Annotated in this window: 57 protein-coding genes (2 of these 57 cut by a window edge); 15 read left to right on the top strand and 42 right to left on the bottom strand. The window is 71.0% G+C overall.

The window, feature by feature from the left end; all coding sequences use genetic code 11:
* From VIL76_RS17290 to VIL76_RS17260, 7 genes are all read right to left on the bottom strand, one after another.
* Positions 1-100: the beginning of a F0F1 ATP synthase subunit C gene (locus VIL76_RS17290; protein WP_332046282.1), read on the bottom strand. It extends 128 nt beyond the left edge of the window; only the first 100 of its 228 coding nucleotides appear in the window; its start codon is at positions 98-100; its stop codon lies off the left edge, out of view.
* A 32-nt stretch (positions 101-132) separates the two neighbouring features.
* Entirely contained in the window at positions 133-960 is an 828-nt protein-coding gene (locus VIL76_RS17285) for a F0F1 ATP synthase subunit A (RefSeq protein WP_332046281.1), read from the bottom strand.
* Positions 960-1,310: an AtpZ/AtpI family protein gene (locus tag VIL76_RS17280; protein ID WP_332046280.1), complete on the bottom strand. Its 351-nt coding sequence runs from the start codon at positions 1,308-1,310 to the stop codon at positions 960-962. The genes VIL76_RS17285 and VIL76_RS17280 overlap by 1 nt, the downstream gene beginning before the upstream one ends.
* Positions 1,311-1,487: 177 nt before the next feature.
* Complete coding sequence (gene smc, locus VIL76_RS17275; RefSeq protein WP_332046279.1) at positions 1,488-4,931, bottom strand: chromosome segregation protein SMC; 3,444 nt, start codon at positions 4,929-4,931, stop codon at positions 1,488-1,490.
* A gap of 4 nt (positions 4,932-4,935) precedes the next feature.
* The gene (locus VIL76_RS17270) at positions 4,936-5,562 is read right to left on the bottom strand and encodes a DsbA family protein (RefSeq protein WP_332046278.1); all 627 of its coding nucleotides are present in this window, start codon (positions 5,560-5,562) and stop codon (positions 4,936-4,938) included.
* A 1-nt stretch (position 5,563) separates the two neighbouring features.
* A complete protein-coding gene (locus VIL76_RS17265) occupies positions 5,564-6,181 on the bottom strand; it encodes a DsbA family protein (RefSeq protein ID WP_332046277.1) in 618 nt (205 codons plus the stop codon).
* Between the two features lie 112 nt (positions 6,182-6,293).
* On the bottom strand, positions 6,294-6,836 hold the full coding sequence (locus VIL76_RS17260; protein WP_332046276.1) for a DUF721 domain-containing protein: 543 nt from the start codon (positions 6,834-6,836) through the stop codon (positions 6,294-6,296).
* Between the two features lie 122 nt (positions 6,837-6,958).
* Here VIL76_RS17260 and mutY point away from each other — a divergent pair, with 122 nt between their 5' ends.
* Entirely contained in the window at positions 6,959-8,002 is a 1,044-nt protein-coding gene (gene mutY, locus VIL76_RS17255; protein WP_332046275.1) for an A/G-specific adenine glycosylase, read from the top strand.
* On the opposite strand, the gene VIL76_RS17250 is transcribed toward mutY, so the two are convergent.
* The 4 genes from VIL76_RS17250 to VIL76_RS17235 form a co-directional block, all read right to left on the bottom strand.
* Positions 7,986-9,152, bottom strand: a complete 1,167-nt coding sequence (locus VIL76_RS17250) for an MFS transporter (protein WP_332046274.1) — start codon at positions 9,150-9,152, stop codon at positions 7,986-7,988. The two genes, mutY and VIL76_RS17250, sit on opposite strands and share 17 nt — an antisense overlap.
* A gap of 14 nt (positions 9,153-9,166) precedes the next feature.
* A complete protein-coding gene (locus VIL76_RS17245) occupies positions 9,167-10,246 on the bottom strand; it encodes a site-specific DNA-methyltransferase (protein WP_332046273.1) in 1,080 nt (359 codons plus the stop codon).
* An 80-nt stretch (positions 10,247-10,326) separates the two neighbouring features.
* Complete coding sequence (locus VIL76_RS17240; protein ID WP_332046272.1) at positions 10,327-11,007, bottom strand: ribonuclease HII; 681 nt, start codon at positions 11,005-11,007, stop codon at positions 10,327-10,329.
* On the bottom strand, positions 11,007-11,597 hold the full coding sequence (locus VIL76_RS17235; protein ID WP_332046271.1) for a DNA-3-methyladenine glycosylase I: 591 nt from the start codon (positions 11,595-11,597) through the stop codon (positions 11,007-11,009). The genes VIL76_RS17240 and VIL76_RS17235 overlap by 1 nt, the downstream gene beginning before the upstream one ends.
* A gap of 52 nt (positions 11,598-11,649) precedes the next feature.
* On the opposite strand from VIL76_RS17235, the gene VIL76_RS17230 reads away from it, so the two are divergent.
* Positions 11,650-12,525 (top strand): alpha/beta hydrolase, encoded by an 876-nt coding sequence (locus VIL76_RS17230; protein WP_332046270.1) that lies wholly within the window; start codon positions 11,650-11,652, stop codon positions 12,523-12,525.
* Here the strand turns inward: VIL76_RS17230 and VIL76_RS17225 are convergent.
* Entirely contained in the window at positions 12,496-13,317 is an 822-nt protein-coding gene (locus VIL76_RS17225) for a folate-binding protein YgfZ (protein WP_332046269.1), read from the bottom strand. The genes VIL76_RS17230 and VIL76_RS17225 overlap by 30 nt on opposite strands.
* Positions 13,318-13,378: 61 nt before the next feature.
* Here VIL76_RS17225 and VIL76_RS17220 point away from each other — a divergent pair, with 61 nt between their 5' ends.
* The 5 genes from VIL76_RS17220 to VIL76_RS17200 are packed head-to-tail and all read left to right on the top strand — an operon-like array spanning position 13,379 to position 17,072.
* Positions 13,379-14,377 (top strand): glycosyltransferase family 9 protein, encoded by a 999-nt coding sequence (locus tag VIL76_RS17220; RefSeq protein WP_332046268.1) that lies wholly within the window; start codon positions 13,379-13,381, stop codon positions 14,375-14,377.
* Positions 14,370-15,704: a dihydroorotase gene (locus VIL76_RS17215; protein ID WP_332046267.1), complete on the top strand. Its 1,335-nt coding sequence runs from the start codon at positions 14,370-14,372 to the stop codon at positions 15,702-15,704. The genes VIL76_RS17220 and VIL76_RS17215 overlap by 8 nt, the downstream gene beginning before the upstream one ends.
* Before the next feature lie 60 nt (positions 15,705-15,764).
* Complete coding sequence (locus VIL76_RS17210; protein ID WP_332046266.1) at positions 15,765-16,160, top strand: DUF6249 domain-containing protein; 396 nt, start codon at positions 15,765-15,767, stop codon at positions 16,158-16,160.
* 23 nt (positions 16,161-16,183) lie between these two features.
* Positions 16,184-16,750, top strand: coding sequence for an RNA polymerase sigma factor (locus VIL76_RS17205; RefSeq protein ID WP_332046265.1), 567 nt, complete (start codon positions 16,184-16,186; stop codon positions 16,748-16,750).
* Positions 16,743-17,072: a hypothetical protein gene (locus tag VIL76_RS17200; RefSeq protein ID WP_332046264.1), complete on the top strand. Its 330-nt coding sequence runs from the start codon at positions 16,743-16,745 to the stop codon at positions 17,070-17,072. The genes VIL76_RS17205 and VIL76_RS17200 overlap by 8 nt, the downstream gene beginning before the upstream one ends.
* On the opposite strand, the gene VIL76_RS17195 is transcribed toward VIL76_RS17200, so the two are convergent.
* Positions 17,069-18,424 (bottom strand): serine hydrolase, encoded by a 1,356-nt coding sequence (locus VIL76_RS17195; RefSeq protein ID WP_332046263.1) that lies wholly within the window; start codon positions 18,422-18,424, stop codon positions 17,069-17,071. The two genes, VIL76_RS17200 and VIL76_RS17195, sit on opposite strands and share 4 nt — an antisense overlap.
* 95 nt (positions 18,425-18,519) lie before the next feature.
* On the opposite strand from VIL76_RS17195, the gene VIL76_RS17190 reads away from it, so the two are divergent.
* The 4 genes from VIL76_RS17190 to VIL76_RS17175 are packed head-to-tail and all read left to right on the top strand — an operon-like array spanning position 18,520 to position 23,446.
* A complete protein-coding gene (locus VIL76_RS17190) occupies positions 18,520-18,870 on the top strand; it encodes a YciI family protein (protein ID WP_332046262.1) in 351 nt (116 codons plus the stop codon).
* 4 nt (positions 18,871-18,874) lie between these two features.
* The gene (locus VIL76_RS17185; protein ID WP_332046261.1) at positions 18,875-20,092 is read left to right on the top strand and encodes an RNA polymerase sigma factor; all 1,218 of its coding nucleotides are present in this window, start codon (positions 18,875-18,877) and stop codon (positions 20,090-20,092) included.
* 43 nt (positions 20,093-20,135) lie between these two features.
* Positions 20,136-21,908, top strand: coding sequence for a feruloyl-CoA synthase (locus VIL76_RS17180; RefSeq protein WP_332046260.1), 1,773 nt, complete (start codon positions 20,136-20,138; stop codon positions 21,906-21,908).
* Complete coding sequence (locus VIL76_RS17175) at positions 21,905-23,446, top strand: acetolactate synthase large subunit (RefSeq protein ID WP_332046259.1); 1,542 nt, start codon at positions 21,905-21,907, stop codon at positions 23,444-23,446. The genes VIL76_RS17180 and VIL76_RS17175 overlap by 4 nt, the downstream gene beginning before the upstream one ends.
* A gap of 58 nt (positions 23,447-23,504) precedes the next feature.
* On the opposite strand, the gene VIL76_RS17170 is transcribed toward VIL76_RS17175, so the two are convergent.
* From VIL76_RS17170 to VIL76_RS17150, 5 genes are all read right to left on the bottom strand, one after another.
* The gene (locus tag VIL76_RS17170) at positions 23,505-24,833 is read right to left on the bottom strand and encodes a hypothetical protein (RefSeq protein ID WP_332046258.1); all 1,329 of its coding nucleotides are present in this window, start codon (positions 24,831-24,833) and stop codon (positions 23,505-23,507) included.
* Between the two features lie 123 nt (positions 24,834-24,956).
* Positions 24,957-25,412, bottom strand: a complete 456-nt coding sequence (locus VIL76_RS17165; protein WP_332046257.1) for an NfeD family protein — start codon at positions 25,410-25,412, stop codon at positions 24,957-24,959.
* 9 nt (positions 25,413-25,421) lie between these two features.
* The gene (locus VIL76_RS17160; protein WP_332046256.1) at positions 25,422-26,411 is read right to left on the bottom strand and encodes an SPFH domain-containing protein; all 990 of its coding nucleotides are present in this window, start codon (positions 26,409-26,411) and stop codon (positions 25,422-25,424) included.
* 83 nt (positions 26,412-26,494) lie between these two features.
* Positions 26,495-26,830 carry a hypothetical protein gene (locus tag VIL76_RS17155; RefSeq protein ID WP_332046255.1) on the bottom strand — a complete coding sequence of 112 codons (336 nt, stop codon included), beginning with the start codon at positions 26,828-26,830 and terminating at the stop codon, positions 26,495-26,497.
* A 28-nt stretch (positions 26,831-26,858) separates the two neighbouring features.
* Positions 26,859-27,182, bottom strand: coding sequence for a hypothetical protein (locus VIL76_RS17150; protein ID WP_332046254.1), 324 nt, complete (start codon positions 27,180-27,182; stop codon positions 26,859-26,861).
* A gap of 110 nt (positions 27,183-27,292) precedes the next feature.
* Here VIL76_RS17150 and VIL76_RS17145 point away from each other — a divergent pair, with 110 nt between their 5' ends.
* The gene (locus VIL76_RS17145) at positions 27,293-27,856 is read left to right on the top strand and encodes a hypothetical protein (RefSeq protein ID WP_332046253.1); all 564 of its coding nucleotides are present in this window, start codon (positions 27,293-27,295) and stop codon (positions 27,854-27,856) included.
* A 133-nt stretch (positions 27,857-27,989) separates the two neighbouring features.
* On the opposite strand, the gene VIL76_RS17140 is transcribed toward VIL76_RS17145, so the two are convergent.
* The 7 genes from VIL76_RS17140 to VIL76_RS17110 all read right to left on the bottom strand — a co-directional run bounded on the left by VIL76_RS17140 (position 27,990) and on the right by VIL76_RS17110 (position 35,273).
* Positions 27,990-28,973 (bottom strand): nitronate monooxygenase family protein, encoded by a 984-nt coding sequence (locus tag VIL76_RS17140; RefSeq protein ID WP_332046252.1) that lies wholly within the window; start codon positions 28,971-28,973, stop codon positions 27,990-27,992.
* Positions 28,974-29,202: 229 nt separating this feature from the next.
* Complete coding sequence (locus VIL76_RS17135; protein WP_332046251.1) at positions 29,203-29,982, bottom strand: SDR family oxidoreductase; 780 nt, start codon at positions 29,980-29,982, stop codon at positions 29,203-29,205.
* A 34-nt stretch (positions 29,983-30,016) separates the two neighbouring features.
* Complete coding sequence (locus VIL76_RS17130; protein WP_332046250.1) at positions 30,017-30,814, bottom strand: 3-hydroxybutyrate dehydrogenase; 798 nt, start codon at positions 30,812-30,814, stop codon at positions 30,017-30,019.
* Complete coding sequence (yaaA, locus tag VIL76_RS17125; protein ID WP_332046249.1) at positions 30,814-31,608, bottom strand: peroxide stress protein YaaA; 795 nt, start codon at positions 31,606-31,608, stop codon at positions 30,814-30,816. The genes VIL76_RS17130 and yaaA overlap by 1 nt, the downstream gene beginning before the upstream one ends.
* Before the next feature lie 41 nt (positions 31,609-31,649).
* Complete coding sequence (locus VIL76_RS17120; RefSeq protein ID WP_332046248.1) at positions 31,650-33,059, bottom strand: FAD-binding oxidoreductase; 1,410 nt, start codon at positions 33,057-33,059, stop codon at positions 31,650-31,652.
* A gap of 19 nt (positions 33,060-33,078) precedes the next feature.
* Positions 33,079-34,002, bottom strand: a complete 924-nt coding sequence (locus VIL76_RS17115; RefSeq protein ID WP_332046247.1) for an L-threonylcarbamoyladenylate synthase — start codon at positions 34,000-34,002, stop codon at positions 33,079-33,081.
* 32 nt (positions 34,003-34,034) lie between these two features.
* Positions 34,035-35,273, bottom strand: coding sequence for a cytochrome b/b6 domain-containing protein (locus VIL76_RS17110; protein ID WP_332046246.1), 1,239 nt, complete (start codon positions 35,271-35,273; stop codon positions 34,035-34,037).
* A gap of 61 nt (positions 35,274-35,334) precedes the next feature.
* On the opposite strand from VIL76_RS17110, the gene VIL76_RS17105 reads away from it, so the two are divergent.
* Positions 35,335-37,077, top strand: a complete 1,743-nt coding sequence (locus VIL76_RS17105; RefSeq protein WP_332046245.1) for an acyl-CoA dehydrogenase — start codon at positions 35,335-35,337, stop codon at positions 37,075-37,077.
* Here the strand turns inward: VIL76_RS17105 and VIL76_RS17100 are convergent.
* Together VIL76_RS17100 and VIL76_RS17095 are read right to left on the bottom strand one after the other, a co-directional pair.
* Complete coding sequence (locus VIL76_RS17100; protein WP_332046244.1) at positions 37,074-38,177, bottom strand: esterase-like activity of phytase family protein; 1,104 nt, start codon at positions 38,175-38,177, stop codon at positions 37,074-37,076. The genes VIL76_RS17105 and VIL76_RS17100 overlap by 4 nt on opposite strands.
* Entirely contained in the window at positions 38,164-39,345 is a 1,182-nt protein-coding gene (locus VIL76_RS17095; protein WP_332046243.1) for an amidohydrolase family protein, read from the bottom strand. Before VIL76_RS17095 ends, VIL76_RS17100 begins: the two co-directional genes overlap by 14 nt.
* Positions 39,346-39,360: 15 nt before the next feature.
* On the opposite strand from VIL76_RS17095, the gene VIL76_RS17090 reads away from it, so the two are divergent.
* Positions 39,361-39,996, top strand: coding sequence for a DNA-3-methyladenine glycosylase (locus VIL76_RS17090; RefSeq protein WP_332046242.1), 636 nt, complete (start codon positions 39,361-39,363; stop codon positions 39,994-39,996).
* Here the strand turns inward: VIL76_RS17090 and VIL76_RS17085 are convergent.
* A complete protein-coding gene (locus VIL76_RS17085) occupies positions 39,948-40,892 on the bottom strand; it encodes a S8 family peptidase (protein WP_332046241.1) in 945 nt (314 codons plus the stop codon). The two genes, VIL76_RS17090 and VIL76_RS17085, sit on opposite strands and share 49 nt — an antisense overlap.
* A 120-nt stretch (positions 40,893-41,012) precedes the next feature.
* The gene (locus VIL76_RS17080; protein WP_332046240.1) at positions 41,013-41,495 is read right to left on the bottom strand and encodes a peroxiredoxin; all 483 of its coding nucleotides are present in this window, start codon (positions 41,493-41,495) and stop codon (positions 41,013-41,015) included.
* Positions 41,496-41,611: 116 nt separating this feature from the next.
* On the opposite strand from VIL76_RS17080, the gene VIL76_RS17075 reads away from it, so the two are divergent.
* Positions 41,612-42,172 (top strand): YqgE/AlgH family protein, encoded by a 561-nt coding sequence (locus tag VIL76_RS17075; protein ID WP_332046239.1) that lies wholly within the window; start codon positions 41,612-41,614, stop codon positions 42,170-42,172.
* Here the strand turns inward: VIL76_RS17075 and VIL76_RS17070 are convergent.
* The 13 genes from VIL76_RS17070 to VIL76_RS17010 all read right to left on the bottom strand — a co-directional run.
* Entirely contained in the window at positions 42,169-43,839 is a 1,671-nt protein-coding gene (locus tag VIL76_RS17070) for a bifunctional diguanylate cyclase/phosphodiesterase (protein ID WP_332046238.1), read from the bottom strand. The genes VIL76_RS17075 and VIL76_RS17070 overlap by 4 nt on opposite strands.
* A 33-nt stretch (positions 43,840-43,872) precedes the next feature.
* Complete coding sequence (locus VIL76_RS17065; protein ID WP_332046237.1) at positions 43,873-44,484, bottom strand: GNAT family protein; 612 nt, start codon at positions 44,482-44,484, stop codon at positions 43,873-43,875.
* Positions 44,485-44,515: 31 nt separating this feature from the next.
* A complete protein-coding gene (locus VIL76_RS17060) occupies positions 44,516-45,811 on the bottom strand; it encodes a pitrilysin family protein (RefSeq protein ID WP_332046236.1) in 1,296 nt (431 codons plus the stop codon).
* Positions 45,812-45,815: 4 nt separating this feature from the next.
* Positions 45,816-47,207 (bottom strand): threonine synthase, encoded by a 1,392-nt coding sequence (gene thrC, locus VIL76_RS17055; protein ID WP_332046235.1) that lies wholly within the window; start codon positions 47,205-47,207, stop codon positions 45,816-45,818.
* On the bottom strand, positions 47,208-47,930 hold the full coding sequence (locus VIL76_RS17050) for an SURF1 family protein (protein ID WP_332046234.1): 723 nt from the start codon (positions 47,928-47,930) through the stop codon (positions 47,208-47,210).
* A complete protein-coding gene (locus VIL76_RS17045; protein ID WP_332046233.1) occupies positions 47,923-48,279 on the bottom strand; it encodes a DUF983 domain-containing protein in 357 nt (118 codons plus the stop codon). Before VIL76_RS17045 ends, VIL76_RS17050 begins: the two co-directional genes overlap by 8 nt.
* A gap of 1 nt (position 48,280) precedes the next feature.
* The gene (locus VIL76_RS17040) at positions 48,281-49,153 is read right to left on the bottom strand and encodes a cytochrome c oxidase subunit 3 (protein ID WP_332046232.1); all 873 of its coding nucleotides are present in this window, start codon (positions 49,151-49,153) and stop codon (positions 48,281-48,283) included.
* 114 nt (positions 49,154-49,267) lie between these two features.
* Positions 49,268-49,861 (bottom strand): cytochrome c oxidase assembly protein, encoded by a 594-nt coding sequence (locus VIL76_RS17035; RefSeq protein WP_332046231.1) that lies wholly within the window; start codon positions 49,859-49,861, stop codon positions 49,268-49,270.
* A complete protein-coding gene (locus VIL76_RS17030; protein WP_332046230.1) occupies positions 49,839-49,991 on the bottom strand; it encodes a hypothetical protein in 153 nt (50 codons plus the stop codon). Before VIL76_RS17030 ends, VIL76_RS17035 begins: the two co-directional genes overlap by 23 nt.
* Complete coding sequence (locus VIL76_RS17025; protein ID WP_332046229.1) at positions 49,988-50,956, bottom strand: heme o synthase; 969 nt, start codon at positions 50,954-50,956, stop codon at positions 49,988-49,990. The genes VIL76_RS17030 and VIL76_RS17025 overlap by 4 nt, the downstream gene beginning before the upstream one ends.
* Before the next feature lie 75 nt (positions 50,957-51,031).
* Positions 51,032-52,687, bottom strand: coding sequence for a cytochrome c oxidase subunit I (gene ctaD, locus VIL76_RS17020; protein WP_332046228.1), 1,656 nt, complete (start codon positions 52,685-52,687; stop codon positions 51,032-51,034).
* An 18-nt stretch (positions 52,688-52,705) separates the two neighbouring features.
* Positions 52,706-53,728 carry a cytochrome c oxidase subunit II gene (gene coxB / locus VIL76_RS17015; RefSeq protein WP_332046227.1) on the bottom strand — a complete coding sequence of 341 codons (1,023 nt, stop codon included), beginning with the start codon at positions 53,726-53,728 and terminating at the stop codon, positions 52,706-52,708.
* Positions 53,718-53,783, bottom strand: partial view of a sialate O-acetylesterase gene (locus VIL76_RS17010; protein ID WP_332046226.1) — the 3' portion only. 1,119 nt of this gene lie beyond the right edge of the window; only the last 66 of its 1,185 coding nucleotides appear in the window; its start codon lies beyond the right edge, outside the window; it ends in the stop codon at positions 53,718-53,720. Before VIL76_RS17010 ends, coxB begins: the two co-directional genes overlap by 11 nt.

The following is a 53,783-nucleotide window of genomic DNA, read 5'->3' as shown; positions in this document are numbered from 1 at the left end:
GCAGGTAGTTGCCGAACAGGACGCCCAGGCCGACACCGGCCCCGATCATGCCCGAGGTCGCGATGCCAGCGCCGATGAGGCGAGCGGCTTCAGGTTCCATGTGAAAATCCCTCTCTCAGATAGTCGTTTGGGTTAGTGGCCGTGACCGAAGTTCACGACCTCGTTGAGGTAGACGGTGGCGAGCGCCACCCAGACGAACGCCTGTAGCAGCGCCACCACCAGCTCGAGGCCAGTGAGCGCCACGATCATGGCGAAGGACAGGGTGGCGGGGATGAAGGCCAGGCTGGCGAGCCCGCCCGACAGGCCCACGAGGCCCAGCGCCACGACGAACGAGCCGAACAGGCTCAGCACCACGTGGCCGCCCATCATGTTGCCGAACAGACGCAAGGCGAGCGTCAGCGGCCGCACGAAGTAGGAGATCATCTCGATCGGGGCCATCAGGATCGCGCCGATGACGCCCATGCCCGACGGGAAGAACAGGCCCAGGAACTTCGGCCCGTGCTTGATGAAGCCCAGGATGAAGACGCTGAAGAAGGTCAGGATCGCCAGCGTCGCGGTGATCGCCAGCTGCGAGGTGACCGTGAAGGTCCAGGTCTGGCCGGCGAGGCTGCCGAACGACAGGACGACGCCGATCAGGTTCAGCACGAAGATCACGACGAACAGCGTGAACAGGTAGGGGATGTAGGGCCGGCCGTGCGGGCCGATGATCGGGGTGACCAGCACCCGGTCGATGATGTTGTAGAGCGCCTCGGCGACGGCCTGGCCGCGGTTCGGCACCACCTGGCCGCGGGCGGTCAGCAGGAAGAACGCCACGATGGCCACGGCGCCCACGAGCATGCTCGCCACCGAGTTGGTGATCGACATGTCGAACACCAGCCCGCCGAGCTCGAACTTCGGGCCGTCCACGATCTTCTGGATCATGAACTGGTGCATCGGGTCGATGGCAGGCTGTTCCGCCATTAGTCCTCGTCCTCGTCGTCGGGAACGCTGGGCAAGGGCCCGGCCTTCTCCGCCTCAATCCTGCTCGCCTTCGCCGCGGTCTTCACCGCGACGAAGATGGATAGCGCCGAGCCCATCAGCAGACCGCCGACCAGGCCCAGGGGCGCCGTCCCGGCGTATTGATCGACGAGCCAGCCTAAGCCGGCGCCGCCGAGCACCCCGCCCACCACTTCACCGAGGAAGCGGTAACCTCGCGCCATCGCCTTGTGGGCGTCGCCGCTCTCCTGCCGGGCCCGTTCGGACTCGACCGCGTCGAGCCGCGCCTCGAGTCGCTCGCGCGCCTCACGGTGCAGATCGTCCGGCTGCGACATGCGTCGGGGGGTCTTTCGACCGCGACAAACACCGCCGCGGAGGGGGGCTTAAGGTCGCGCGGAACCTATAGAGGCGTGTGCAGTGCGTCAAGGCCGCCGGCCACGTTCTTACAGCGTTGTTTTTTCTCGCCTTTTGTGAGTTTGCGGCAACATGCAATAGAACTCCATCTGGAGACTCTACTGCGCCGCCATCGCCTCGGCCTGATGCAGGTCGACGCTGACCAGCTGGGACACCCCCCGCTCGGCCATGGTCACTCCGTACAGCCGGTCCATCCGCGACATGGTCACCGGGTTGTGGGTGATGGCGATGAACCGGGTCTGGGTCTTGCGCCGCATCTCGTCGATCATGTTGCAGAACCGGTCGACGTTGGCGTCGTCCAGCGGCGCGTCCACCTCGTCCAGCACGCAGATCGGCGCCGGCTGCGCCAGGAACACCGCGAAGATCAACGCCGAGGCCGTCAGCGCCTGCTCGCCGCCGCTCATCAGGCTCATGGTCGCCAGCCGCTTGCCCGGCGGGCAGGCGTAGATCTCGAGACCCGCCTCCAGTGGATCGTCCGATTCGACGAGCCGCAGCTCCGCCTGCCCGCCCTGGAACAGGGTGGAGAACAGCGTCTTGAAGTGCTCGTTGATCACGTCGAACGCGGCCAGCAGCCGGCCGCGGCCTTCGCCGTTCAGCTCGTCGATGCCGGTGCGCAGCTTGGCGATGGCCCCGGTCAGGTCGGCCTTCTCGCTGAGCATCCCTTGCACGCGGGTCGAGAGCTCGGCGGCCTCCTCCTCGGCGCGCAGGTTCACCGCCCCGATCGCCTCGCGCTGGCGCTCCAGGTTGTAGAGGTGGGCCTCCATGCCGCTGGCGTCGGAGGGGATCGCCACAGCCTCGTCGGCCAGCTTCTTCGCCAGTTCCTCCGGCTCCATGCGGGCGGTCTCGCGGATCTGGGCGGAGACCTCCTCGAAGCGCTGGGCGGCGGCTTCGGCGTGGGCGGCCAGACTGGCGCGGACCTCGCGGGCTTCGGATGCGGCGGCTTCCGCCGCGCGCAGGCCCCGGTCGGCCTCGGCGCGCTCGTGCTCGGCGGCGGCCAACGCATCGGACGACTTGGCGCGGCGGGCCTCGGCGACGGCAAGCTCGTCCAGCAGGGCGCTGCGGCGGTCGGCCAGGGTATCGGGCTGGGCCTTCACCCGAGCCAGCTCGGCGGCGGCCTTGTCGCGTGCGGCGGCGAGACCGTCGATGCGCTTCACGGCGGCGGCGGCCCGGCGGGTCCAGTCGTCGCGGTCGCGGGTCAGCTGTTCCAGCCGCCGGGCGCGGCCGTCGCGCTCGCGCACCTCCACGTCGAGCGCGGAACGGGCCTGGGCGGCGGCTTCGCGCGCCGGACCCGCGGCGGCGCGGGCGGCGGCCAGGCGCTCGGCCAGGCTCTCGTCGCCCTCCTCGCCGGCCGCAGCCTCGGTGGCGGCGGCCAGCAGCTGCTCCAGCTCGGCGAGCTCGGCCTCGAAGCGGCGGATCACGTCGTCGAGGGAGGCCGCATGCGCCTCGCGCCGGGCGGCCTCGCGCTCGAACCGCTCCATGGCCATGCGGGCCTGGGCGGCCGTCTGCTCCAGGGCCGGCGGCTCGCGCCGCGCGTTGCGCAGGGCGTCCTCGGCGGCGCGCAAGCGGGTCTGGGCGGCGGCGTGGGTCTCGCGCGCCGCCTTCGCCTTGGGCTGCAGCTTCTCGATCTCGCCCTCGACCTCAGCGAGGCGGGTCTTCTGCTCCAGGCGGACAGCGGCGGGCTTCGGCGCCTCGGCGCGCACCGTGAAGCCGTCCCACCGCCACAGGTCGCCTTCCTTGGAGACCAGTCGGCAGCCGGGCGACAGGGCCTTCTGCAGGGCCTCGCCCTCGGTGCGGTCCACCAGGGCGGTGAAGGCCAGGCGCGCGGCGAGCGCCGCCGGGGCCTTGATCAGCGGGGCGAGCGGCGTCGCGCCGGCAGGCCAGGCCGGAGCGTCTGCATCCCGGCCGCCCCAGTAGGCCGGCGCCTTCGGGTCAAGGGCGGCGTCGAGGTCGTCGCCCAGCGCAGCGGCCAGGGCCAGTTCGTAGCCGCGGTTCGGCGAGACGGAGTCCAGGGCCGGCGCATATCCGGTGCGCCGCGCCTGGGCGACCAGACCGGCCAGGGCGCGGGCCTCGGCGGTGAACCGGCCGAGCTGCTCTTCCAGCTTGCGGGCGGCGTCGCGAGCGGCGGCTTCTTCGGCGATGGCCGTCGTCCGCTCGTCCTCGGCTGCGTCGAGCGCCGCGCGCGCGGCGGCGAGGGCGGCCTCCGCGGCTTCCAGTTCAGTCTTCGCCTGCGCCGCCTGGGGGCTGGCCGCGTTGGCGAGCGCCTCGCGCTCGGCGCGGGCCTGCTCCAGGGCGCGGCGGGTGCGGCTGACCCGGCCTTGCGCTTCCTCGACACGGTGCGTCGCGGCGCGGCGGTCAGCCTCCTGGGCCGCGGCCTCGCCGGCCAGCTTCTCGACCTCGGCGTCGGCCGCGGCGCGCGCAGCTTCGGCGGCCTGGGCCGCGGCCTGCAGCTCCGGCGTCCGCTCGGGAGCGGCGGCCATGGCGGCCTCGAGGCCCGCGATGTCCTCGGCGAGCCGTTTCAGGGCCGCGTCGGCGTCCTCGACGATGTGGGTCTCGCGCGCGCGGTCAGCATCGATGCGGGAGAGCTCGTCGGTGAGCCGCTTCAGCTCGGCGGCATGGGCCTCGTCCTCGCGGTCCAGCCGGTCCTTGTCGATGGCCAGCTTGTGCAGGATGGCCGCTGCGATGGTCTCCTGCTCGCGCAGCGGCTTGATCGCCTCCTCGGCGGCCGCCGCCCGCGTGGTGGCGCCGGCGGCGGCGCGAGCGGTCTCCTCGACCGCGCGCACGGCGGCGGCGGTTTCGGCCGTCAGCCGCTCGGCCGCCGTCTTGGCTTCGGCCCAGCGGGCGTAGAGCACGGCGCCCTGCAGCGCGCGGATCTCGGCGGAGATCTTCTTGTAGCGCTCGGCCTGGCGCGCCTCGCGCTTCAGCCGGTTGAGGTTGGCCGCCAATTCGCCCGCGACGTCTTCCAGGCGGTTGAGGTTGGCCTCGGCGGCGCGCAGCCGCAGCTCCGCCTCGTGGCGGCGCGAGTGCAGGCCGGAGACGCCGGCCGCCTCTTCCAGGATCATCCGCCGGTTCTGCGGCTTGGCGGCGATCAGCTCGGAAATCTGCCCCTGGCGCACCAGAGCCGGCGAGTTCGACCCGGTGGAGGCGTCGGCGAACAGCAGCTGGACGTCCCGGGCCCGCACCTCGCGTCCGTTGATCCGGTAGGTCGAGCCCGCGCCGCGATCGATACGGCGAACGACCTCAATCACCGGATGGTCGTTGAAGGACGCAGGCGCCTTGCGGTCGGAATTGTCGATCGTCAGCGAAACTTCGGCGTGGTTGCGCGAGGGGCGATTGCCCGAGCCCGCGAAGATCACGTCGTCCATGCCGCCGGCACGCATGGCCTTCGCGGAGTTGGCGCCCATCACCCAGCGCAGCGCTTCCAGCAGGTTCGACTTGCCGCAGCCGTTAGGGCCCACGATGCCGGTGATCCCCGGCTCGATCCGGAACTCCGTCGGATCCACGAAGGACTTGAACCCGGACAGGCGGAGCCGCTGGAAGTGCACCGTTCTAGCGCCTCCCTGCTGGCTTGGAGGCCGCGGCGATGGCGGCGTCGAGGTCCGCGAGGCTCGCCACCTCCACCCGCTTGCCGTTCACGAAGAACGTCGGGGTGGAGTCGATCCCGTCGGCGACCGCCTGCTGCACGCGAGCGTTCAGGGCAGCGATCGCCTTCTCGTCCTCAAGGCAGGCGTTGAACTGCGCCTCCGTGAGGCCGTTCGCCTGGGCCACTTTCACCAGGGCGGCGCGCACGTCGGCGCCGGTGCGCCAGCCCGACTGGCTGCGGAAGACCTCGTCGGCGACCTTGAAGTACTTGGCCGGCCCCGCGCAGCGCGCCAGCAGGAAGCCCGCCGCGGCGACATTCGCCGGCGCGGTGAGGAACTCCTTCATCACGTAGCGGACGCGGCCGGTGTCCACGTACTTCTTCTTGAAGGCCGGGAAGATCGTCTCGTTGAAGTCGGCGCAGTGGCCGCAGCTCAGCGAGGCGTACTCCACCACCGTCACCCGCGCCTTGGCGTTCCCCATTCCCATGTCGGCCGGGATCGGGACGCCGGCGGCCGCGTCGGCGCGGCCGGCCGTCGCCGACACGAGAACGGCGGCGGGGACGGCGAGCGCTTTGCGGCGGCTGAGGGTGATCACGCTACTTCGACGCCTCCGCCACCGCGGCTTCGAGCTGGGCCATGGTCACCGCGCCGGACGCAATGGTCTTGCCGTTGACCACGAAGGTGGGCGTGCCGGTGATCTTGTCCTCGCGGGCGTACTTGGTCACCCGCTCGTTCAGCGCCTTGATGGCCGCTTCGTCGTTGAGGCAGGCGTTGAACTGGGCCTCGGTCATGCCGGACGACTGCGCGATGCGCAGCAGGCCGCCGCGGATGTCGCCCGAGCGGAACATCTGTTCCTGGTTCTGGAAGATTGCGTCCAGCACGCTGAAGTACTTGTCCTTGCCCGCGCACCTGGCGATCAGGAAGCCGGCGGTCGCCACCTCCTCCGGAGGGGTCAGGAACTCCTTCAGCGTATAGTGGACCTTGCCCGTGTCGATGTACTTGGCCTTGAAGGCCGGGAAGACCTCGTTGTTGAAGCTGGCGCAGTGGCTGCAGCTGGCCGAGGCGTACTCGACGAACTTCACCGGCGCATTGGCGTCGCCCATGGTCATGTCGCCGGCGCTGGGCCCGCTGGCGGCGCCGCCCTTGTTGCAGCCGGCGAGCGCAAGGGCGCCCACGGCCGCGGCGGCGAGGATGAGACGTCGGCTCAGGGTCATCGGGCGAGGCTCCCGCAATTCTCAATGAAAGATTAAAGCGCGATTCCCGCAGGCTGGGCCACGGGACCGAACGCCGCTTTGCCGCATGGGACGGCGGCGGAATTGAGTCAACTCATCTGGACTGGCGCAGAACGCCCCGTCCGAGGGCCATAAGCGCCTGTTTCAGCTTGCCGTCCGGGGCGTCGGCGAGGTCCTGGGCGAGCTTCGCCTCGGCGGCCGCGTCCAAGGGCGCTTCGCGGCGGCGCGGCTTCTGGAGCTCGGGCGTGACCCGCAGCGGCCCCTGGACGATGCGCAGCTTCTGCACCGCCTCGGCGCCCAGGAACAGGTTCACCCGCGCCAGGATCTCGTGCGCCTGGTGCTGGATCAGCGCCGCCGACGGCCCGGCGACCCGGATCTCGAGGGACGAGGGCGCGCCGTTGCGGCCCTTCACCAGCTTCACCGGCTCGGTGCGCCGGGCGATCTCGACGCCCACCACCTCGCGCCAGCGGGCCTGCAGGGCGCCGGCCCCCTGGCCGAACTTTTCGTCCAGGTCGCGGATCAGCTTCGACAGCCCCCGCCCGGCCGGCGGCGGCGGACGGCGCTGCGGCCGCGTGCGCTTGGCGCTGAGGATGCGGAGCGCCTCTTGGGCGCTGGGAAGGCTGCGGCGGGAGCGCATGCGCGCAATCTAATCTCCGCTCGTTCCCGCGAAAGCGGGAATCCAGGCGGCGGCGGCGCCTGCGTCGATTCAGCTTGGGTCCCCGCCTTCGCGGGGATGAGCGGCGGTGTTAACCGGACGGCGTGACCGCCGACCTCCGCGCCTCGCTCATGGCCTGGTACGACGAGAACGCCCGCGACCTGCCCTGGCGCGTGCGGCCGGCGGACCATGCCTTAGGCGTGCGCGCCGATCCCTACCGGGTGTGGCTCTCCGAGGTGATGCTGCAGCAGACCACCGTGCCGCACGCCACGCCCTATTTCCTGAAGTTCACCGCCCGCTGGCCGACCGTGAGCGACTTGGCGAACGAGCAGGACGGGGACGTCATGGCCGCCTGGGCGGGCCTCGGCTACTACGCCCGCGCCCGCAACCTGTTGGCCTGCGCCCGCGCGGTGGCGGGCGACCACGGCGGCGTCTTCCCGGACAGGGAGGAGGGGCTGCGAAGCCTCCCGGGCCTCGGGCCCTACACGGCGGCGGCCGTGGCGGCGATCGCGTTCGACCGGCCGGCCAACGTCGTCGACGGCAACGTCGAGCGGGTGATGGCGCGCCTGTTCGCGGTCGAGCCGCCGCTGCCCGACGCCAAGCCGGAGCTGAAGCGGCTCGCCGCCGCTCTGGTGCGCGACCAACGCCCCGGCGATTGGGCGCAGGCGCTGATGGACCTGGGCGCCACCGTCTGCCGGCCGAAGCAGCCGCTCTGCGACCGCTGCCCGGTGGCCGCGCATTGCGCGGCCTTGGCCACCGGCGAGCCGGAGACCTATCCCCGCCGCACCGCCAAGGCCGAACGTCCGCACCGCTACGGCGTCGCCTACGTCCTGACCCGCGGCGACCAGGTCGCCCTGGTCCGCCGCCCGCCGAAGGGCCTGCTGGGGGGGATGCTGGCTCTCCCGACCAGCGACTGGCGCGCCGAGCGCTGGAGCGAGGCCGAAGCCCTGTCGGCGGCGCCGGCGGATGCCTCGTGGCGCCGCGTCGGGGAAGTGGAGCACGGCTTCACCCACTTCACCCTGACGCTGCAGCTGCTCCGGGCGGAGGGCGAGGCCGACGGGGTGATCTGGAGCCCGCGCCGCGACCTGGACGGCCTGCCTAGCGTGTTCCTGAAGGCCGCCCGCGCGGGCCTCACGAACCTGCTGTAGCCGCCTTCTTCCGCGGAAAGACGAAGACCAGGATCATGCCGGCCGTCAGCGACATGGCGAGAGCGGCGCCGGGGATGGCCGGCACGCCGAAGCTGTCGTTGGCGTAGCCGCCGACTGCCGAGCCCAGCGCCTGACCCGTCGCGATCACCGAGCCGTTGAGGGCCAGGGCGACAGGCGCCCCATGGGTCATCTCGATCAGACGGGCCTGGATCACCGGGGTCATGGAGAAGAGCGCGGTCGCGGCCAGCACGATGGCGAAGGCTACCAGCACCTGGCTCGGCAAGCCCGCGGGCAGGGCGTGGTGCGTGGCGGCGAAGTGGACGGTCATCGCCGCGGCCTGGATGGCGAAACCCTGCAGGATCCATCGCTTGCCCGCAGCCCGGTCCGCTGCGCGCCCTCCTAGCGACAACCCGATGATCGAGCCCACCCCGATCATCGCCTGGAAGATGCCGACGCCCGCGCCGACGACGCCCGCGCCCACCCGCACGATAGGCGCGATGTAGAGGTTCAGAGTCATGTTCGCGGCGAAGGTCAGGAAGCTAGTCAGGTAGAGGGGCCAGATGCCGTGCACGTCGAGCTTGCCGCCCATCCGCTTCGCCGGCGCCGGGACGCGGGGCAGGAAGAAGACCACCGCCACGAGCGCCATGGCGGACAGTGCAGCGGCCACCAGGAAGGTCGCGCGCCAGCCGAAGAAGGACCCCACCACGCTGCCCATCGGAATGCCGATCACGAAGGCCAGCGTCAGGCCGCCCGAGACGAGGGCCAGGGCGGAGCCTCGCCGCTCCGGCGGCACTAGAGACGCGGCCGCCACGCTGGCCGCGGGCGCCGACATCGCGCCGGCGAGGCCCGCCAGGCCGCGGAGCACCAGCAGCGTCTGGAAGTCCGGCGCGATCGAGCAGGCCAGGTGCAATCCAAGACCGCTGCCCAGGCCCAGCAGCACCACCCACTTGCGGTCGATCCGCCCAAGGACCCAGGCGGCCAGGGGACCCAAGACGGCGCTGGTCAGCACGTAAGCCGTCTGCAGCTGGCCGGCGACGCCGGTGGTGACGCCAAGGTCCCGCGCCAGGACCTCGAGCAGGCCTGCGAAGATGAAGGCCGCCGAACCGAAGGAGAAGGTGCAGAGGGTGAGGACGAGGACGCGCGGGTTCATCGGCCTCCGGCGGGTCAGGCGGGCAGTTGCGCCCTCACCTTAGCGCGAAGCACGTCGATCGGCGCGAGGCCCTTGTCTGACTTGAAGTGCCAGTAGGTCCAGCCGTTGCAGGCCGGCGCCGACTGCACCATGGCGCCAACCTTGTGGATCGAGCCGGTCAGGTCGCCGACCGCCAGGCTGCCGTCGGCGCGCACCTTCGCCGCGTTGCGGCCCTTCGGGCAGTAGAGCACGTCGCCGGGCCTCAGCAGGCCGGCCTCGACGATGGTGCCGAACGGGATGCGCGGCTCGGACTTCTTCGAGCCGGTGACCACCACCTCGCCCGGCGAGGCGGGCAGCACCTTAGCGATGCGGTCCTTCGCGACGCGGACGTAGGCCTCCTCGCGCTCGATGCCGATGAACCGGCGCCCCAGCCGCTTGGCCGCCGCGCCGGTCGTGCCGGTGCCGAAGAACGGATCGAGGATAACGTCGCCGGGCTTGCTGGACGCCAGGATCACCCGGTGCAGCAGACCCTCCGGCTTCTGGGTGGGGTGGGCCTTGGCGCCGGTCTCGTCCTTCAGCCGCTCCTCGCCGGTGCACAGCGGCAAGGTCCAGTCCGAGCGCATCTGCAGCTCGTCGTTCGCCATCTTCATGGCGTCGTAGTTGAAGGTGTAGCGCCGGCCGCCGCGGGCTTTCGACGCCCAGATCAGGGTCTCGTGGGCGTTGGTGAAGCGGGTGCCCTTGAAGTTCGGCATCGGGTTGGCCTTGCGCCAGACGATGTCGTTGAGGATCCAGAACCCCAGGTCCTGCACCGCCACGCCCACACGGAAGATGTTGTGGTAGCTGCCGATCACCCAGATGGCGCCGTCGTCCTTCAGCACGCGGCGGCATTCCTTCAGCCAGGCGCGGGTGAAGGTGTCGTAAGCCTCGAAGCTCTCGAACTGGTCCCAGTGGTCGTCGACCGCGTCGACCTTCGAGTTGTCGGGCCGCAACAGGTCGCCGCCGAGCTGCAGGTTGTAGGGCGGGTCGGCGAAGACCAGGTCCACCGAACGGTCGGGGAGCTTCGCCAGCTCCTCCAGGCAGTCGCCCAGGATGATCGTCTCGGCCGGAAAGCCCATGGCAGCCCCTTCTGGACAGGAGCTTGAACCCTTGGGGCCGCATGGTGAAGGCCCGGTGTCGAAACATGGTTAGCGCGCCGTTAAGCCTCTTCGAACGGCAGCTCGTCCTGGATGACGTCCTCGTAGGCCAGCAGAGGGTCCTTGCCCATCAAGGCCAACTTCACCGGGCCCCATGACATGCGATGGATTTCGCAGGGGCCGAGCTCCAGCAGCGCCTGGGCGTGGATGGGGGCGCGGTACCCCTTGTGGCTGGCGAAGCCGTAGCCGGGGAACATGCCGTCCATCTCGGTCATCAGCCGGTCGCGGGCGACCTTGGCGAGGATCGAGGCCGCAGCGATCGACTTCGACTTGGCGTCGCCGCCCACCACCGTCTTCACCTCGCAGGGCAGCTTGAAGCGGTAGTTGCCGTCGACGAGCGCGTAGACCGGCTGCACCGCCATCGCCTCGATGGCCCGGCACATGGCGAGGCCCGTGGCGTGCAGGATGTTGAGGCTGGCGATCTCCTCCACGCTGGCGAAGCCGACGCCCCATGCCACCGCCTTCTTCTTGATCTCGACCTCGAGGGTCTCGCGCGTCTTGGCGTTCAGCTTCTTGGAGTCGTCGAGGCCCTTGGGGATGCGCCGCGGGTTCTCGACGTCCAGGATCACTGCGCCGGCGCAGACCGGCCCTGCCCAGGGCCCGCGGCCGGCTTCGTCGACCCCGCAGACCGGCCCGCCAACGAAGGCCTTCTCGAGCATGATGGTGGGACCGCGCTTGACCATCAGTGGGCCATTCCCTTCACCGCGTCGTGGCGGAAGCAGCAGGTGAGGTGGTCGTTGACCATACCGACCGCCTGCATCCAGGCGTAGACGATCACCGGGCCCACGAACTTGAAGCCCCTGGTCTTCAGCGCCTTGGAGACCTCCACGGCGAGCGGCGTCTGGGCAGGCACCTGGTCGACGGCCTCCCAGCGGTTCTGCAGCGGCTTCTCGCCCACGAAGCTCCAGCAGAACGCGGAGAAGTCCTCGCCGCGGTCGCGCATGGCCAGGTAGATCTTGGCGCTCCCGATGGCGGCGTCGATCTTGGCGTTGGAGCGGATGATGCCGGCGTCGCCCATCAGCCGGGCGCGGTCGGCCTCGCCGTAGGCCGCCACCTTCTCCGGATCGAAGCCGTCGAAGGCGGCGCGGAAGGCGTCGCGCTTGCGAAGGATGGTGATCCAGGCGAGCCCGGCCTGGAAGCCGTCCAGCACAAGCTTCTCCCACAGCGCGCGGGAGTCGTATTCCGGCACGCCCCATTCCGTGTCGTGATAGGCCTCGTAGAGCGGGTCGCCGGCCATGCCGCGCCAGCCGCATCTTTGGGGGGTGGGGTCCATCGGCGGCACTCTCAGCCGATGACGCGTCGCGAGACAAGCAGGGTTCTTGGGCTTGGGCTTCGAAGGCTTCCAACTGTCGCAGATCGATCTCGGCGAGGTGAGCCTGAGGGTGCGCCATGGCGGCTCGGGGCCGCCGCTCCTGCTGCTCCACGGCTATCCGGAGACCCACGCGATGTGGGATCCGGTCGCCGGCGAGCTCGCCCGGGACTTCACGGTGATCGCGCCGGACCTGCGCGGCTATGGCGGTTCCTCGAAGCCGCCCACCAGCGACGACCACGAGCCCTACTCCAAGCGGGCAATGGCGCGCGACGCGGTGGGGCTCATGAAGCACTTCGGCTTCGAGCGCTTCGACGTGGCGGGGCACGACCGCGGCGGCCGGGTCGCCTACCGTCTGGCGCTCGATCATCCGGCGGCGGTGCGCCGCGTCTCCATCCTCGACATCATTCCGACCGGTGAGGTCTGGGCCCGCGCCGACCGCCGCTTCGCGCTGGGCTACTGGCACTGGAGCTTCCTGGCCCAGCCGCACCCATTCCCGGAGACGCTGATCGCCGGTGACCCCGACACGTTCTTCTTCCGGCGGCAGTTCCGCGGGATCCTGCAGAGCTTCGCCGGGTACGACGAATACGCCGCCTTCTGCCGCGACCCGACCGTCGTCCACGCCATGTGTGAGGACTACCGGGCCGGGGCGACCTACGACCGGCTCCTGGACGAGGCGGACAGGGCCGCCGGCCGCAAGATCAGCTGCCCGGTGCAGGTGCTGTGGGGCGCCAAGGGCGCCGTCGGCCACTGGTATGACGTGCTGGAGGTGTGGCGCGCCTGGGCCGACGACCTGCGCGCGGAGGCCATCGACTGCGGCCACTTCCTCCCGGAGGAGAAGCCGGCGGAGACGCTGGCGGCGCTACGCGGCTTCCTGAGAGACGGCGGCTGACATCCAGGCCGGGACTTCGGCGCGAGCCGGCCGGCCGTCGACGGTGAGCTCCGCGCCCAGCGCCCGGTCCAGCCGCAGCAGGGCGAAGGCGCGGCCCTCGGCGCCGGAGAGCACTTCTCCGGCCCGCCGCTCGCCCGCCAGCACCTCGCTCCCGAACGCCGGCGACGGGCCTTCGAAGACGATCGGGAGCATGCGGTTCTTGATCTGGCCCCGCCGCTTCATGCGCGAGGTGGTCTCCTGGCCGACGAAACAGCCCTTCTTGAAGTCGATGCCGTTCAGGAGGTCGAAGTTGGCCTCGATGGGGTAGGTGCGGTCGGAACCCCAGTCGGCCGGGCCCGGGATGCCGATCCTAAGCTTCTGCGCCTCGCGCTCCGCCTCGATCGCGACGCGCACGCCGGCCGGCGCCTTCGGGCCGTAGCCGCGCCAGCCGAGATCGGGATGCCGCGGATCGCGGACCCACCCGCCCGCGGGCGGCTCGCTTGTCTCGAACAGGACAGACACCGGGGTCTCGTCCTTCGCCAGCTCCACCTTGGCCCTCAGGCGATAGATCATCAGGCGCTGCAGGAAGGCGTCACGGTGGGCGGCCTCCACGTCCAGCCACGCGCCGTCCGCGCGCCCCACCACGAACAGGTCGTAGAGGAGGCGCCCCTGAGGCGTCAGCAGGGCGCCGAAGCGCGCCTCACCGGGCGTCAGCGTCTCCACGTCCTGGGTGATCAGGCCCTGCAGGAAGCTGCGCCAGTCGGGCCCGCCGACGGCGATCAGGGCGCGGCTCGGAAGTGCGGCATGGATCATAACGGCAATTTGGGCTCGCCAGCGGTGGAGCGCCAGCGCCTCGCGCCCTATAGAGGCCGGCATGGCGCGCGGCTCGTTCCCGATTCTGTTCATCACCGCCACGCGGATCGGCGACGCGGTGCTCTCGTCGGGACTGATCAAGCGGCTGCACGAGGAGATCCCGAACGCCCGCTTCACCATCGTCGCCGGGCCGGCCGCAGCCCCGCTGTTCGCCGAGGTCCCGAACCTCGACGAGGTGATCGTCTTCGCCAAGGCCAAGGACGGCGGCCACTGGTTCGACCTCTGGCGCAAGGTCCGGAAGACCAAGTGGGGGCTGGTGGTCGACCTCCGCGGCTCCGGCCTGTCGCGGTTCATCTCCACGAAGCGCCGGGCGATCTTCCGCAAGGCGCCCGGCGAGCCGGTGCACAAGGTGCTCGAGGCCGCGCGCACCCTGAAGATCGAGGACGAGCCGGCGGCGCCGCACATCTTCACGTCCGCCGAGATCGAGGCGCACGCCGACGAGCTCACCGCCGGCAAGGGACCGATCCTGGCGCTGGCGCCGGCCGCCAACTGGGTCGGCAAGACCTGGCCCATCGAGCGCTTCAGCCGGGTGGCCATGCGCCTGCTCGGCCCCGACGGCCCGATGCGTGGCGGGCGGCTGATGGTGCTGGGCGGCTCCGAGGACTCGGAGCTCTCCCGCAGCCTCAAGGACGTGGTGGTCCGCAAGCAGTTCATCGACCTGGCGGGCAAGGCCGACCTGCTCACGGCCTACGCCTGCCTGAAGCGGGCGCGGCTGTTCATCGGCAACGATTCCGGGACCATGCACTTGGCCGCCGCGGCCGGCGTGCCGACGCTGGGCCTGTTCGGTCCCTCCGACGAGCAGCTCTACGCGCCCTGGGGCGACCATACGCGCGTCATCCGCGGACCCCGGACCTACGAGCAGATCAGGGCGGTCGACCCCGGCTTCTCCCAGGCCATGTGCCATATGATGGACCTGACGGTGGACACCGTGGCACAGGCTGCGGAGGAGCTGTTCAGGGCCACTGAGCCCGTGCGGGAGGCCGAGACCGCCGATGGCTGAGACCTACGACCTGATCGTGCGCGGCGGCGAGGTGGTGAACCACGCCGGACGGGGCGCCGCCGACGTCGGCGTCCGGGGCGGCAAGATCGCCGCCATCGGCGACCTTGCCCAGGCCTCCGCCGGAGAGACGTTCGACGCGACCGGACTGACGGTCCTTCCCGGCGTCATCGACACCCAGGTCCACTTCCGCGAGCCGGGCCTGGAGTGGAAGGAGGACCTGGAGACTGGATCGCGGGCCGCCGTCCTCGGCGGCGTCGTGGCGGTGTTCGAGATGCCGAACACCGAGCCCACCACCACCGACGCCGACACGCTCGCCGACAAGCTCGCGCGGGCGAAGGACCGCATGCACTGCGACCACGCCTTCTACATGGGCGGGACGCACGAGAACGCCGCCTTCCTAGGCGAGCTGGAGCGCCTGCCCGGCTGCTGCGGGGTTAAGGTGTTCATGGGCGCGTCCACCGGCAGCCTGCTGGTGCAGGACGACGAGGGCATCGAGAGCGTGCTCCGCCACATCAACCGGCGCGCCGCCTTCCATTCCGAGGACGAGTACCGCCTGGCCGAGCGGCGTCCGCTGGCGCGCACCGGCGATTGGACGAGCCACTACGAGGTCCGCGACGAGCAGTCGGCGATCCAGTCCACCGAGCGGCTGGTGCGGATCGCAAAGGCGCTCGGCAAGCGCATCCACGTCCTGCACGTCACCACCCGGCAGGAGGTCGCCTACCTCGCCGCCCACAAGGACGTGGCCAGCGTCGAGTTCACGCCGCAGCACCTCACCCTCGCCGGCCCGGAGGCCTACGAGCGGCTGAAGGGCTACGCCCAGATGAATCCGCCGATCCGAGGCGCGGAGCACCGCGACGCCCTGTGGGCCGGGATCGCCAACGGCGTGGCCGACGTGATCGGCTCCGACCACGCCCCGCACACCTCCGACGAGAAAGCCCGGCCCTACCCTGCCTCGCCGTCCGGCATGCCCGGCGTGCAGACCCTGCTGCCGGTGATGCTGACCCACGTGGCGGAAGGCCGCCTCACCCTCGAGCGGCTCGTCGACCTGACCAGCCATGGCGCGAACCGACTCTTCGGCCTCGCCGACAAGGGACGCCTCGCCGTCGGCTACGACGCCGACATCACCGTCGTGGACCTGAAAGCCCGCCGCGCCATCACCCACGACCAGATGGCCAGCCGCGTCGGCTGGACGCCCTTCGACGGGATGGAAGCCAAGGGCTGGCCCAAGGCCACCGTCATCCGTGGCCGCGTGGTGATGCGCGACGGGGAGATAACTGCCCCCCATCTGGGCCAGCCGGTGCGATTCCTGGAGACTCTCGCCGGCTAGGTGCATCTCTGGCGAAGGTTGGCGGCCTCTATGGGCTGAACGTCAACGTCCGGAGCTCCCATGACCACCGCCTTCCAGATGCTCATCGTGCTCGGCTTTCCGGCCGCGATCATCGTGCTCGCCCTCTGGTTCAGGCACCGCGAGCGGCTGCGCGTGCTGCAGGTGGTGGAGGACGCGGCCCAACGTCAGCAGCCCCTGTCGCCGGAGCTCGTCCGGGCCCTGCCCGGCGTGAAGGCCCCGACCGCAAACGTCGACCTCCGCCGAGGCGTGATGCTCATCGCCGTCGGGATCGCTCTGGTGCTGATCGGGCTCTGCGCGCTCGTGGGCGTCGCCACCAGCGGCGGCCAGGGGGCCATAGCGGTGGGCGTGGGCATAGGCGCCGTGGGCGCTATCCCGCTGTGCATCGGCATCGCGCTCGTCTTCCTGAGCCGCGCCGACCGTCCGCTGGTCCCCTGAGCCCCGCCGCCTAGACCCGCGCTGTGGCGCCCGCCCTGCGATCCCCGGCCGCGCTCGCGGCCCTCAGCGACGCCACGCTTGCGCGGCTGGCGGCGGAGGGCCGGCGTGACGCCTTCTCCGAGCTCGTCCGCCGGGCGGCCCCGGTGGTCGGCGACCTGCTGCGCCGGATGGGGGCGCAAGACGCGCTGGCCGACGACATTACCCAGGAAGCCATGCTGGCGGCCTACCGGGCCATCGGGAGCTATCGCGGCGAAGCGGGCTTCGCCACCTGGGCCATGCGCATCGCGGGCCGGCTCTACGTGAAACGCCGACGCAAGGAGGCCCGCTGGCGACCCATGGCCGAGCCCGTGGATCCGGGCCTCGAGGCGCCCGGGGAAGAGCGCCGCAGCGTCGCGCGCCTGGACCTCGACCGCGCGCTGCAGCAGCTGTCGGAGCCGGAGCGGCTCTGCGTCTCGCTCTGCCACGGCGCCGGGATGACCCACGACGAGATCGCGGCCGCCTTGCAGGTCCCGCTGGGCACCGTCAAAAGTCATGTGAACCGGGGCGTGAAGAAGCTGCGCGCCCTCATGAGGAGTCCGTCCCATGGATGACGCCTTCGAAGCCGAGCTCGTCCAGGCCTTCCAAACCCCGACCGGTCGCCCCGGGCGATGGGAGATCGCCGCCGCCGTCGAACACAGGCTGCAGCGCGAAGCCGCCCGGCGGCGGGCGGCGCTGGGTGCGGCGACGCTCCTGGGCGTCGCCATCGCCGCGGCTGGCCTGGCCTTCGCCGGCGCCGTCGGGCCGCTGGACGAGGCCGCGCGGCTGGCGGCAACCCAAGCGCATCAGCTCGTGGAGCGGCCGCTGCTCATGCTCCTGCTGGGCCTCAGCCTACTGGGCGCGGCGGCCGGCGGCGTCGCCGCGCGGGACCTCTAGTCGAGCGCCGCCAGCACGTCGCGGGCGAACCTCTGCTCGTCGAACCTCTTCGTGGCGGAATCGAAGCCGCGGCGGACGATCACCACCTTCTTCGACGGAACGATGAACACGTACTGCCCGCGGTTGCCGTTCATCCCGTAGGTCCCTTCCGGCAGGCCCTGCGCGGCCCCGTAGAGCCAGAAGAAGGCGCCGTAGCCCGGGCCGTTCGGCGGCTGGGCGGGCGCGGGCGTCGCCACGAACCGCGACCAGCCGGCGGGCAGCAGCCGCTCACCGTTCCACACCCCGTCGTTCTGGTAGAGCAGGCCGAGCCGCGCCAGGTCGCGCGCCGTCGTCCAGACCTGGCTGGAGAGGATGAAGTTGCCCTGCCAGTCGGTTTCCGGCGTGGTGTGGGTCATGCCGATCTTCCAGAGCAGCTCCCGGAACGGGAACTCCAGCGCCGCCGGCCCATCGCCCAGCGCGGCGCGCACGGTACGCGCAGCCAGCAGGGTGTCGTTGTTCGCATAGCGGAAGCGGCTGCCCGGCGCGGCCTCCATCGGCATGGCGGTGGCGGTCTGGGTGACCAGCGCGCCGCCCACATAGACCTCGTCCGTCCGGTTGCCGGGCCCGGCCGTCCACAGGCCGCTGCCCATGTGCATCAGCTGCTTCAGGGTGATCTGCCGCCGCGGATCGCCCGCCGGCCACTCGGGGATCCGGGCCGGCGCGTCGACCTTCACGAACCCGCGCTGGACGGCGCGGCCGACCACCGTCGCCGTCAGGCTCTTGGCCGCCGACCAGGTGCGCTGTGGGACGTGGACGCCGTAGCCCTCCCGGTACCGCTCGGCGACGATCCGGCCCTCCTTCACCACCAACACCCCGGTGGTCTCGCCCCCGTAGGCGCCGAAGGCGTCGGCCACCACCTTCGCGAGTTTCGGCGGGGTGAGCGCGGCAGCGGCGGCGTCACCGTCGGGCCAGCGCCGCGCGTCCGTCGCCGGCGCCTTCAGGTCCATGCGCGGCAGGCGCGCGGCAGCCTCAGCCGCTGCGCCGACCGGCAGCTGCGCGCAGCCGAGGTTCGGCCGCCAGACCGCGACGCGCGGCGGCAGCTTCTCGTCGAACGCCACGCTGACCGTCCGCCGCTGCCGGTCGATCTTCGCAGGCAGGGTGCGCACCAGCTCCTGGTAATTGGGGTAGATCCCCTCGAGGTCGTCCCTGGCCACCTGCTCCGGGGTCTGGCCGGCGTTGAACAGGCCGCTGCACAGGAAGGCCGCCTTGTAGCCGGCGGCCAGGCCGCGGGTGTGCGCGTCGGGCGGCGCGGTCTGCGCCACAACGGCCGATGCGAGGCTTGCCAGGGCCGCCGCCAGAAAAATCGCACGCATCGAAAAGGTCCCTGTCGAATCCCTGCGCCGCCGCGCGTCTCCCGGGTGACGCACGCTTCCGCGTCGCGCATTCTTCAAACCCGGAGGGGACACCGATGCAATACATGCTGCTGATCTACGAGCCCGAGGACGCCTACGCCGACGAGGCCGGGCAGACCGCCCTGACGGACATCGTCCAGAAGCACATGGCGCTCGCCGGCGAGCTTCGCGAAAAGGGCCAGATGCTGGCTGGCGACGGCCTGCAAGGCATCGAGACCGCCACCACCATCGTCACGAGCGGCGGGCAGCAGACCGTGCATGACGGCCCCTTCGCCGAGACCCGCGAGCAGCTGGGCGGCTACTACCTGATCGACGTGGCGCATCTCGACGAGGCCCTGGCCGTCGCCCGGCGCGTCCCGGTGATCGACGGCGGCAAGGTCGAGGTGCGGCCGGTGATGACCTACTGAGGCCATGCAGGCCAACGGCAAGGCCATCGCCGCGGCGCGGCCCAGGGTGGTGGCCGCCCTGGCCGCCCGCCTGCGCGACCTCGACCTGGCGGAGGACGCTTTCGCCGACGCGGCTGCCGCGGCGCTGAGCGTCTGGCCGCAGCAGGCGCCGCGCGACCCGGCGGCCTGGCTGTGGAAGGCCGCGTTCCGCCGCGCCCTCGACGCCAGGCGCAGGGCCGCTGTGCGCCAGCGCGCCGTGCTCGACGCGCCGGAGCCCGAGCCCACGCCGGAGGAGGCCCTGTTGGCCGCCGACGAACCCATCCCCGACGAGCGGCTGAAGCTGATCTTCGTCTGCTGCCATCCGGCGATCGCCCTGGATGCGCGCGCCGCACTGACGCTCAAGGTGGTCTGCGGCCTCTCCACCGAGCGGCTGGCGCGCGCCTTTCTGGTGGCGGAGCCCGCCATGTTGCAGCGGATCACCCGGGCGAAGCGCAAGATCGCCGGCGCGGGCGTGCCGTTCGAGGTTCCCCAGCCCTCGGCCTGGCCCGAGCGCATGGAGGCGGTGCTGGCGACCCTGGAGATCGCCTACGCCCAGGCCTACGAGGACGCCGCCCTGGCGGGGGACGCGGCAGGGTTCGCGCCGGAGGTGCTGAGGCTCTCCGGCCTCCTCGCCGAGCTGGTCCCCGACGACCCCGAGGTGCTGGGCCTCGCCGCCCTGGTTCGGTTCGCCGAGGCCCGCCGGCCGGCCCGACTGGACGACCTGGGCGCGATGGTGCCGCCGCACGAGCAGGACATGGCGCTGTGGCGCCGCGACCTGATGGCCGAGGGCGCCGCGTTGATGGCCCGCGCGGCCCGGATCGGCCGCAGCGGCCCTCGCCAGATCCTGGCGGCCATCCACGGCGCGCACCTCTCGCGCCGCGAGACCGGCGAGACCCCGTGGGCCGACATCGCCGGTCTCTACGATGTCCTGCTGGCGGTTCGCCCGACCCCCGTCACCGCCGTGAACCGGGCGGTCGCAGTGGGCGAGGCTTTCGGCGCCGAGCGCGGTCTGGCGGCGCTGGGCGAAGTGGACGCCGAGCGCCTGCAGAGCTGGCTCCCGTGGCACGCCGCGCGCGCAGGCCTGGCCGAGAAGGCCGGCCTCAGGGTCGAAGCCGTCGAGGCGCTGGAGGCCGCGCTGAACCTCGGTCCGCCGCCCGCCGAGCGGCTGTTCCTGGAGCGCAGGCTGCGGGCGCTCGCCCACTGACAGCCTTCCCTTCCGGTCCGCTGCTTGGAATAAGGCTCAGGCGATGGACGCCGAGCTCTCTCCCCTGACCGCGCCTTTCCGCGACGCGCGCTTCGCGCCGCGCGGTCTGGACGTGGAGCGCCGGGCGAACGGCGAGGTAGTCCTGACCAACCCCGCGCCCTTCGCGCTCACCTGGGAGACCGCCACCGGTTCCCTGGAGCACTGGGCCGCCGCCGAGCCGGACCGGGTCTGGCTGGCGGAGCGTTCCGGAGACGGCTGGCGCACAGTCACCTTCCGGGAGGCCGGAGAGCGGATCGCCGTCTTGGCCGGCGGCCTGCGCGAGGCCTGCGTGGTGGGCGAACGCCCCCTCATCATCCTATCGCGCAACAACATCGACCACGCGCTCATCAAGTACGCGGCCATCAGCCAGGGCATGCCGGCCGCGCCTGTGTCGCCGCAGTACGGCCTGCCCGGCGCGAACCTCGCCCGGCTGACCCACGCCGTGGAGGTGCTGAAGCCCGCGGCCGTCTACACCGAGGACGCCGCCCTCTTCGCGGAGGGCCTGGGCGCAGACTGCCTCGCCGGCCTGCCGGTGATCGCCGCACGCAGTGCGCGGCCCGGCGACATCCCGCTCGACCGGCTGCTGCAGGCCACGCCGGCCGTGGCAAGCGCGAAGCCCGACGATCACGCGAAGTACCTGCTGACCTCCGGCTCCACCGGCCATCCGAAGGCGGTGATCATCACCCACCGCGGCCTGTCGGTGAACGCGGCCCAGATCACCGCCTGCTACGACGATCCCGAACTGGTGATGGTCAACTCCGCGCCGTGGAGCCACAGCCTCGGCGCCAATGCGATCCTGCACATGTCGGCGTGGCGCGGCGGAACGCTCCACATCGACGCCGGCCAGCCGACGGCGGCGCGGTTCGCGGAAACCGTGCGCAACCTCAAGGAGGTCTCGCCCACCTATCAGAACATGGTGCCGGCCGGGTGGATGCTGTTCGTCGAGGAGCTGGAGACGGACGAGGACCTCGCCCGCACCTTCTTCGCCCGGGTGCGCGCCCTGCAGTACGGCGGCGCCGCTCTGGGCCAGTCGATCGGCGACCGGATCCAGGCCGTCGCCGTGCGGACCGTCGGCGAGAAGATCACCTTCGGCTCCGGCTATGGCGCGACCGAGACCGGCCCCACCGCCTGCAACGTCCACTGGCACAACGACCGCATGGGGCTCGTTGGCCTGCCGCTGCCGGGCACGGCGGTGAAGCTGGTCCCCATGGCCGGCAAACTGGAGTTCCGGGTGAAGGGCCCGCAGGTCACGCCGGGTTACCTCGGCCAGCCGGAGCTATCGGCCAGGTCGTTCGACGATGAAGGCTTCTACCTGCTGGGCGACGCGGCGAAGTTCATCGACGCGGAAGACCCCGGCAAGGGCCTGGTCTTCGACGGCCGCATTTCCGAGAATTTCAAGCTGGCCAGCGGCACCTTCGTCACCGTGGGCGAGCTGCGCATCGCGGCCATCGGCGCGATCGGCGGCGCGGTCACCGACGCGGTGGTCTGCGGTGAGGGCGAGGCGGCGGTGGGCCTGCTGCTCTATCCGAACCCCACGCTGGAGCGGACGGCGGTCGAGGCGGCCGTACGCGAGGGCCTCGCGGGCTTCAACGCCAAGGCCAAGGGCGGCGGACGGGTCGCTCGCGCGCTCGTCCTGCCGGACGGCCCCGACGCCGCCCACGGCGAGATCACCGACAAGGGCTACATCGCGCAGAGCATCGCCCGCGGGCGGCGGGCCGACGACGTCCGGCGCCTGTTCGCCGATCCCCCTCCTCCAGACGTGATGGTGTTCGAATGAACGGCGCAGATGCCCTGATCTCCACGCTAGTGGCCAACGACGTCACAGCCTGTTTCGCCAACCCCGGCACCAGCGAGATGCAGTTCGTCGCGGCCCTGGACCGCAAGCCCGAGATGCGGCCGGTGCTGTGCCTGTTCGAGGGGGTGGCGACCGGCGCGGCCGACGGCTACGGCCGCATCGCCGAGAAGCCCGCCTGCACCTTGCTGCACCTGGGGCCCGGCTATGGGAACGGCTTGGCCAACCTGCACAACGCGCGCCGCGCGTTCACCCCGGTCGTCAACGTGGTGGGGGATCACGCCACCTATCACCGCCAGTACGACGCGCCGCTGAACTCCGACATCCCGTCCATCGTCGCCGCAAACTCGCTGTGGGTGAGGTCGGCGGACACGCCGGACTCCGTGGCCGGGCTGGCCGCCGAGGCAGTGGCGGCGAGCTTCGGCCCGCCGGCTGGACCCGTGAGCCTGATCCTGCCGGCGGACTCCGCCTGGCTGGAGACCAGCAGCGAGGCGGTGATCGCCCAGAAGCCGGTGCGTCCGGCGCCCTCCGGCCAGGCGGTCGACGCCGCCGCGCGCGCCATCCGCTCGGCGACCAAGGCGGTGGTGCTGATCGGCGGCCAGGCTTGCGGGGCGGAGGGGCTGAAGCAGGCGGCGCGCCTCGCGGCCGCGGGCGTCACCGTCTACTCCGACACATTCATCGCGCGCCAGCCGCGGGGCGCCGGGATCTATGCGCCGAAGCGCATGCAGTACTTCGGCGAAATGGCCCTGCAGGAGCTGGACGGCGTCGACCTGATGGTGTTCGCCGGGACCACCCAGCCGGTGGCCTTCTTCGCCTATCCGAACCGGCCGAGCGTGCTGGTGCCCGAAGGCGCGCAGACGCTGTCGCTCGCGGAACGGAGCGAGGACGCCGTGGCCGGCCTCGCCGCCCTGGCCGACGCCCTGGGCGCGCCAGCCGAAGGTCCCGTCCAGCCGCTGAAGCTGCCCGATGCGGCCCCGAGCGGCGCGCTTAGTCCGGCGCTGGCGGGCCAGTCCGTGGCCCGTCACCTGCCCGAGAACGCCATCATCTGCGACGATGCGGTGACCTCCGGGGGCGGGATCGCCGTGCCGGCCATGACCGCCCGCCCGCACGACGTGCTGGCGCTGACCGGCGGCGCGATCGGCGCGGGCCTGCCGCTCGCCATCGGTGCGGCCGTGGCGGCGCCGGACCGCAAGGTGGTCTCCCTGAACGGCGACGGGGCGGCCATGTACACGGTGCAGTCGCTCTGGACGATGGCGCGCGAGAACCTCGACGTGACCTGCGTCGTGTTCGCCAACCACACCTATCGGATCCTCAATATCGAGATGACCCGCACGGGGGCCGGTCAGGCGGGGCCCCAGGCTTCGAAGCTGCTGGACCTCGGCGGTCCGAACATCGACTGGGTCTCGGTCGCAAAGGGCCTCGGCCTGCCCGCCGTCCGCTGCTCGACGGCGGAGGAGTTCGAGACTGCTTTCGCAGGCGCCATGGCCCAGCGCGGGCCGTTCTTCATCGAAGCGGCGATCTAAAAGAAAAGGCCCGCGGATCGCTCCGCGGGCCTTGCCCCGTTCAGCCCTATTCAGAGCCTTACGACTTGTTGCCCGGCAGCTGACAGCCGGCCATGAAGGCGCAGCCCGTGGCGGCCACGGCGTTCACGCTCGGCGTCGTCTGGTACTCGATCATGTAGCCCTTGTAGCCGTCGGCGCAGGCCACCTCGACCAGGGTCGTGCCCTTGGCCGTTTTGGCCGCCAGGCGCGAGTTCGAGACCTCGCAGGTCTTCTGGTCGAACTTGCGCAGGTCGGCGGTCAGCGACGCGTAGTCGATCTTGCCGCCGAGGCCGCACTTGTAGCCCGCGACGAGCGCGCGGCCGCAGTCGAGGACCTGGCCCTTGCCGGTGGCCGGGAACATGCCCAGCACGCTCTTGCCGTCCTTGCAGAGCAGCTCGACGACCTCCTCGTTCCCGCGCACCGGGAACAGGGCGTACTTGTCGACTTCGCAGGTGGAGCCGGCGTTCTTCGCCAGCCGGCTATAGAGCCCGGCCTGCTCGTTCTGCGCCTGGCGGGCGTCGGTCAGCTGGCAGCCGCCGAGGACGTGGACGGCCTTGGCGCACTCCAGCGCGGACTCCAGCTTGCCGGCGCCGGTGACCTTGTAGACGTAGCCCTTACCGTCCTGGCAGGACGCCTCGTAGTAGTTGGCGTTGTCCTTGGCCGTGCCGATGAAGCGGCGGTCCATCACGACGCAGCCGTTGGCGGCGGCCTGGGCGTAGGCATCGATGATCTGCAGGCGCTTGGCCTTGTCGCCGATCAGGCATTTGATGTTGCCCTCGCCGTCATCGAAGTTCAGGCAGTTCTGGGCCTGGATCGGCTTGGTCGGATCGAACGGCGCGGAGCCGATGACCACGTAGCCCGTGCCGCCCTGGCAGGCGACTTCCATGAAGGTCTGGGTCTTGCTCTGGCCGATGCCGCGGGTGTTTTCGGGCACGCACTGGACGCCCGCCTTCTGCAGCATCGGCGTCAGCACCGCCTTGGGATCGGAGTTCGCCGGCAGGATGCAGGGCAGGCCCGCCTTCTCCTGGCCCGCCTGGACCGTGTTGGCCTCGATGCAGGTGAAGGCCGAGGCCTGGCCGCCGCTCGGGGCCTGGATCACGAAGCCCATGCCCTGCTGGCAGGCGACCTCGTAGAAGCTGGTGGAGGTCTTCGCCTTCTTGTCTTCCTGCTTGCCGACCAGGCGCGCGTCGGTCACCTGGCAGTTCAGGCCCAGCGATTGCGCGATCGCCGGGGCTTCCGCCATGCCGCTCTTGCGCGCCGCTTCCGTGACGCCGCCGGCGTCGCCCTTCTTGGCTTGCGACATCGCGGCCGCCGGGACCAGCACGGCGGCTACGAGCGCCGCCACCAGCCCGAATGCTTTAGGCCTCATCTTGGAACTCTCTCCTGGTGGATTCCTCTCGCGCGCACATAAGCGCTGCGAACGCCCCAGGGTCAAGGTGACCGATGAAGCCGGCCGAAGTGTGGCGTTATTCCAAGAGCTTAGCTTCAGGGGCTAGGCAGGGCGGACCTTCAGCCGCGCGCCGTCGACGCCCACCACCTCCACCTCGGCGCCTGCCTTGAGCCGCTCGCCGCCGTCGAGCTCGGCGGCCCACTCCTTGCCGTCGATGAACACCCGGCCGGACCGGCCCTCGAAGACGCCCACCGCCGCGGCCCTGCGCCCGATCAGGCGGCCGACGTTGTCGTTGATGTCGGCGCCCTGCCCCACCACCGAGCGCGGCAGGTATCGCCGCGCCGCCAGCGTCGAGACGATGGTGATGGCGGCGTAGACCAGCAGCGTGGGCGCCAGAGGCAGGCCGGTGAGCGCGATCACGCCCACCACCGCCGCCGAGGCCGACGCCCAAAGCAGCCAGCCGGACCCGGTCAGGATCTCGATGCCCAAGAGGGCCGCGGCCAGTCCCATCCACGCCCAGAAGGCGTGCTGTCCGTAGAGGTCAAGAAGCGTCGTCATGGTGCTGCCTCACGCGGTGGGAGGGACGGCCGGACCGCTGAGGCCGGCGCGTGATCGCGGACGCGCGGTTGCGGCGGGCGGGGGCGGCGGGCCGTCGGCGCCGATGGCCTTCACCAGCTCGCCGACGCCGCCGATCGTGCCGACCAGCGCGCTCATCTCGGCGGGGACGATCACCAGCTTCTGCTGCGGGCTGTCCGCCAGCCGTCCGAACGCCTCCACGTACTTCTGGGCCACGAAGTAGTTGATGGCGTTCACGTCGCCACGGGCGATCGCCTGCGACACCATCTCGGTGGCCTTGGCTTCGGCCTCGGCCTCGCGCTCGCGGGCCTCCGCGTCGCGGAAGGCGGCTTCGCGGCGGCCCTCGGCTTCGAGGATCGCCGCCTGCTTGGCGCCCTCGGCGCGGGCGATGGCGGCCTGCCGCTCGCCGTCGGCCTCGGTGATGACCGCGCGCCGCTCGCGCTCGGCCTTCATCTGGCGGGCCATGGCGTTGGTGATGTCCGGCGGCGGCTGCAGGTCCTTGATCTCGATGCGGGCGGCCTTGACGCCCCACGGAGTGGTCGCGTCGTCGATGACGTTCAGCAGCTTGGTGTTGATCTGGTCACGCTGGCTCAGCACCTCGTCGAGGTCCATGGACCCCACCACCGTGCGCAGGTTGGTCATCGCGAGCTGGCCGATGGCGTAGTGCAGGTTGTCGACCCGGTAGGCGGCGGCTGCGGCGTCCATGACCTGGATGAAGACGATGGCGTCCACCTGGATCACCGCGTTGTCCTTGGTGATCACGTCCTGGCGTGGGACGTCGAGCACCTGCTCCATCATGTTCACCTTGCGGCCGATGCCCTCGACGAAAGGCGTGAGGAAGCTGATCCCCGGCTTCAGCGTCCGGGTGTAGCGGCCGAAACGCTCGACCGTGTATTCGCGCCCCTGCGGCACGATCTTGATGGCGCCCAGCGCGACGATCACCGCCAGCGCCAGAAAGACCAGAGCGACAGCAAACCCCATGTTCTTGGCTCCCGACTTAGGAAGCCAAGTCTAACGGCGGCCAGGAACTCACGATACGGAAATCGAGAGCTGCTCGCCCGATTCTAGACCTTGCCCTTGCAGGCCTTGCGCACCTGGGCGGCCATGGCGTGCTCGCCCTTGTCGACGGCGATCCGTCGGGCGTCGGCGCACCGGCCTTGGGCGATCGCGGCGTTCACCTGGTCCAGCACCTCCAGCCGGCCGTTCTGCATCTCGTACCGCATGCGCACCTGAGGGCTGGGCATGGCGCCGGGACGCGCACAGTCGCCGGGGGCCCAGCCGGTGGCGTGGGTGCAGAGGCTGCGCGGTTCAGCCGGCTCGCGGGCGGGCGCCGTCTGGGCGGACGAGAGGGCGGGCAGCGCCAGGACGGCGAGGCCGAGGAGGAGAGGCAGAGGACGCATGAACGACTGCTCCTTCAGGAAGGGGGCACTACCGCTTGCGGCAAGCCCGTTTGATCTGGGCGGCCAGGTCGTGGAGGCCTTCGTTGGTGGCGATCTTGCGCGCGCCGTCGCAATCGCCCTGCTGCAGGGCGCCGTCGATCTGGTCCCGGGTGCTTTCCCACTCGCGCTTGCCGCCGGCGGCGTTCTTGCCCCCGCGGCGCTCGCCCACGAAGCTGTCCATGCCGCTGGAGGCAGGCCGCAGCTTGTCCGCGGCGGCCTTCTCGGCCGGCGTCAGGGGCTTGGCGGGGGGATCGGCGGCCAGGGCGGGCATGGCCAGCAGCGAGAGGCCCAGGGCCACAGCGACACAACGCATACGAAAACTTCCTCTGGTCTCAAGACGTTCGGCGAAAAGGCTACGCGACTTGCCGCAGCCGCGCCAGCCGCCACGCTCGCGCCAAGGTCGCAGGTCTGCTAGCGGGGGCCATGCTTCGCCAAGCCGCCGCCCTCCTGGTCCTGGCCCTGCTCACCGCCGCGGCGGCGCCGGCCGCCAAGGCCCCGACGCCAAAAGCGGCCGCGGCGAAGGCCGCCCCGCCGGCCAAGGCGCCGGCGCCAAAGCCCGCCGCGGCCTTCGAGCCTGGCGACCCGTCGAGCCTCGTCGGCCTGCTCAACGCCGCGGGCGCCAGGGCCCAGCTCGGCCAGAGAGCCCAGGACACCGTCCAGGTCGCGGCCACGTCGCCCGCCGCCAACTTCTCCGTGCTCTTCGTGGGCTGCAGCGCCCAGGGTCGAGACTGCCAGGCCGCGGTCTACGACAGCCCCTTGCCCGGGTCGGCGAACCTGCAGCAGATCAACGGCTTCAACCAGAGCTCGGCGATGTGCCGCGGCTACCAGGACAGGGCCGGCCGGCCGCACGTGGTCTATTCGGTGCTGACCTTCGCCAGCACCACCCGCGAGCAGACCCTGGCCCAGCTCGGCGGATGGCAGGGATGCCTCGCCGACTTCGCCCGCTTCCTGAAGGACCCGACGAGCTACCTCGCCGAGGCGCCTTAAGCGCATGTTACATCGGGCGACAGGCCTAGTTGCGCGAGTCAGCGCGACAACTCTCGAGGTTGGCTAAGCTACTGTTCTACAATGTGAAAGATCCTAAAAGAGTGTATCGCGCAGCTCGTGTGGGACCAAAGATTCAGGCCGGCTCCGTCGCCGGCGTCCTCAGGGCGGCCACGCGGTCGAGGGCCGCTTCGGCCTCGGCCATGATCCGGCGGACGATCTCGCCGGCCGGCAGGACGTCGCGGACGCCGCCGGCCGACTGGCCCATGGCGAAGGCCGAGCGGTCGGGATCGAGGCCCTCGACCTGGCCGCCGATGCCGCCCATGACGCCGGCGCGGTGGGACAGGATGGCCTGCTGCGGGAAGGGCTGTATCTCTTCCGGACGGCGCTCCCAGTCTTCGACGTAAGCGTTCTTCTTCACCCGCATCGGCTTGCCGGAATAGCTCCGGGTCCGGACGGTGTCCTCGTCGGAGGCCTCCACGATGACGTCGCGGTACATCTGCCCGGCGTGGGCCTCGTCGCTAGCGATGAAGCGCGTTCCCATCCAGACGCCGACGGCCCCGAGGCTGAGCGCCGCGGCCAGCCCGCGGCCGTCGTAGAGTCCGCCGGCGGCCACCACCGGGATCTTCACGGCTTCCACGGCCTGGGCGACGAGCGGCATGGTGCCGACGAGACCCGTGTGGCCGCCGCCCTCGCCCCCCTGGCAGATCACCGCGTCGCAGCCGGCCTGCTCGGCCTTCACCGCGTGCTTCACCGCCCCGCAGACGACCATGACCTTCAGGCCGGCCGTCTTGAGCTTCTCCATGATCGGCATGGGCACGCCGAGACCGGCGACGAAGGCGCTGGCGCCCTCCTCGATGATGATCTCCACCGAGGCGGTCAGGCTGTCGGGGCTGGCGGCCAGCAGGTCGACGCCGAACGGCTTGTCGGTGAGGCTCTTCACCTGCCGCATCTGCTCGCGGATGAAGTCGGGGGTGCGCCCGGCCATGCCGAGCACGCCATAGCCGCCGGCGTTGGAGACCGCCGCCACAAGCTCGGCGTAGGACACCCCGCCCATGCCCGCGAGCATGATCGGGTGCTGCATGCCGAGCAGATCGCAGAGCTTGGTGTGCAGGGTCATGGCGGGGCTCCGGGGACTTTCTGCGAAGATGGCGCAGCGCGGGCACCGAGGAAACGGTGACGCGAGGTCATTTCCCTCCCCTACTGGGGAGGGGCAGGCCGCGGAGCGGACGGCGTGAGGATGTGTGGGACTGGATTTGGGAGTGCGCTTGATCGCGACTTCCTCACCCGGCTCGCCGCAGGCGAGCTGTCCCTCCCCAGGAGGGGAGGGAAAACACCGTCTTCGAGGCCTAGAAGATCGTATAGCCGCCGTCGATGACGAAGCTGTCGCCGGTGTGGAACCTCGAGGCGTCGGAGGCCAGGTAGACGGCGATGCCGGAGAAGTCGTCGCCTTCGCCCCAGCGGCGCATAGGCACCCTGCCGATGGCCTTCTCGTTGAAGGTGTCCCACTTCTGCAGGCCGGCGGTCATGTCGGTGGCGATCCAGCCCGGCAGGATGGAATTGGCCCGAATGCCGTAGCGGGCGTACTCGACGGCGAGCCCCCGGACCATGGAGAGCACCGCCCCCTTCGTCGAGGCGTAGGCCTGGTTGCGCGGCGCGCCGTGGATCGCCGACGTGGACGAGGTGACCACCAGGGAGCCGCCGGGGTCGCCCGCCTTCGCGCGCTCCACCATGTGCCGGGCCGCCTCGCGGAAGGTCCAGAACACCGCGTCCAGGTTCACCGTCGTGACGCGGCGCCACTTCTCGGTGGTCATCTCCTCGAAGGGCGCGCCGCCGCCGATGCCGGCGTTGGCGGCGCAGAAGTCGAGCCGGCCGAACCGCTGCAGCACCTCGGCGACCCCGGCCACCACCGAAGCCTCGTCGGCCACGTCGACCTTCTGGACCAGGACGTCGACGCCGTGGGCCTTCAGCGTCTCCTCGGCCTTGGCGTTCTTCTCCGGGTTCTGGCCCCAGACGGCGACGTTGGCGCCGGCCGCGGCCAGGCCTTCGGCCATCCCCAGGCCGATGCCCCCGTTGCCGCCGGTGATCAGCCCCACCTTGCCCGTCAGGTCGAACGGCTTGAACGCCATGGTGCAGGTTCCCTCAGATGTCGTTGCGTCCCGCTTAGGCCGCCGTCCAGCCGCCGTCCACCGGCAGGGCCGCGCCGGTGACGCCGGCGCCCATGTCGGAGACGAGGTAGAGCATCAGGCCGGCCAGCTGGTCGTACTCGATGAAGCTCTTGTTGGGCTGGGCGGCGAGGATGACCTCCTCCACGACGCGGTCCTCGCTGATGCCGCGGGCCTTGGCCTGGTCGGCGATCTGGCCCTCCACCAGCGGGGTCTTCACATAGCCCGGGCAGATGGCGTTGACGGTGATCCCCTGGCGGGCGACCTCGAGCGCGCAGGACTTGGTGAAGCCCACGATGCCGTGCTTGGCCGCCACATAGGCTGACTTGAACGGCGAGGCGACGAGGCCGTGCGCGGAGGCCAGGTTGACCACCCGGCCGCGCCCCTGGCGCTTCATGATCGGCAGCGCCGCGCGCGTGGCGTGGAAGGCGCTGGTCAGATTGATGGCGATGATCGCGTCCCACTTCTCGATGGGGAACTCGTCCACGGGCGCGACGTGCTGGATGCCGGCGTTGTTGACCAGGACGTCGAGCCGGCCGAACTCGCGCTCGGCATAGGCGACGAGGTCGGCAATCTCCGCGGGCCTGGTCATGTCCGCGCCGTGGTAGCGGACCTCGACACCGTGCCCGGCGGCGATGCGGAGGCGGTCGGCCTCGATCTTCTGCGCGTCCCCGAAGCCGTTCAGCACGACGTTGACGCCCTGAGCCGCGAGCGCCTCGGCCATCGCCTGACCGATGCCGCTGGTGGAGCCGGTGACGACGGCGACCTGGCCTTGAAGGTTGTACGGCGCGGGCATCAGGACTTCTTCTGCTGGGAGGGCGGCGGGGGCTGGGGCCGCACGAAGGTGAATTCCTCGTCGGTCGAGGCGGCCGGATCGAACCGGTACCCGTCGGCGTCGAAGGCCTTCACGTCGGCCGCCCGCTGCACGCGGTTGAGGATGGCCCAGCGGGCGAGCGAGCCCCGCGCGCGCTTGGCGTAGAAGGAGATGATGCGGGCCTCCCCGTCCTTCTCCTCCAGGAAGCGGCAGGTGACCACGGGCAGCTTCAGCGCCGCGCGGTCGACGGCGTCGAAGTACTCGCCGCTGGCGCAGTTCACGAGCGTCTTGTCCTTGTGCCCCATGGCCGTGGCGTTGAGGGCTTCGGCGATGGCGGCGCCCCAGAAGTCGTAGAGATTCTGCCCGCGCCTGGTCTTCAGCCGGCTGCCCATCTCAAGACGGTAGGGCTGAATGGCGTCGAGCGGGCGCAGCAGGCCGTAGAGCCCGGAGAGGATGCGGACATGGTCCTGCGCCCAGGCCAGGTCCTTCTTGGACAGCGTGCGCGCCTGTAGGCCCTGGTAGACGTCGCCGTTGAAGGCGAAGGCGGCCTGCAGGCCCTCCTCGGACGCCGGGTCGAAGGCCTGGAAGCGGTCGCGGTTAAGCTTGGCGAGGTCGTCGGAGAGCGACATCAGCCGCTTCAGGTCGGCGGCCTTCAGCTTCTTCGTGACCTTGGCCAGCTCGGCGGTCTCCTGGGTCAGCTCCGGCGTGGTCAGGGGCGCGGAGAGAGGCGCCGCATCGAAGTTCAGCGCCTTGGCGGGGGAGAGCACGATCAGCATCGCGCGCACCCTTTGGCCTGACTTGGCGGTGAAGGGAAGCGCTAGAACAGCACCCGGGGATTCATGATGCGCTTGGGGTCGAGCGACGCGCGGATCGCCGCCATGGTCGCCACTTCCACGGCCGACTTATAGCGGCGGGCCTCCTCGGTCTTCATGGAGCCCAGGCCGTGCTCGGCGCTGATCGACCCGCCCAGTTCGGCGACGATGTCGTGGACGATGCGGGAGCCTTCATCGCGCCGGGCCGCGTGGGCCGCATCGTCGCCGCCGTCGGGGCGCAGCACGTCATAGTGGATGTTGCCGTCGCCCATGTGGCCGAAGGCGGCGATGCGGCTGCCCGGAGCGAAGGCCTGCATGGCCGCGGTGGCGCGCTCCAGGAACCCCGCCACGCGGCTCACCGGCACCGAGACGTCGTGCTTCCAGGTGGCGCCCTCCGGCTTCTGGGCCGGCGACTGGTTCTCGCGGATGGCCCACAGCGCCTTTGCCTGGGCATCCGTCTGGGCGACGACGGCGTCGCGGATCAGGCCGGCCTCAAGGCCGGCCTCGAGGAAGCGCGACATGGCCGCTTCCGCCGAGCCCGGCTCGCCGGACGAGAACTCCGCCAGCACGTACCAGGGATGCGGCTCGGCGAGCGGATCGCGCGTGCCGGCGATGTTCTTGAGGGCGAAATCGACGCCGAGCCGGCCCATCAACTCGAAGGCCTCCACGGCGCCGCCGGTCTCCTCCTTGGCCCGGGCCAGGAGCTCGATGGCCGCGCGCGGGCTCTCCACCCCGATCATGGCCACGGCGCGCGACGCCATCACCGGATAGAGCTTCAGCGCCGCGGCGGTGACCACGCCCAGCGTACCCTCGGCGCCGATGAGGAGCTGCTTCAGGTCGTAGCCGGTGTTGTCCTTGCGCAGCCGCTTCAGGCCGTTCCAGACCTCGCCGGTGGGCAGCACGGCCTCCAGGCCCAGCACCAGGCTGCGCACCATGCCGTAGCGCAGCACCTGGGTGCCGCCGGCGTTGGTCGAGACGATCCCGCCCACCGTGGCGGTGCCTTCCGACGCGAGCCCCACCGGGAAGCGCCGGTTCACGCCGGCGGCGGCCTCGTGCACGGCGGCCAGCGTCACGCCCGCCTCGGCCACCACCACATCGTCGAAGGCGTCGAGGTCGCGCACAGCCCGCATGCGCTCGGTCGAGAGCAGCACCTCGCCCTGCGGGATCTGGCCGCCCACCAGCCCCGTGTTGCCCCCCTGGGTGGTGATCGGCACGCCGGCCTCGAAGCAGATGCCAACCACCGCGGCCACGTCCTCAGTGCTCTTCGGCAGCGCCAGGAATGGGGTCGTGCCGGTCCAGCGGTCGCGCCATTCCAGGAGCTTCGGGGCCAGCCGCTCCGGGTCCTGGCTCCAGCCGCCCTCGCCCAGCACCGCCTTCAGGCGGGACATCACGTCGGCGGGCACGGGCGCGGTCATGGCAGGAAGATAGCCGCGCCTAGCCGACAAACCCAGCCGCGCGCTTCAGCCGGTCGTTGATCGCCTCGCCCAGGCCCTCGTCGGGGATCGGGGCCACGGCGATGCCGCTGGCCCCGCTGCGGTCGGCGGCGCGCAGATAGGCGAAGAGGTTGGCGGCGGCCTCGGCGAGGTCGCCGGAGGGGCTGAGGTTCCAGACGTGCGGACGCGCCGGCGCCTCGCCGAAGGCGAGGAATGCCTCCCGCCGCAGCGGCGTGACGGCGCCGAGGCGCACGGGCAGCTTCGGCGCGTAGTGGCGGGACAGGCGGCCCGGCGAGCGGCTCGCGTCCAGGTCCGCCTCCGCCAGCGGGCCGATCATCAGCTCGACCTCGGCCCGCATCACAGCGCCCGGCCGCAACATCCGCGGCTTGTCGAGCAGGGCGATGACCGTGGATTCCAGCCCGATCCGGCAGGGACCTCCATCGAGGGCGGCCTCCGCGAACTCTCCGGTCTCCTCGATAGCGTCGAGGAAGTTGGTCGGGCTGGGCCGGCCGGAGCGGTTGGCGGAGGGCGCCACGATGGGGCCGCCGAAGGCCCTAATCAGCGCATGCGACAGCGGGTGCGCCGGCGCACGGACGGCGACGGAGTCGAGGCCGGCGCGGGCGAGGTCGCTGACGCCGGTCCCCCGCGCGGGCAGGACGAGCGTCAAGGGACCGGGCCAGAACCGCCGCGCCAGCCGAAGCGCCCGCTCGTCGAACTCCGCGATCTCCTGGGCCATGGCGAGGTCGGCCACGTGGGCGATCAGCGGATTGAAGGCCGGACGGCCCTTCGCCTCGTAGACCTTCGCCACGGCGCGGGCGTTGGCGGCGTTGGCCGCCAGGCCGTACACGGTCTCGGTGGGCAGGATCACCAGCCCGCCGCCCCGCAAGGCCGCGACTCCGCGGGAAATGGCTTTCTCGTCGTCCACAGGGGGTGGTTACACCGGCGGAGGCGCAGCCCCTAGCCCTGCTGGCGCTTACGGGCGGCGACGAGGCCAATGCGCACGCGCACCTGCCCCGGCACCTGATCGGTTCGGGCCCACTCGCCCTGGCCCACACCGAAGTCGCGGCGATCCAAGGCGACCTCGCCTTGGGCCTGCGCCCGGTCACCCGCGATGGTCAGCCGGAACGGCAGGTCCAGCGGACGGCTGACGCCGCGCATCGTGAGCGTTCCGTGCGCCACGAAGCCGCCCGCGGTCTTCCGGAAGTCTTCGGCCTCGAACTCGGCGCGGGCATGCCGCCCCAGGTCGAACCAGTCGGGCCCGCCAAGCGCCTGGTCCCGCTGCCGGTCGCCGGTGGTGACGGAGGCGAGATCGAGCCGCACCCGCACCCGCGCCTTCTCCAGCTCCGCGGGATCGAAGCGGATGTCGGCGTCCCAGCGTCCGATGCGGCCCTCGATGGGCCGGCCGCCCCAGGCGGTAGCGAAGGTGACGCTTGAGCCGGGCTGCACCGACCAGCGGTCGCCGCCTTCCACGTCCCGCGGCTCCTGCGCCTCCAGCGGCTCGCCGCCCCCCGACGTGGCCTGCCGCGGCGTGGCCACCCCGGCCGGCGGCTGGACGACGAGCCCGAAGCCGGCGACCGCCAGCGCTGCGAGCCCGATCGGGAACAGCCGCGGCTCGAACCAGCGGCCCGCGCGTGCGCCGGGCGCCATCCGGGCCAGCACCGGCTCGTCGCGGCTGAACAGCTGGTGCTTCAGGGCCCCGGCCACATGAAGGGCCGCCAGCACGTAGAAGACCTTGATCAGGCTCTCGTGGACGCCCTCGCCCACGTCGTGCCAGGCCTCGCCCGCCAGCGGCAGGTGGGGCCACGGGACGAGGCCAAAGAGCAGGGTCGGGATGCGGATCTCGCTCGTGGAGACCATGATCCAGCCGGTCAGCGGCATGCCGACCATGACCAGGTAGAAGCCGGCGTGGGTGAGCCTCGCCAGGGTGCGTTCCCAGCGCGCCATGGTCTCGGGAAGCGGCGGCGGCGGGTTGAGGAGGCGCCACGCGAGGCGCACCAGGCTGAGCAGCAGGATGGTGATCCCCACCGACTTGTGCAGCTGCACGACGGCGAAGGCCTCGGGGCTGCGGTCCTCCATCCGCGAGGCGAGCACGATCTGCAGCAGGATGGCCGCCGCGATGGTCCAGTGCAGCGCGATGGCGACCGCGGCGTAGCGGCCGCTGCCGACCGCGCGGGGATCTTGCGAAGCCTCGGTCATGCCCCTCTCTAGCCTCCCGCGACGTCGTCGGACTAGAAGACGCGCCTGAGGAGCCCGATCCATGACCTTCCGCGCCCCCGTCCGCGACCTGGCGTTCGCACTTTCGACCGTCGGCCACGACGCGCTGCTGAAGCGCGCCTATCCGGACCTGGACGCCGACACCGTCGCCGCCGTGCTGGAGGCGGCCGGGGCCTTCACCACCGACGTGCTGGCCCCGCTGAACCGGAGAGGCGACATCGAGGGGGCGACGTTCGAGAACGGGGTGGTGCGCGCCGCGCCGGGGTTCGCCGACGCCTACCGCCAGTTCGCCGAGCAGGGCTGGAACTCTCTCTCGGCCGAGCCGGAGTTCGGCGGCCAGGGGCTCTCGAAGCCCATGGAGCTGGCGGTCTTCGAGATGGTGCACGCCGCCAACATGGCGTTCGGGCTGTGTCCCATGCTGACCCAGGCGGCCATCGAGGCGCTGACCCAGCACGGCACCGAGCGGCAGAAGCGGCTGGTGCTGCCGAAGCTGGTCTCCGGCGAGTGGACCGGGGCCATGGTGCTGACCGAGCCGCAGGCCGGCACCGACCTCGCCGCGCTCACCACCCGGGCCGAGCCGGACGGGGCCGGGGGGTACAGGCTCTACGGGCAGAAGATCTTCATCACCTGGGGCGACCACGACGCGACCGACAACATCGTCCACCTGGTGCTGGCCCGCACGCCCGACGCGCCTTCGGGGATCAAGGGGATCAGCCTGTTCCTGACCTCCAAATTCGAGCTGGGCGACGACGGGGCGCTGGGCGCGCGCAACGACTTCCGGCCGGGCTCCATCGAGCACAAGCTGGGCATCCACGGCTCGCCCACCTGCGTGATGCTCTACGAGGGCGCCAAGGCCGAGCTGGTCGGCGAGCTGGGCCAGGGCCTGCCGCACATGTTCGTCATGATGAACGCCGCGCGCCTGCAGGTGGGCGTCCAGGGCGTGGCCATCGCTGAGCGGGCCTTCCAGCAGGCGCTGGCCTTCAGCCAGGAACGCAAGCAGGGCCGGGCCGCCTGGGACGCCCAGGGGATGATCTGGGGCCACCCGGACGTGCGCCGCATGCTGATGCTGTCGAAGGCCAAGATCGAGGCGGCGCGGGGCATCTGCCTTACGACCGGCGTGCTCGCCGACCTGGCGCGGTTCGCCGACAGCGAGGAGGAGCGGCTCGCGGCCCGGGCGCGGCAGGAGCTGCTCACGCCGATCGCCAAGGCCTGGTCCACGGACGTCGGCGTGGAGGTGGCCTCGCTCGGCGTGCAGGTGCACGGCGGCATGGGCTTCATCGAGGAGACGGGGGCGGCCCAGCACTATCGCGACGCCCGCATCGCGCCGATCTACGAAGGCACCAACGGCATCCAGGCGCTGGACCTGGTGGGCCGCAAGGTCCCGATGGCCCAGGGCGCGGTGATGCGCGAGCTGTGCGCCGAGATGCTGCTGACGGCGCAGGGCCTGACGGAGGGCCCGGAGCTGGCGCCGGTGGGCCGCCGGCTCGCGGCCGGGGTCGCCGCCCTGGAGCGGGCCACCGACTGGATCCTGGCCAACGGCGGGGCGCCGGCGGCGGCGGCGGCCACGCCCTACCTGAAGCTCGCCGGCGACGTGATCGGCGGCTGGATCCTGGCCCGCCAGGGCGCCGCGGCCGCGGGCTCGGACGACCCATGGCTGCAGGGCAAGGTGGCGCTGGCGCGCCTCTACGCGGGCCAGGTGCTGTCGACGGCGCCCGGCCTCGCCGACAGCGTCTGCGAGGGCGTCGAGGACCTGGAGCGCATGCCGGCCGCGGCGCTGGCCGGCTAGAGCGGCGCGTCGGAGCTCAGGCGATAGAAGCAGGTCTGCGCGCCCTCGACGCCGAAGTCGTTGTCGGTGGCCAGGATCAGCTCGCGGTCGGAAACTAGGGCGAGGCCTTCCAGGTCGGCGGCGACCTCCGGCGCGTCGTCCGTGGAGAAGACCAGGGTCTTGGTGAGCGCCGGCCGGCTCAGCTCGACACGGTAGATGCGGGCGCTCTTCGTCACCCGCTCCAGCACCAGCAGCCGGTCCTCGCCCACGCAGACCAGCTCGCAGACCTTCAGGTCCTTCTGCGAGACGTCCTCGTCGGCCGTGAAGCTGGCGGGGGGATCGAACGGGTAGAGGTGCTCGGCCAGCAGTGCGCCGGTCTGCGCGTCGAGCGTCCAGATGAGGGTGGAGCCCGGCCCGGCGCCCTGCAGCGCGCTCTGGAAGCCCACGTACAGGCGCCGCTCGTCGGCCGAGACAGCCAGGCCCTCGAACCCGCGGTTCAGCCGCCGCTCCAGCGCCCGAGCCGGCAGCACGGCCTCGGCGCCCGGGAGGTCGAGGCCGGCCGCGGTCCAGCGGCGGCGCACGCCGCCGGCGGCGTCCACCTTCAACAGGGACGGGCCATATTCCTCCGCCACCCAGAAGGAGCCGTCGGAGAGCGCGACCACCGCCTCGGTGTCGGCGCCGTAGGGATCGGCGGGAAGCCGGCGGCCGTCGAGGTCGAAGGCGGGCTCCATGTCCGCCTCCCGGCTGCCGGGCAGCGGCAGTCCCGATAGCGGCCGGCCGTCGGACGTCGTCAGCCGCAGGGTGCGGACCAGCTCGACGCCGGCCGCCCCGACCTGCAGCTCGGCGAGCGTGGGACCAAGGTCCGGCCGCGGCAGCACCTTGGCGCCGTCCACGCCGGCCAAGGGGCGCAGATGCTCGAGGCCGTAGCGCTGGACGGCGGCCGCGATCTTGATGTTCGGCCCCCGGTCTCCGATCCCCCAGATCCGGCCCGGCGGATCGCCCGGCCGCCGCGCGAGGCCGGAGCCCACGCCCAGCGTCAGCCGCATCGTTGCGCCCGGCAGGACGACCTCCCCCAGCGGCGGGTCGGTCCAGGCGAGCGGCTCGACCCTAGGCGGCGGCAAGTGTCGGCAGGTCGTGCAGCGCGGGGTCCAGGCCCTTGCCCATCAGGTCGATGAAGTTGTCGCGGTAGAAGCGGCGCTTCGCCCGCTCGCTGACGCCCTCGAGGCTGTCGTTGAATCGCTTCAGCGGATTGCGGCCGCCTTCCACGTGCGGGAAGTCGGAGGAGAACAGGATCATCTCCTCGCCGGAGTTCTCGATGATCCAGCGCGTGTCCTCGTGCGGATAGGGCGTGACGCGCAGCTGGCGGCGCAGGATCTCCGACGGCTTGCCGGTGAGCTTCTGCAGCCGCTCCTCGCGCCCGAAGGCGGCGACGCCGGAATCCAGGAACTTCATCAGGCTGGGCAGCCACGAGGCGCCGAGCTCGATGGCGCCGAACTTGAGGTTCGGGAAGCGGTCGAAGACGCCGTCGACGACGAGGGCGGAGAGGGTCTGCCAGACGCTGAGCGGGATGGCCATGAAGGTGAGCGAGGTGAAATTCTCGTCGCCGCCGTGGAAGTCCTTCACGTAGGGCAGGCCATTCTCCAGGTAGTCGCGGTGCATCTTCTCCTCGCCGCCCACGTGGAAGAGGATCGGCAGGCCGGCCTCCTCGACCAACGCCCAGAGCGCATCGAGCTCCACGTGGCTGGGTGAGAAGCCCGGCGGATGGCGCGACGGGACGATGATGGCCTTGGCGCCCATGGCGATGGCCTCGCGGGCCAGCTCCGGCGCGCGGGCGCGGTCGATCAGCGGCACGTAGCCAGTGGCCAGCAGCCGACGGTCCACCGAGCAGAACTCGGTCATCATCCGGTTGTGGGCGCGGGCCGTCTCGATGGCGAGCTCGACCTCGCCCATCTGCTCCAGGCCGAAGTTGGAGAGGCAGGCGGTGGTGAACACCAGCTGGCTGGCGAAGCCCAGGTAGTCGAGGGTCTTCGGGCGGTCATCGGCGACGAAGGCACCCAGCGCCTCGTAGTTCTTGCGCAGCAGGATGTTGGCCTCCGCGCCGGCGCGGAACTCGGGGTCGCGCTGCTTCTCCGCCGCCTTGGCGAACCACTCCGGCAGCACGTCCTTGCGCCCCGTCTTCTCCACGAAGGCGTCGCGGAACTTCGGGTCGATGTACCGATTGATTGTGCCCGGCAGCTCCATGACGTGGGAGTCCGCGTCGTGGATGGTTTGGCCCTCGACGTACGGCATGCGAAATCCTCCCGGATGGCGTCTTCTTTTGCCGACATTCCGCGCCTCGACCCGACCGTGCGTCAAGCGCTCTGGCGCCGGCATCCGGTCGAGGTGGCCAAGGAACTGATCGGCTGGACCCTGCTGGTCGGCGGCGCCGGCGGGCGTATCGTCGAGACCGAGGCCTACCACCACGAGGACCCAGCCTCGCACTCCTTCACGGGCCCGACGCCCCGAAACGCGGTGATGTTCGGTCCGGTCGGCCGGGCTTATGTCTACCGGTCCTACGGCATCCACTGGTGCCTGAACGTCGTGTGCGGGCCGGATCCCGGCAGCGCCGTGCTGATCCGGGCCCTGGAGCCCACCCAGGGCCTGGAGCTGATGGCCGAGCGGCGCGGCCTCGCCGATGCCCGCGCGCTCTGCTCCGGCCCCGGCAAGCTGTGCCAGGCGCTGGCGATCACGCGGGAGCACGACGGCATGAGGCTGGAGGCTGCGCCGTTCGAGCTGCATCCGGGGACGAACGCCGGGCTGATCGAGGGCCCGCGCATCGGCATCACCAAGGGCGTCGAGGCGCCCTGGCGGTTCGGGGAAGCCGGCTCGAAGTTCCTCAGCCGGCCCTTCCCTCAGTCGTCCGCGAAGGTGCGCGTCAGGTCGAGGACGCCGCGACCGTAGACCGGGTCCACGCCAGGTTCGCCGGCGTCGCGGGCGGTCGCCAGAACGCGGGCGGCGGCGTCGCGGCCGCTCATGCCGGGGTTCGCTTCCAGCGTCAGGGCGATGGCGCCGGCCACATAGGGCGCGGCGAAGGACGTGCCCGACCGCAGCCGGCACTTGCGCGCGCAGTCCGTGAGGATCCACTCCCCCGGGGCTGCGATATACCAGGGCTGGGTCGCGCCGGCCCTGTTCGACCAGCGGGTGATCTCGCCGTAGTAGCCCGTGGCGCCGGCCACGACGATCGAGCCCGAGTAGCGGGCATCGGCGGCGTAACGCGCCGGCCAGGTGGGCTCCGCGCCCTCGCGGTTGCCCGCGGCGATGACGACGGCGGCGCCGCTGTCCACCAGCCGCTTCAGGGCGGTCTCGAACCGATCGCCGAGCGGTTTCCGGCCCTGCAGCGGCAGGACCACGACCTGCGCCCTCTGCTCGCGGGCGTAGTCCAGCCCCTTGGCCAGGTCGGCGGGGCGGAAGGCGCACTGACCGTCGAGGCCGCCGTCCACGTCGGCCCGGATCGACAGCACCGTGGCGTTGTAGGCGACGCCCACCATGCCGCGGCCGTTCAGCGCCGAGGCCAGCGGCCCGGCCACGAGGCTGCCGTGGCGGTCCACGGCGGGCAGCGCGCGGTCGGTCACCACGTCTGTGGACTTCTTGGAGACGTTGCGGAGCAGCTCCCGCTGCGCCTGCTGCAGCCCACAGTCCACGATGGCGACGGTCACGCCGCGGCCGCTGAGGCCAGCGGCGTAGGCGGCCTGGGCGCCGATGGCCTCCAGGCCCCAGCTCTTGCGGTACTCGTCCGTGTTCGGCTTGGGCCGCGAGGCCGCGGCGGCCGAGCCCCCGGCGCCGATTGCGACGGCCATCGCCGCGGACACCAAGCCGCGGCCAAAGGAGCTGGATACGCGCCCCATCACACCCTCATTTCCGGAAAGAGGTGGTGAGATGGGGAGCCGCGGCCGCGCGGCAAGCGCGGCCGTGAGGCCCTAGAGCTGGGCCAGCAGGTAGTCGGCGGCGGAGACCTTGAATTCGCCCGGCTGCTCGACGTTGAGCTCCTTCACGACGCCGTCGTCGACGATCATGGAGTAGCGCTGCGAGCGGGTCCCCATGCCGAACTTGCTGGCGTCGAACTCCAGGCCGACGGCCTTGGCGAAGGCCCCGCCGCCGTCGGCGAGCATGACGATGTCCTCGCCCACCGCCTGGTCCTCGGCCCAGGCGCGCATGACGAAGGCGTCGTTGACGCTGACGCAGGCGATGGTGTCGACGCCCTTGCCCTTGATGTCGCCGGCCAGCTGCTTGAAGCCCGGCAGGTGCTTGGCCGAGCAGGTCGGGGTGAAGGCGCCCGGGACGGCGAACAGCGCCACCTTCTTGCCCTTGAAGAACTCCTCGCTGGAGACCGGCTTCGGGCCTTCGGCGGTCGCCTGGGTGAGCGTCACGTTCGGCAGCCTGTCGCCGACTTGGATGGTCATGGCCCGTCCTCCTGGAATGGTCGCGCTTGTCAGATAGCGACAACGACGCCCGCCGCAACCAAGCACGTGCAGACGGACCTTGAAAGCGCCGCGCTCAGGGTTTCAAAGTCGGCCCGATGGACGACGGCTACTTCACCGGCCAACTGCTGATCGCCATGCCGGGGATCGCCGACCCCCGGTTCGAGCGGGCGCTCATCCTGGTCTGCGCGCACGACGAGCGCCACGCCATGGGCCTGGCCGTGAACCGGCCCGTGGAGGGGATGACCGTGCCGGACATTCTCGAGCGGCTGGAGATCAAGGACGCCATCAAGGCGCCGCGCGACCTGGTGCTGATGGGCGGCCCCGTCGAGCGCGAGCGGGGCTTCGTGCTGCACACCGACGACTACCAGGCCGAGCACTCCATCGAGGTGCCGCCCAACCTGGCGCTCACCCCCACCCGCGACGCCTTGCAGGCGATGACCAGCGGCGAGCATCCGCGCCGGGCGCTGCTGGCCCTGGGCTACGCCGGCTGGGGCGCCGGCCAGCTCGAGGACGAGATCAAGGAGAACGTCTGGCTGACCTGCGATCCGGACGAGAGCCTGATCTTCGGGTCCGACCACGAGGCGAAGTGGACCCGCGCCCTGCAGAAGCTGGGGATCGACCCCCAGAAGCTGAGCTTCGTCGCCGGTCGGGCCTAGCCCGCGCTGCCGCGGGCCTTCAGCGGCGCGGCCCCGTCGACGTAGCTTTCGTTGAGGTAGACCTCGGCCTCCTGCGGCGAGAGCGCAGGCGCGTAGCCGAAGCCCTGGCCGTAGTCGCAGCCGAGGGACAGCAGCGCGCGGGCCATGCCGGCGTTCTCGACGCCCTCGGCGACCACCTCCAGCTCCAGGTCCTGGCCCAGCTTCACCACGGATGACACGATCTTCTGCGAGCCGGCGTTGGTGGCCATGGTGCGCACGAAGTAGCGGTCGATCTTGAGCGTATCGAAGGGCAGCCGCGTCAGATAGCTCAGCGAGGAGAAGCCGGTACCGAAGTCGTCCAGCGCCAGGCCCGCGCCGGCCTTGCGCAGGGCGCCCAGCACTTCCGCCGCGCGCTCCGGATCGCGCATGACGTCGCCCTCGGTGACCTCCAGCTTCAGGGCGCCCGGCGGCAGGCCGGTCTCGTCGCGGATGGCGGCAACGTCGGACACGAGGTCGGGGCGGTCGATCTCCCCGGTGGAGAGGTTCACCGCCACCGAAAGCTCGCCGGCCGCGGCGTGGCGCAGGCGCCAGGCGGCGAGCTGACGGGCGGCCTCGCGCATCATCATCGCGCCCAGGGCCGGCATCATGCCCATCTCTTCGCAGAGCGGCAGGAACTCCTCGGGCAGCAGCAGCCCGCGGCGGGGATGGCGCCAGCGCACGAGCGCCTCGAAGCCCGACAGAGCGCCCGTCGAGAGCCGCACGATCGGCTGGTAGTACGGCGTGAGCTCGCTGCGCCCAAGCGCGCCCTTCAGGTCGCCTTCGAGGGCCAGGCGCGACAGCCCGTCCGTCTCCAGGCCTCGGCCGTAGGCGGCGGCCCCGCCGCGGCCGCCATTCTTCTTGGCGGACTCCACCGCAAGCTCGGCGCGCCGCAGCAGCTCCGCGGCCTCCGGCGCATCGGCGCCGCCGGCGGCCCCAACCGCGCCGATCGAGAGCGTCGGATGGATGTCGAACCCGGCGACCCGCAGCGGCTGCTCGAGCGCCGCCCGCAGCGCCTCGGCGCCCGGCGAGGCCTCGGCCGGGGTGAAGGCGGCGAACTCGTCCTCCCCGATGCGCGCCAGCAGCGCCTCGGGCGGGAAGGCGGCGGCCAGCCGCGAGCCCAGCGCGGCCAGCACCAGGTCGGCGCGCTCGTGCCCCAGCGCCTCGTTCAGCCGGCGCAGGCGGTCCAGGTCGGCGACGATCAGCTCGTGGCGGCCGGGCGTCTGCAGCCGCTCGCGGGCGCGCAGGACGAAGCTCTTGCGGTCGAGGAGGCCGGTCAGCGGGTCCTGGTCGGACCCGGCGAACTTGGTCTCCGGCGCGGCCACGCCGGCGGCGCGCCGGCCCTCCTCCAGCCACACGCCGCGCCAGATGCAGACCACGCCGCCGCGCATGCGCAGCCGCACGGCGATCTCCGTGCCGGGGTCCTGGATCCTCAGCAGGTCGTCGGCCACGGCGCGGTCCTGGGGCAGGGAGAGCGCGCGCAGGGCGGCGGAGGAGCAGTCGGGGGCAAGCGGGCCGAGGCCGAGGGCGCGGGTGGCGCCGGTCAGGCGCAAGCGGTCGCGGTCCGGCTCCCACATCCACAGGGCGACGTCGGCAGCGCCCAGCGCCTCGAGCGTGCCCGTCGCATCCCAGATCCACGGATCGCCCGGCATGCGGCCTTAAGTCGAATGAGCCCCGGCGTCGGCCTAGACCGACACCCCCTCGTCCGGACCGTCGTGGCCGCCATACGGCGTGACCAGCCCGAACAGGACATGGTCTCGCCAGACGCCGTTAATTTTCAGATAAGCCTTTGCGTAGCCCTCCTCGGCGAAGCCGGCTTTCAGGAGCAGGGTGCGGGAGGGCTGGTTGTCGGGGATGCAGGCGGCTTCGAGCCGGTGCAGGCCCAGCGTGCGGAACGCGAACTCCGACAGCGCCCTCACCGCCGCCAGCGTCAGGCCCTGGCGCGTGAAGGGCCTGCCGCACCAGTAGCCGACCGACCCCATCTGGGCGACGCCGCGGCGCACGTTGGAGAGGGTGATCCCGCCGCTGAGCGCGTCGTCTGAGCTGCGGAAGACGAAGAACGGATAGGCCGTGCCCGCCTCGCGGTCGCGGGCATAGGCGGTCAAACGCCGGCGGAAGGCGGCGCGCGACAGGTCGTCTGACGGCCAGGTGGGCTCCCACGGCTGCAGGAAGGCGCGGCTGGCGGCGCGCAGCTCCCGCCAGTCGGCATAGTCCGTCGCCCGCGGCGGCCGCAGGACGATCCCTTCGCCCTCGACGCGAAGGCCGCTCTCCGGCGAGATCCAGTCCAGCAAGGCCATTTCCGGCAGCCTCGCCGAATTCGCCCGCGCGTCAATAGGTGGGGGTGAAGTCCACCGCGCCCAGGCCGAACAGGGCGGCCTCGAACACCGGCGCGGCGCGCAGAGCGGTCTTCGGGCCGAGCACGGCGACCGCCGAACGCTTGTGGCCGAGGATCCAGGTCGCCAGCCGGGCGATGTCGCCGGCCATGACCGCGTCCACCTCACGGGCGACGATCTCCGGGTCGAGGGTGCGGCCGAACATCAGCACCTGGCCGGCGGCCTGCTCGGCGCGCGCCAGCGCCGACTCCCGGCCCATGAACATGGAGCCCTTCAGCTGGGCCTTCGCGCGCGCCAGCTCGGCCTCGTCCACGAGGGTGGTCATGCCGGCGATCTCGCCCGCCGCCACCCGCGCCAGCTCCTCGGCGTCGGTCGCCGCGCACCCGGCGAAGACGCCCAGCACGCCCACGTCGGAATAGGTCTCGGAGTAGGCGTCGATGGCGTAGGCCAGGCCGCGCTTCTCGCGGGCCTCCTGGAACAGCCGCGAAGCCATGCCGCCGCCGAGGATTTCGGCCAGCAGCCGCAGGGTGAAGTAGTCGGGATCGAGCACGCCCACCGCGGGCAGCAGCAGGACGAGGTTTGCCTGTTCCAGCCGCTTGGCCTTGGCGCGCACCCCGCCGGCGAACTGGGTGGGCTCGGCCACCGCCAGCGCGCGGCCGGGCGCCATGTGGCCGAAGTCGCGCTCGGCCAAGCGCAGCAGCTCGTCCTCGTCGACGGCGCCCGCGGCGCTCACCACGAGGGTCTCGGGCGCGTAGAGCCCGACCCGCCACAGATCCAGGGTCTCCGGCGTAGCCGCCGCGATGGACTTCGTCGTGCCGAGGATCGAGCGGCCCAGCGGCTGGCCCTCGAAGGCCGCCTCCTGTGCCAGCTCGAAGACCAGGTCGTCGGGCGTGTCAGCCGCCTCTGCGATCTCCTGGGCGATGACCTGCTTCTCACGCTTCAGGTCGCCGGCGTCCATGGTCGGCCGCTGCACCAGGTCGGCGATCACCTGCGAGCCCAGGTCCAGTCCATGGGACAGGGCGCGGATCTGGAAGCTGGTGCGCTCGTAGCCGGTGGCGGCGTTGATGTGCCCGCCCTCGGCCTCGATCACCTCGACGATCTGCTTGGCGCTGCGCCCGCCGCCGCCTTTGAAGACCATGTGCTCCAGCAGGTGCGACCAGCCCGAGCGGCTCTCGTCCTCCCAGCGCGCGCCTCGGCCGGCCACCACCGACAGCGCCACGGTCTGCAGGCCCGGTACGGGGTCGCACACCACCCGGACCCCGTTGGCCAGGGTGTGGACGCGCGGCGTCATCGGATCAGGCCTCTGCAAAGGCGCGGACATAGGCCTTGATGGTCTCCGTTTCCGGGGGCAGGCGCTCGAAACGCTCGGGGCGGCGTCCGAGGTCCGCCGCGCCGCGCGGCAGGGCGGGCGTGACGCCGCTGGCGCGCTGCACGTCGTCGGGGAACTTGGCGGGATGGGCGGTGGAGAGCACCACCACCGGGCCCGGCGTGTCCGGGCTGCGCTTCAGGGCCGCCACGCCCACCGCAGTGTGCGGGTCGATCAGCTCGCCGGTCTCGTTGAGCGTCGCCACGATGGTCCTCAGCGTCTCGTCCTCGCCCACCGCCACGCCGCGGAACAGCTCGCGCATCGTCGCGTGCGCAGAGGGCGGGATGTCGATGGCGCCGGCGCTGGAGAACGCGTCGAAGGCGCGCGCGGTCTCGTCCGCCTCCCGCTCAACGCCCTCGAAGTAGAGGCGCTCGAAGTTAGAGGCCGCCTGGATGTCCATGGCCGGCGACAGCGTCGGCTGGACCACCCCGCGCTCGTAGCGGCCAGTCTCGAAAGCCTTGGCCAGGATGTCGTTGGAGTTGGTGGCCACCACGATGCGCGCGATGGGCAGGCCCATGCGGCTGGCGACGTAGCCGGCGAAGGCGTCGCCGAAGTTGCCCGACGGCACGCAGAAGCTCACCGGCCGGTGCGGCGCGCCGAGCGCCACCGCGCTCGTGAAGTAGTAGACCGCCTGGGCCGCGATGCGCGCGAAGTTGATGGAGTTGACCCCCGACAGGTCGACAGCTTGGCGCAGCACCTTGTCCTGGAAGGCCTGCTTCACGATGGCCTGGCAGTCGTCGAAGGTGCCGGACACCGCCACGCAGGCGATGTTGGGCTCCTCGGCCGTGGTCATGAAGCGGCGCTGGACCTCGCTGATCCGGCCCTCCGGGAAGAGCGCCACCACCTTCACGTGCTTGGCGCCGCGGAAGGCCTCGACGGCGGCGCCGCCGGTATCGCCCGAGGTGGCGCACAGGATGGTCTGCTGGCGGTTCTGCCCGCCCAGGACGTGGTCGTAGAGGCGGGCCAGGATCTGCATGGCCACGTCCTTGAAGGCCAGGCTCGGCCCGTGGAACAGCTGGGCGATGAAGGCCTCGGGCCCGATCTGCACGATCGGCACGACGGCGGGATGGCTGAAGGTGGAATAGGCCTCGCGGCACATCTCCTGCAGGACGTCCGGCTCGACCTCGTCGCCTGCGAAGGCGCCGATCACCGCGGCGGCCACCTCGGCGTAGGGGCGGCCGGCGAAGTCCGCGATCTGCTCACGGGAGAACTGCGGCCAGGTCTCGGGCACATAGAGGCCGCCGTCGGGCGCCAGTCCCGCCAGCACCGCATCGACGAAGCCGACCGAGGGCGCCTGCCCACGGGTCGAGACGTACCGCATCTATCTTCTCAGCCGCTTGAAGAGCAGGGCGGCATAGACGCCGGCCAGGGCCAGGGCAAGGCCGAACCAGGTGACGGCGTACTCCAGGTGCCGGTTGGAAATCTCCTTGGGCGCCGCAGCCGGGACCAGCGCCTTCCACTCCGGATTGGTGGAGGTCTCGGCCATCAGGAAGGCGGGCGCGGCGGCGGGCGCCTTGAGCGCGGCGGCCATGGCCGGGATGTCGCGCGAGAACCAGCGGTTCGCCTCGGTCCGGTTCGGGGGCGTCACGAAAGTGCGGGCGTCGGGCCTGCGCAGCAGGCCTTCGATCTCCACCGGGGTGCGGTCCGCCGGGTCGACGGGAGGTCGGGCGGAGATGGTGTCGCCGACGAAGCCGCGGTCGACGAGAATGGTCCCCTGCCCCCCGCCTTCCACGTCGCAGGCGGAGATCAGGCGCGAGCCGGCCTGGCCCTCGTGCAGGCCGTAGAGCTCGAGGTAGGGCGCCTTTGAAAGTCCGGGGCAGGTCACCTTCACCCGCCGGAACTCCACGTCCTCACCGCGGGCGAGCTCGTCCATCAGGTAGATCAGCGGCACGGGGGGCGCCTTCTCCAGCGCCTCGAGGCGGGCCAGCAGCTCGCGCTTCCAGGCCAGCCGCTGCAGCTGCCACGAGCCAAGCCCCACCAGGATGGCCAGCGCCACGAGGGTGACGAGGGTGAGGACGACCGGGAAGCGCCGGCGCTCAGTCATGGCGGGCTTCGGAGGCCTTGTTCTTGAACTGCGCGGCCAGCATCAGCCCCTTCATGGGCCTGAGCAGCAGCAGGCAGACGATCGCGGTCGCCGGCAGCCACACGATGAGGTGCACCCAGATCGGCGGCCGGACGGCGATCTCCGTGAACAGCGCCGCGAAGGCCACCACGAAGCCCGCTATCATGATCACGAACACCGCCGGGCCATCGCCGGAGTCGGCCTTGGCCAGGTCGAATCCGCACGCCTCGCAGCGCGTCGCGACCTTCAGGAAGCCGGCGAACAGATGGCCTTCGCCGCAGTTCGGGCAGCGCCCGGCCAGCCCCGCTGCAAGGGGGTTGGCCTGGGCCACATCAGTGTCCGGAGCCGGCGAAGATCACGTAGACGAAGGCGAACAGGAAGAGCCAGACCACGTCGACGAAGTGCCAGTACCAGGCCGCCGCCTCGAAGCCGAAGTGGCGCTGCGGGGTGAAGCCGCCGCCCATCAGGCGGATCAGGCACACGGTCAGGAAGATCGTCCCCACCAACACGTGGAAGCCGTGGAAGCCGGTCGCCATGATGAAGGACGAGCCGTACAGGCCGGAGTTCGCCGCTTCCTCGTTGAAGAAGTAGCCGTGGCTGAAGATGTGGCTGTACTCGTAGGCCTGGATGGCGGTGAACATGATCCCGAGCAGGATCGTCAGCACCAGCGCGATCTTGGCGCCCTTGCGGTCGCCCTGCTGCAGCGCGTGGTGCGCCCAGGTGACCGTAGTGCCCGAGAGCAGCAGGGTGAGGGTGTTGACCAGCGGCAGCTCCCAGGCGGGAACGGTGTGCACGCCGTGCGGCGGCCAGGTCTCCCAGGCGGTCCGCACCTCCTCGATCGAGGCCAGGGTGCGGTGCTCGTGGAAGAGCGCCATCTCGAAGAAGATCCAGAACCAGGCGACGAAGAACATCACCTCCGAGGCGATGAACAGCACCATGCCATAGCGCAGGCCGATGGAGACGACCGGCGTGTGGTCGCCCTTGTTGGCCTCGCGGACCACGTCCATCCACCAGCCGATCATGGTGAGCAGCACGCCCGTCAGGCCCGCGGCGAACAGCCACCAGGTGCCTTCCGGCTGGCCGAACAGGCCCTTCATCCACATGACGCCGCCCAGCGCCATCACCGTGGCGGAGAGCGAGCCGATCAACGGCCAGGGGCTCGGATCGACCAGGTGGTAGTCGTGCTTCACTTCGCCGTGGGCCATTGCGGTCCTAATCCCTCGAACTGGCTCAACGCGCGCGGAGAGATTCGCGCGCGGTCAAAGTCGGGCACGCTATAGCCTTGCGCCGCCGCTCCCGCCAAGGGGAAAGGGGCCGATTCAGCCCGCCTTTGCGCCCTTCGGGGCGGCGGCCTGCTTGGCGTCCACCGCCGGGAAGAAGGTGTAGGAGAGGGTGACCTCGCTCTTGCCCTTGGTCTCGAAGTCGGTCGCGTACTTCGGGTCGATGAAATAGAGCACCGGCATGTCGACGGTCTGGCCCGGGCCGATGGTCTGGTCGGTGAAGCAGAAGCACTCGAGCTTCTGGAAGAACGGCGCGGCCTGCTGCGGCGTGACGTTGAAAACCGCCCGGCCGGTGACCGCCTTGTCCGAGGTGTTGGTCACCTTGAAATGGGCCAGCGTCGTTTCGCCGATCTTCACCTGCTGCGAGGTCTGCTCGGCCTCGAAGGTCCAGGGCAGGTCGCGGACGTTGGCGTCGAAACGCACCTTCAGGGTGCGGTCCAGCACCTGGTCCGGCGCGACCGAGGCCTTGCGCACAGTGCCGTCGAAGCCGGTGAGCTCGCAGAAGGCGCGGTAGAGCGGCACCGAGGCGTAGGCGACGCCCACCATGCCGAAGAAGCCCAGGCCGCAGATCAGGCCCAGGCGCGCGTTGCGCCGCTGCTGCGGCGTGAGCTTAGAGCGGGCGGTCGGCGACATTGGCCCCGAGCCTGACAAGGGTGACGACGAAGATCAGGATGACGAACAGCACGAGGCCCAGGGCCAGCGCGATGTTGCGGCCGCGCCGGGCCTTCTGTTCGGTTTCGCTCTCGCGGGCGGGATCGCTCATCGGGCAAGCAGCTCCAAAGGCGGCAGACCCATCAGGTGCTCGGCCAGCAGGGTCGCGAACAGCAGGGTCAGGTAGAGGATCGAGAAGGCGAACAGGTTTCGCGCGTCCTTGGCCCCGGCGCGGACGTCGTAGAGGCCCTCCTTGCGATCCCCGGCCGCCTCGCCCGCGTGGCTGCGGGCCAGCCGCAGCGCCAGCAGCAGGAACACCACCGCCCCGGCTGCCGCCACGCCCAGGTAGACCGCCCCGCCCAGGCCGGTGAAGGCCGGCAGCAGGCAGATGGGGGCGAACAGCAGGCTGTAGACCAGGATCTGGCGGCGCGTGGCGGCCGCGCCCGCGACGACCGGCATCATCGGCACGCCCGCCTTGGCGTAGTCCTCCGAGGTGTAGAGGCTGAGCGCCCAGAAGTGCGGCGGCGTCCACATGAAGATGATCAGGCACAAGAGCCAGGCGTTCAGCGGCGCGGAGCCCGTGGCCGCGGCCCAGCCGATCACCGGCGGCAGGGCTCCCGCCAGGCCACCGATGACGATGTTCTGCGCCGTCCAGCGCTTCAGCCACATGGTGTAGACCACGGCGTAGAAGACGATGGTGAACGCGAGCAGCCCCGCGGCGAGCCAGTTCAGCGCCATGCCCATCAGCATCACCGAGAAGAGCGACAGGACGACGCCCAGGGTCAGGGCGTCGGAGCCCTGCACCCGCCCCGCCGGCACCGGGCGGCCGCGGGTGCGGCGCATCTTGGAGTCGATGTCGGCGTCGTACCACATGTTGAGCGCGCCAGACGCGCCGGCGCCGACCGCGATGCAGAGGATGGCGACGGCGCCCAGGACCGGGTGGATCGCCCGGTCGGCGCAGATCAGGCCGGTGAGCGCGGTGAACACCACCAGCGACATCACGCGCGGCTTCAGCAGCTGGACGTAGTCCTGCCACCGGGCCGGGATGCGCGTGGTGGAGTGGGCCGTCATGGCCATCGGTATACTCTTCAATGTCGAGGGGCGCGCCCCTGAAGGACGCGCCCCTTAAGTGGTGTCGGAGGTGGTCCGGTCCTAGTGGACGTCGGGCTTCACCACCGGCAGTTCGTTGAACTGGTGGAACGGCGGCGGCGAGGGCAGCGTCCATTCCAGCGTCGTGGCGCCTTCGCCCCACGGGTTGGCCTCGGCCTTGCGGCGGAAGACCATCGCGTCGAGCAGGACGATCAGGAACACGCCCACGCCGACGGCGGTGATCGCGTAGCCGACCGACGAGACGTAGTTCCAGAGCGCGAAGGCCTCCGGGTAGTCCACGTAGCGGCGCGGCATGCCCTGCAGGCCCAGGAAGTGCTGCGGGAAGAAGATCAGGTTCACCCCGATGAAGGTGATCCAGAAGTGCAGCGCGCCCAGCCACTCGCGGTATTTCACGCCCCACATCTTCTCGAACCAGTAGTAGAAGCCGGCGAAGATCGCGAACACGGCGCCCAGGCTCAGCACGTAGTGGAAGTGGGCCACCACGTAGTAGGTGTCGTGCAGGCTGTAGTCGATGCCGGCGTTGGCCAGCACGACGCCCGTCACCCCGCCGACGGTGAACAGGAAGATGAAGCCGATCGCCCACAGCATGGGCGTCTTGAAGTCGATCGACCCGCCCCACATCGTCGCGATCCAGCTGAACACCTTCACGCCGGTCGGCACCGCGATGACCATCGTGGCGGCCACGAAGTAGGCGCGCAGGTTGATGGGCATGCCCACGGTGTACATGTGGTGCGCCCACACGATGAAGCCGATGAAGCCGATCGCCACCATGGCGTAGGCCATGGCCAGGTAGCCGAACACCGGCTTGCGCGAGAACGTGGACACGATGTGGCTGATCATGCCGAAGCCCGGCAGGATCAGGATGTACACTTCCGGGTGGCCGAAGAACCAGAACAGGTGCTGGTACATGACGGGGTCGCCGCCGCCGGCCGGGTCGAAGAAGTGCGTGTTGAAGTTGCGGTCCGTGAGCAGCATCGTGATCGCGCCGGCGAGCACCGGCAGCGACAGCAGCAGCAGGAACACGGTCACCAGGATCGACCAGACGAACAGCGGCATCCGGTGCAGGGTCATGCCCGGCGCGCGCATGTTGAAGATCGTGGTGATGAAGTTGATGGCGCCCAGGATCGAGCTGGCGCCGGCCAAGTGGACCGACAGGATCGCGCAGTCCATGGCCGGGCCCGTGTGCCCTGAGGTCGAGAGCGGCGGATAGAGCGTCCAGCCGCCGCCGAAGCCCTTGCCCGGGCCGCCGTCCACGAACATCGAGACGAGCAGCAGCACCCAGGCCGCCACCAGCAGCCAGAAGGAGATGTTGTTCATCCGCGGGAACGCCATGTCCGGCGCGCCGATCATCAGCGGGACGAACCAGTTGCCGAACCCGCCGATCATGGCCGGCATGACCATGAAGAAGATCATGATCAGCGCGTGGCCGGTGACCACCACGTTGTAGCCGTGCTTGGTGGGCTCGATGAGGCCGAGCTGCGCCAGCAGCGAACCTTCGCGGAACACCTGGATGCCCGGCTCGGCCAGCTCCCAGCGGATCAGACCGGAGAGCGCGCCGCCAACCAGGCCCGCCATGATGGCGAACAGGATGTAGAGCGTGCCGATGTCCTTGTGGTTCGTGGAGAAGAACCACCGGGTGATGAACCCCGGCTTGTGCTCGGGGCTGTCGTGGTGATCGTGTGCGGCGGCGTGTGCCATCTTACGCTTAATCCTGGATTATTTCGCAGCCGGCGCCTTGGGCGCAGGCTGGGTCGGTGCGGCGGCGGGCGCCTTCGGCTCCGGCGTCTGGGGCGGCGGGGCGGCCGGGTTCACGGCCGACGCAGCGGCGGGCTGGCCGGCGCCGGCCGCGGCCGGAGCGGGTTCGGTGTTGGCGGCGCCGGCGGCGTTGGCCGCGGCGTTCAGCGCCGACGGCGTGGGCGCCGGCGGCCCGCCGCCCTTGCTGGCCACCCAGGCGGCGAACTCGGCGTCGCTGACCGCGCGGACCTCGATCGGCATGAAGGCGTGGTCGACCCCGCAGAGCTCACGGCAGTTGCCGTAGTAGGTGCCCGGCTTCTCGACGTTGAACCAGATCTCGTTCAAGCGGCCCGGGACGGCGTCGGTGATGACGCCGAACGACGGCACGGCGAAGGCATGGATCACGTCGGCGCCGGTCACCAGCACCTTCACGTTGCGGCCCACCGGGATCACCAGCGGCTCGGTGGCCGCCAGCCGGTAGGGCACGCCCTTGGCCTTGGCCTGCTCCTCGGGGAGGATGTTGGAGACGTACTCGGCGACGTTCAGGTCGGGGTACTCGTAGCCCCAGTACCACTGGTAGCCGGTGGCCTTGATCGTCACGTCCGCCTTGGGCGCGTCGTGGTAGTCGAACAGCAGCCGGAACGAGAAGATGGCGATGACCATCAGGATCAGGACCGGGACCACCGTCCAGATCACCTCGACCGGGGTGTTGTGGCTCCAGCGGGCCGGCACCGGGTTCGCGCGCTTGTTGTAGCGGACGATGCACCAGACCAGCAGCGCCAGCACGAACAGCGTGATGATCGTGATGACCGGCAGCAGGATCGCGTTGTGGAAATTGATCGCCGAGTGCCGCAGCGACGTCACGCCCGGCTGCAGGTCGATCGCGCCCGGCGTCGGCTGGCCCGCCAAATCCTCGGCAAGGGCGGCTGCGCCCCACAACGCCAACGTCGCGCCCGCGGCGAGCCGCGCCGTCAGCGCCCGGATGCCCTGAAACCTAGACTTCATGTCCCCTCGGTCTGGTTGGCCGGCCGCGCGCTTCGCGGTCCTTGCGATCGCCGCC

It is taken from the genome of Phenylobacterium sp., assembly GCF_036563285.1.
Lineage (GTDB): Bacteria > Pseudomonadota > Alphaproteobacteria > Caulobacterales > Caulobacteraceae > Phenylobacterium.
This window is presented reverse-complemented; position numbering and strand designations above follow the sequence as displayed.

Coding starts and splice junctions, on each gene's coding strand:
- VIL76_RS17285 (WP_332046281.1), bottom strand. CDS start 960: ATGGCGGAACAGCCTGCCATCGACCCGATGCACCAGTTCATGATCCAG.
- VIL76_RS17280 (WP_332046280.1), bottom strand. CDS start 1,310: ATGTCGCAGCCGGACGATCTGCACCGTGAGGCGCGCGAGCGACTCGAG.
- VIL76_RS17265 (WP_332046277.1), bottom strand. CDS start 6,181: ATGACCCTGAGCCGACGTCTCATCCTCGCCGCCGCGGCCGTGGGCGCC.
- VIL76_RS17260 (WP_332046276.1), bottom strand. CDS start 6,836: ATGCGCTCCCGCCGCAGCCTTCCCAGCGCCCAAGAGGCGCTCCGCATC.
- VIL76_RS17250 (WP_332046274.1), bottom strand. CDS start 9,152: ATGAACCCGCGCGTCCTCGTCCTCACCCTCTGCACCTTCTCCTTCGGT.
- VIL76_RS17245 (WP_332046273.1), bottom strand. CDS start 10,246: ATGGGCTTTCCGGCCGAGACGATCATCCTGGGCGACTGCCTGGAGGAG.
- VIL76_RS17240 (WP_332046272.1), bottom strand. CDS start 11,007: ATGGTCAAGCGCGGTCCCACCATCATGCTCGAGAAGGCCTTCGTTGGC.
- VIL76_RS17235 (WP_332046271.1), bottom strand. CDS start 11,597: ATGGACCCCACCCCCCAAAGATGCGGCTGGCGCGGCATGGCCGGCGAC.
- VIL76_RS17225 (WP_332046269.1), bottom strand. CDS start 13,317: ATGATCCATGCCGCACTTCCGAGCCGCGCCCTGATCGCCGTCGGCGGG.
- VIL76_RS17220 (WP_332046268.1), top strand. CDS start 13,379: ATGGCGCGCGGCTCGTTCCCGATTCTGTTCATCACCGCCACGCGGATC.
- VIL76_RS17215 (WP_332046267.1), top strand. CDS start 14,370: ATGGCTGAGACCTACGACCTGATCGTGCGCGGCGGCGAGGTGGTGAAC.
- VIL76_RS17210 (WP_332046266.1), top strand. CDS start 15,765: ATGACCACCGCCTTCCAGATGCTCATCGTGCTCGGCTTTCCGGCCGCG.
- VIL76_RS17200 (WP_332046264.1), top strand. CDS start 16,743: ATGGATGACGCCTTCGAAGCCGAGCTCGTCCAGGCCTTCCAAACCCCG.
- VIL76_RS17195 (WP_332046263.1), bottom strand. CDS start 18,424: ATGCGTGCGATTTTTCTGGCGGCGGCCCTGGCAAGCCTCGCATCGGCC.
- VIL76_RS17190 (WP_332046262.1), top strand. CDS start 18,520: ATGCAATACATGCTGCTGATCTACGAGCCCGAGGACGCCTACGCCGAC.
- VIL76_RS17185 (WP_332046261.1), top strand. CDS start 18,875: ATGCAGGCCAACGGCAAGGCCATCGCCGCGGCGCGGCCCAGGGTGGTG.
- VIL76_RS17180 (WP_332046260.1), top strand. CDS start 20,136: ATGGACGCCGAGCTCTCTCCCCTGACCGCGCCTTTCCGCGACGCGCGC.
- VIL76_RS17175 (WP_332046259.1), top strand. CDS start 21,905: ATGAACGGCGCAGATGCCCTGATCTCCACGCTAGTGGCCAACGACGTC.
- VIL76_RS17170 (WP_332046258.1), bottom strand. CDS start 24,833: ATGAGGCCTAAAGCATTCGGGCTGGTGGCGGCGCTCGTAGCCGCCGTG.
- VIL76_RS17165 (WP_332046257.1), bottom strand. CDS start 25,412: ATGACGACGCTTCTTGACCTCTACGGACAGCACGCCTTCTGGGCGTGG.
- VIL76_RS17160 (WP_332046256.1), bottom strand. CDS start 26,411: ATGGGGTTTGCTGTCGCTCTGGTCTTTCTGGCGCTGGCGGTGATCGTC.
- VIL76_RS17155 (WP_332046255.1), bottom strand. CDS start 26,830: ATGCGTCCTCTGCCTCTCCTCCTCGGCCTCGCCGTCCTGGCGCTGCCC.
- VIL76_RS17150 (WP_332046254.1), bottom strand. CDS start 27,182: ATGCGTTGTGTCGCTGTGGCCCTGGGCCTCTCGCTGCTGGCCATGCCC.
- VIL76_RS17145 (WP_332046253.1), top strand. CDS start 27,293: ATGCTTCGCCAAGCCGCCGCCCTCCTGGTCCTGGCCCTGCTCACCGCC.
- VIL76_RS17140 (WP_332046252.1), bottom strand. CDS start 28,973: ATGACCCTGCACACCAAGCTCTGCGATCTGCTCGGCATGCAGCACCCG.
- VIL76_RS17135 (WP_332046251.1), bottom strand. CDS start 29,982: ATGGCGTTCAAGCCGTTCGACCTGACGGGCAAGGTGGGGCTGATCACC.
- VIL76_RS17130 (WP_332046250.1), bottom strand. CDS start 30,814: ATGCCCGCGCCGTACAACCTTCAAGGCCAGGTCGCCGTCGTCACCGGC.
- yaaA (WP_332046249.1), bottom strand. CDS start 31,608: ATGCTGATCGTGCTCTCCCCCGCCAAGGCGCTGAACTTCGATGCGGCG.
- VIL76_RS17120 (WP_332046248.1), bottom strand. CDS start 33,059: ATGACCGCGCCCGTGCCCGCCGACGTGATGTCCCGCCTGAAGGCGGTG.
- VIL76_RS17110 (WP_332046246.1), bottom strand. CDS start 35,273: ATGACCGAGGCTTCGCAAGATCCCCGCGCGGTCGGCAGCGGCCGCTAC.
- VIL76_RS17105 (WP_332046245.1), top strand. CDS start 35,335: ATGACCTTCCGCGCCCCCGTCCGCGACCTGGCGTTCGCACTTTCGACC.
- VIL76_RS17095 (WP_332046243.1), bottom strand. CDS start 39,345: ATGCCGTACGTCGAGGGCCAAACCATCCACGACGCGGACTCCCACGTC.
- VIL76_RS17090 (WP_332046242.1), top strand. CDS start 39,361: ATGGCGTCTTCTTTTGCCGACATTCCGCGCCTCGACCCGACCGTGCGT.
- VIL76_RS17085 (WP_332046241.1), bottom strand. CDS start 40,892: ATGGCCGTCGCAATCGGCGCCGGGGGCTCGGCCGCCGCGGCCTCGCGG.
- VIL76_RS17080 (WP_332046240.1), bottom strand. CDS start 41,495: ATGACCATCCAAGTCGGCGACAGGCTGCCGAACGTGACGCTCACCCAG.
- VIL76_RS17075 (WP_332046239.1), top strand. CDS start 41,612: ATGGACGACGGCTACTTCACCGGCCAACTGCTGATCGCCATGCCGGGG.
- VIL76_RS17070 (WP_332046238.1), bottom strand. CDS start 43,839: ATGCCGGGCGATCCGTGGATCTGGGATGCGACGGGCACGCTCGAGGCG.
- VIL76_RS17065 (WP_332046237.1), bottom strand. CDS start 44,484: ATGGCCTTGCTGGACTGGATCTCGCCGGAGAGCGGCCTTCGCGTCGAG.
- VIL76_RS17060 (WP_332046236.1), bottom strand. CDS start 45,811: ATGACGCCGCGCGTCCACACCCTGGCCAACGGGGTCCGGGTGGTGTGC.
- thrC (WP_332046235.1), bottom strand. CDS start 47,207: ATGCGGTACGTCTCGACCCGTGGGCAGGCGCCCTCGGTCGGCTTCGTC.
- VIL76_RS17050 (WP_332046234.1), bottom strand. CDS start 47,930: ATGACTGAGCGCCGGCGCTTCCCGGTCGTCCTCACCCTCGTCACCCTC.
- VIL76_RS17040 (WP_332046232.1), bottom strand. CDS start 49,153: ATGGCCCACGGCGAAGTGAAGCACGACTACCACCTGGTCGATCCGAGC.
- VIL76_RS17035 (WP_332046231.1), bottom strand. CDS start 49,861: ATGTCGCCGACCGCCCGCTCTAAGCTCACGCCGCAGCAGCGGCGCAAC.
- VIL76_RS17030 (WP_332046230.1), bottom strand. CDS start 49,991: ATGAGCGATCCCGCCCGCGAGAGCGAAACCGAACAGAAGGCCCGGCGC.
- VIL76_RS17025 (WP_332046229.1), bottom strand. CDS start 50,956: ATGGCCATGACGGCCCACTCCACCACGCGCATCCCGGCCCGGTGGCAG.
- ctaD (WP_332046228.1), bottom strand. CDS start 52,687: ATGGCACACGCCGCCGCACACGATCACCACGACAGCCCCGAGCACAAG.
- coxB (WP_332046227.1), bottom strand. CDS start 53,728: ATGAAGTCTAGGTTTCAGGGCATCCGGGCGCTGACGGCGCGGCTCGCC.